At 72.6% G+C, this 56,658-nt stretch carries 49 protein-coding genes (2 of these 49 running past the window's edge); 30 read left to right on the top strand and 19 right to left on the bottom strand.

From position 1 onward, the window contains the following. The 6 genes from ACNF49_RS17815 to ACNF49_RS17790 all read left to right on the top strand — a co-directional run. On the top strand, nucleotides 1–948 hold the 3' portion of the coding sequence (locus ACNF49_RS17815; protein ID WP_357965870.1) for a PucR family transcriptional regulator. The gene continues 177 nt to the left of window position 1, outside the view; only the last 948 of its 1,125 coding nucleotides appear in the window; its start codon lies off the left edge, out of view; its stop codon occupies nucleotides 946–948. Between the two features lie 103 nt (nucleotides 949–1,051). Continuing rightward, nucleotides 1,052–1,948, top strand: a complete 897-nt coding sequence (locus tag ACNF49_RS17810; RefSeq protein WP_357965598.1) for an ACP S-malonyltransferase — start codon at nucleotides 1,052–1,054, stop codon at nucleotides 1,946–1,948. Next, nucleotides 1,945–2,898 (top strand): beta-ketoacyl-ACP synthase III, encoded by a 954-nt coding sequence (locus tag ACNF49_RS17805; protein ID WP_357965600.1) that lies wholly within the window; start codon nucleotides 1,945–1,947, stop codon nucleotides 2,896–2,898. The genes ACNF49_RS17810 and ACNF49_RS17805 overlap by 4 nt, the downstream gene beginning before the upstream one ends. 80 nt (nucleotides 2,899–2,978) lie before the next feature. Then, nucleotides 2,979–3,218: an acyl carrier protein gene (locus tag ACNF49_RS17800; RefSeq protein WP_125639869.1), complete on the top strand. Its 240-nt coding sequence runs from the start codon at nucleotides 2,979–2,981 to the stop codon at nucleotides 3,216–3,218. A 36-nt stretch (nucleotides 3,219–3,254) separates the two neighbouring features. Beyond that, nucleotides 3,255–4,487 carry a beta-ketoacyl-ACP synthase II gene (gene fabF, locus ACNF49_RS17795; RefSeq protein ID WP_357965603.1) on the top strand — a complete coding sequence of 411 codons (1,233 nt, stop codon included), beginning with the start codon at nucleotides 3,255–3,257 and terminating at the stop codon, nucleotides 4,485–4,487. Continuing rightward, nucleotides 4,487–5,911 (top strand): acyl-CoA carboxylase subunit beta, encoded by a 1,425-nt coding sequence (locus ACNF49_RS17790; RefSeq protein WP_482944380.1) that lies wholly within the window; start codon nucleotides 4,487–4,489, stop codon nucleotides 5,909–5,911. The genes fabF and ACNF49_RS17790 overlap by 1 nt, the downstream gene beginning before the upstream one ends. Before the next feature lie 136 nt (nucleotides 5,912–6,047). On the opposite strand, the gene ACNF49_RS17785 is transcribed toward ACNF49_RS17790, so the two are convergent. Further along, a complete protein-coding gene (locus tag ACNF49_RS17785) occupies nucleotides 6,048–6,542 on the bottom strand; it encodes a DUF3145 domain-containing protein (protein WP_352323642.1) in 495 nt (164 codons plus the stop codon). Between the two features lie 176 nt (nucleotides 6,543–6,718). Here ACNF49_RS17785 and ACNF49_RS17780 point away from each other — a divergent pair, with 176 nt between their 5' ends. From ACNF49_RS17780 to ACNF49_RS17765, 4 genes are all read left to right on the top strand, one after another. Then, nucleotides 6,719–7,732 carry a S8 family peptidase gene (locus ACNF49_RS17780; RefSeq protein WP_357965608.1) on the top strand — a complete coding sequence of 338 codons (1,014 nt, stop codon included), beginning with the start codon at nucleotides 6,719–6,721 and terminating at the stop codon, nucleotides 7,730–7,732. Between the two features lie 72 nt (nucleotides 7,733–7,804). Beyond that, nucleotides 7,805–8,365, top strand: a complete 561-nt coding sequence (locus tag ACNF49_RS17775) for an RNA polymerase sigma factor (protein WP_352357697.1) — start codon at nucleotides 7,805–7,807, stop codon at nucleotides 8,363–8,365. Continuing rightward, entirely contained in the window at nucleotides 8,362–8,823 is a 462-nt protein-coding gene (locus ACNF49_RS17770; RefSeq protein ID WP_357965611.1) for a hypothetical protein, read from the top strand. Before ACNF49_RS17775 ends, ACNF49_RS17770 begins: the two co-directional genes overlap by 4 nt. Nucleotides 8,824–8,892: 69 nt before the next feature. Continuing rightward, nucleotides 8,893–11,445 carry a CHAT domain-containing protein gene (locus ACNF49_RS17765; protein ID WP_482944379.1) on the top strand — a complete coding sequence of 851 codons (2,553 nt, stop codon included), beginning with the start codon at nucleotides 8,893–8,895 and terminating at the stop codon, nucleotides 11,443–11,445. 13 nt (nucleotides 11,446–11,458) lie between these two features. On the opposite strand, the gene ACNF49_RS17760 is transcribed toward ACNF49_RS17765, so the two are convergent. From ACNF49_RS17760 to ACNF49_RS17745, 4 genes are all read right to left on the bottom strand, one after another. After that, the gene (locus ACNF49_RS17760; protein WP_482944378.1) at nucleotides 11,459–12,271 is read right to left on the bottom strand and encodes a sulfurtransferase; all 813 of its coding nucleotides are present in this window, start codon (nucleotides 12,269–12,271) and stop codon (nucleotides 11,459–11,461) included. After that, the gene (locus tag ACNF49_RS17755) at nucleotides 12,268–13,380 is read right to left on the bottom strand and encodes an alkaline phosphatase family protein (RefSeq protein WP_357965620.1); all 1,113 of its coding nucleotides are present in this window, start codon (nucleotides 13,378–13,380) and stop codon (nucleotides 12,268–12,270) included. The genes ACNF49_RS17760 and ACNF49_RS17755 overlap by 4 nt, the downstream gene beginning before the upstream one ends. Before the next feature lie 92 nt (nucleotides 13,381–13,472). After that, complete coding sequence (locus tag ACNF49_RS17750; RefSeq protein ID WP_352323634.1) at nucleotides 13,473–14,063, bottom strand: DUF5998 family protein; 591 nt, start codon at nucleotides 14,061–14,063, stop codon at nucleotides 13,473–13,475. Between the two features lie 96 nt (nucleotides 14,064–14,159). Continuing rightward, nucleotides 14,160–16,829, bottom strand: coding sequence for a bifunctional acetate--CoA ligase family protein/GNAT family N-acetyltransferase (locus tag ACNF49_RS17745; RefSeq protein ID WP_482944377.1), 2,670 nt, complete (start codon nucleotides 16,827–16,829; stop codon nucleotides 14,160–14,162). Nucleotides 16,830–16,996: 167 nt separating this feature from the next. Between ACNF49_RS17745 and ACNF49_RS17740 the strand changes: the two genes are divergently transcribed. Beyond that, the gene (locus ACNF49_RS17740; protein ID WP_357965626.1) at nucleotides 16,997–17,890 is read left to right on the top strand and encodes a carbohydrate kinase family protein; all 894 of its coding nucleotides are present in this window, start codon (nucleotides 16,997–16,999) and stop codon (nucleotides 17,888–17,890) included. A gap of 51 nt (nucleotides 17,891–17,941) precedes the next feature. On the opposite strand, the gene ACNF49_RS17735 is transcribed toward ACNF49_RS17740, so the two are convergent. Next, nucleotides 17,942–20,029, bottom strand: a complete 2,088-nt coding sequence (locus ACNF49_RS17735) for a RecQ family ATP-dependent DNA helicase (RefSeq protein WP_357965628.1) — start codon at nucleotides 20,027–20,029, stop codon at nucleotides 17,942–17,944. Nucleotides 20,030–20,184: 155 nt separating this feature from the next. Here ACNF49_RS17735 and ACNF49_RS17730 point away from each other — a divergent pair, with 155 nt between their 5' ends. Continuing rightward, on the top strand, nucleotides 20,185–21,012 hold the full coding sequence (locus ACNF49_RS17730) for a hypothetical protein (RefSeq protein WP_482944376.1): 828 nt from the start codon (nucleotides 20,185–20,187) through the stop codon (nucleotides 21,010–21,012). On the opposite strand, the gene ACNF49_RS17725 is transcribed toward ACNF49_RS17730, so the two are convergent. Beyond that, nucleotides 21,002–21,838, bottom strand: a complete 837-nt coding sequence (locus ACNF49_RS17725) for a TauD/TfdA dioxygenase family protein (RefSeq protein ID WP_357965634.1) — start codon at nucleotides 21,836–21,838, stop codon at nucleotides 21,002–21,004. The genes ACNF49_RS17730 and ACNF49_RS17725 overlap by 11 nt on opposite strands. 132 nt (nucleotides 21,839–21,970) lie before the next feature. Between ACNF49_RS17725 and ACNF49_RS17720 the strand changes: the two genes are divergently transcribed. Next, entirely contained in the window at nucleotides 21,971–24,463 is a 2,493-nt protein-coding gene (locus ACNF49_RS17720) for a DNA gyrase/topoisomerase IV subunit A (RefSeq protein WP_482944375.1), read from the top strand. A 91-nt stretch (nucleotides 24,464–24,554) separates the two neighbouring features. On the opposite strand, the gene ACNF49_RS17715 is transcribed toward ACNF49_RS17720, so the two are convergent. Then, nucleotides 24,555–24,926, bottom strand: a complete 372-nt coding sequence (locus ACNF49_RS17715) for a VOC family protein (RefSeq protein ID WP_498702602.1) — start codon at nucleotides 24,924–24,926, stop codon at nucleotides 24,555–24,557. A gap of 54 nt (nucleotides 24,927–24,980) precedes the next feature. On the opposite strand from ACNF49_RS17715, the gene ACNF49_RS17710 reads away from it, so the two are divergent. Beyond that, nucleotides 24,981–25,547 (top strand): thioredoxin family protein, encoded by a 567-nt coding sequence (locus ACNF49_RS17710; RefSeq protein WP_482944374.1) that lies wholly within the window; start codon nucleotides 24,981–24,983, stop codon nucleotides 25,545–25,547. A gap of 6 nt (nucleotides 25,548–25,553) precedes the next feature. Here ACNF49_RS17710 and ACNF49_RS17705 read toward each other — a convergent pair whose 3' ends face one another. Then, nucleotides 25,554–25,874, bottom strand: a complete 321-nt coding sequence (locus ACNF49_RS17705; RefSeq protein ID WP_482944373.1) for a hypothetical protein — start codon at nucleotides 25,872–25,874, stop codon at nucleotides 25,554–25,556. Between the two features lie 139 nt (nucleotides 25,875–26,013). On the opposite strand from ACNF49_RS17705, the gene ACNF49_RS17700 reads away from it, so the two are divergent. After that, nucleotides 26,014–26,508, top strand: a complete 495-nt coding sequence (locus ACNF49_RS17700) for a beta-class carbonic anhydrase (protein ID WP_482944372.1) — start codon at nucleotides 26,014–26,016, stop codon at nucleotides 26,506–26,508. Here ACNF49_RS17700 and ACNF49_RS17695 read toward each other — a convergent pair. The 3 genes from ACNF49_RS17695 to ACNF49_RS17685 form a co-directional block, all read right to left on the bottom strand. Continuing rightward, nucleotides 26,489–27,505 (bottom strand): cytochrome d ubiquinol oxidase subunit II, encoded by a 1,017-nt coding sequence (locus ACNF49_RS17695; protein ID WP_482944371.1) that lies wholly within the window; start codon nucleotides 27,503–27,505, stop codon nucleotides 26,489–26,491. The genes ACNF49_RS17700 and ACNF49_RS17695 overlap by 20 nt on opposite strands. A 2-nt stretch (nucleotides 27,506–27,507) precedes the next feature. Further along, nucleotides 27,508–28,863: a cytochrome ubiquinol oxidase subunit I gene (locus ACNF49_RS17690; protein WP_482944370.1), complete on the bottom strand. Its 1,356-nt coding sequence runs from the start codon at nucleotides 28,861–28,863 to the stop codon at nucleotides 27,508–27,510. A 1,369-nt stretch (nucleotides 28,864–30,232) separates the two neighbouring features. Then, on the bottom strand, nucleotides 30,233–32,299 hold the full coding sequence (locus ACNF49_RS17685) for a DNA gyrase/topoisomerase IV subunit B (RefSeq protein ID WP_357965654.1): 2,067 nt from the start codon (nucleotides 32,297–32,299) through the stop codon (nucleotides 30,233–30,235). A 247-nt stretch (nucleotides 32,300–32,546) separates the two neighbouring features. Here ACNF49_RS17685 and ACNF49_RS17680 point away from each other — a divergent pair, with 247 nt between their 5' ends. Beyond that, nucleotides 32,547–32,777, top strand: coding sequence for a DUF7455 domain-containing protein (locus ACNF49_RS17680; protein WP_125639804.1), 231 nt, complete (start codon nucleotides 32,547–32,549; stop codon nucleotides 32,775–32,777). Nucleotides 32,778–33,174: 397 nt separating this feature from the next. On the opposite strand, the gene ACNF49_RS17675 is transcribed toward ACNF49_RS17680, so the two are convergent. Beyond that, nucleotides 33,175–33,876, bottom strand: coding sequence for a GNAT family N-acetyltransferase (locus ACNF49_RS17675; protein WP_482944369.1), 702 nt, complete (start codon nucleotides 33,874–33,876; stop codon nucleotides 33,175–33,177). A 60-nt stretch (nucleotides 33,877–33,936) separates the two neighbouring features. Between ACNF49_RS17675 and ACNF49_RS17670 the strand changes: the two genes are divergently transcribed. Next, on the top strand, nucleotides 33,937–34,683 hold the full coding sequence (locus ACNF49_RS17670) for a YaaA family protein (protein ID WP_482944368.1): 747 nt from the start codon (nucleotides 33,937–33,939) through the stop codon (nucleotides 34,681–34,683). 66 nt (nucleotides 34,684–34,749) lie between these two features. Here the strand turns inward: ACNF49_RS17670 and ACNF49_RS17665 are convergent, their stop codons facing one another. The 3 genes from ACNF49_RS17665 to ACNF49_RS17655 all read right to left on the bottom strand — a co-directional run bounded on the left by ACNF49_RS17665 (nucleotide 34,750) and on the right by ACNF49_RS17655 (nucleotide 39,526). Next, entirely contained in the window at nucleotides 34,750–36,417 is a 1,668-nt protein-coding gene (locus ACNF49_RS17665) for an RNA polymerase sigma factor (RefSeq protein ID WP_357965663.1), read from the bottom strand. Between the two features lie 242 nt (nucleotides 36,418–36,659). Continuing rightward, nucleotides 36,660–38,750: a SpoIIE family protein phosphatase gene (locus ACNF49_RS17660; RefSeq protein ID WP_357965666.1), complete on the bottom strand. Its 2,091-nt coding sequence runs from the start codon at nucleotides 38,748–38,750 to the stop codon at nucleotides 36,660–36,662. 206 nt (nucleotides 38,751–38,956) lie between these two features. Next, entirely contained in the window at nucleotides 38,957–39,526 is a 570-nt protein-coding gene (locus ACNF49_RS17655) for an HhH-GPD-type base excision DNA repair protein (RefSeq protein ID WP_357965668.1), read from the bottom strand. 141 nt (nucleotides 39,527–39,667) lie between these two features. Here ACNF49_RS17655 and ACNF49_RS17650 point away from each other — a divergent pair, with 141 nt between their 5' ends. The 6 genes from ACNF49_RS17650 (at nucleotide 39,668) to ACNF49_RS17625 (ending at nucleotide 44,525) form a co-directional block, all read left to right on the top strand. Further along, a complete protein-coding gene (locus tag ACNF49_RS17650; RefSeq protein WP_352357735.1) occupies nucleotides 39,668–39,892 on the top strand; it encodes a hypothetical protein in 225 nt (74 codons plus the stop codon). A gap of 141 nt (nucleotides 39,893–40,033) precedes the next feature. Further along, nucleotides 40,034–41,524 (top strand): hypothetical protein, encoded by a 1,491-nt coding sequence (locus ACNF49_RS17645; RefSeq protein ID WP_482945539.1) that lies wholly within the window; start codon nucleotides 40,034–40,036, stop codon nucleotides 41,522–41,524. Nucleotides 41,525–41,534: 10 nt separating this feature from the next. Then, complete coding sequence (locus ACNF49_RS17640) at nucleotides 41,535–42,305, top strand: thioesterase family protein (RefSeq protein ID WP_357965671.1); 771 nt, start codon at nucleotides 41,535–41,537, stop codon at nucleotides 42,303–42,305. 20 nt (nucleotides 42,306–42,325) lie between these two features. Next, on the top strand, nucleotides 42,326–43,081 hold the full coding sequence (locus ACNF49_RS17635) for a LamB/YcsF family protein (RefSeq protein ID WP_482944367.1): 756 nt from the start codon (nucleotides 42,326–42,328) through the stop codon (nucleotides 43,079–43,081). Then, nucleotides 43,078–43,695 (top strand): 5-oxoprolinase subunit B family protein, encoded by a 618-nt coding sequence (locus tag ACNF49_RS17630; RefSeq protein ID WP_482944366.1) that lies wholly within the window; start codon nucleotides 43,078–43,080, stop codon nucleotides 43,693–43,695. Before ACNF49_RS17635 ends, ACNF49_RS17630 begins: the two co-directional genes overlap by 4 nt. After that, nucleotides 43,692–44,525, top strand: coding sequence for a 5-oxoprolinase subunit C family protein (locus tag ACNF49_RS17625; protein WP_482944365.1), 834 nt, complete (start codon nucleotides 43,692–43,694; stop codon nucleotides 44,523–44,525). The genes ACNF49_RS17630 and ACNF49_RS17625 overlap by 4 nt, the downstream gene beginning before the upstream one ends. Here ACNF49_RS17625 and ACNF49_RS17620 read toward each other — a convergent pair. Then, nucleotides 44,503–45,318 (bottom strand): PhzF family phenazine biosynthesis protein, encoded by an 816-nt coding sequence (locus tag ACNF49_RS17620; protein ID WP_482944364.1) that lies wholly within the window; start codon nucleotides 45,316–45,318, stop codon nucleotides 44,503–44,505. The genes ACNF49_RS17625 and ACNF49_RS17620 overlap by 23 nt on opposite strands. A 59-nt stretch (nucleotides 45,319–45,377) precedes the next feature. On the opposite strand from ACNF49_RS17620, the gene sthA reads away from it, so the two are divergent. Then, nucleotides 45,378–46,781, top strand: coding sequence for a Si-specific NAD(P)(+) transhydrogenase (gene sthA, locus ACNF49_RS17615; protein WP_482944363.1), 1,404 nt, complete (start codon nucleotides 45,378–45,380; stop codon nucleotides 46,779–46,781). Nucleotides 46,782–46,843: 62 nt separating this feature from the next. After that, the gene (locus ACNF49_RS17610) at nucleotides 46,844–47,758 is read left to right on the top strand and encodes a DMT family transporter (protein WP_357965687.1); all 915 of its coding nucleotides are present in this window, start codon (nucleotides 46,844–46,846) and stop codon (nucleotides 47,756–47,758) included. Here the strand turns inward: ACNF49_RS17610 and ACNF49_RS17605 are convergent. Next, the gene (locus ACNF49_RS17605; protein WP_357965690.1) at nucleotides 47,744–48,472 is read right to left on the bottom strand and encodes a DoxX family protein; all 729 of its coding nucleotides are present in this window, start codon (nucleotides 48,470–48,472) and stop codon (nucleotides 47,744–47,746) included. The two genes, ACNF49_RS17610 and ACNF49_RS17605, sit on opposite strands and share 15 nt — an antisense overlap. 35 nt (nucleotides 48,473–48,507) lie before the next feature. Continuing rightward, a complete protein-coding gene (locus tag ACNF49_RS17600) occupies nucleotides 48,508–50,037 on the bottom strand; it encodes an MFS transporter (protein ID WP_482944362.1) in 1,530 nt (509 codons plus the stop codon). A 254-nt stretch (nucleotides 50,038–50,291) separates the two neighbouring features. Between ACNF49_RS17600 and ACNF49_RS17595 the strand changes: the two genes are divergently transcribed. The 5 genes from ACNF49_RS17595 to ACNF49_RS17575 form a co-directional block, all read left to right on the top strand. After that, on the top strand, nucleotides 50,292–52,022 hold the full coding sequence (locus tag ACNF49_RS17595) for a tetratricopeptide repeat protein (protein ID WP_482944361.1): 1,731 nt from the start codon (nucleotides 50,292–50,294) through the stop codon (nucleotides 52,020–52,022). Between the two features lie 15 nt (nucleotides 52,023–52,037). Further along, nucleotides 52,038–52,934 carry a haloalkane dehalogenase gene (locus ACNF49_RS17590; protein WP_357965697.1) on the top strand — a complete coding sequence of 299 codons (897 nt, stop codon included), beginning with the start codon at nucleotides 52,038–52,040 and terminating at the stop codon, nucleotides 52,932–52,934. 64 nt (nucleotides 52,935–52,998) lie between these two features. Then, nucleotides 52,999–55,347, top strand: a complete 2,349-nt coding sequence (locus ACNF49_RS17585) for an AAA family ATPase (protein WP_357965700.1) — start codon at nucleotides 52,999–53,001, stop codon at nucleotides 55,345–55,347. 83 nt (nucleotides 55,348–55,430) lie between these two features. Then, a complete protein-coding gene (locus tag ACNF49_RS17580; RefSeq protein WP_357965703.1) occupies nucleotides 55,431–56,414 on the top strand; it encodes an ABC transporter permease in 984 nt (327 codons plus the stop codon). Then, on the top strand, nucleotides 56,414–56,658 hold the start of the coding sequence (locus ACNF49_RS17575; protein WP_482944360.1) for an ABC transporter permease. The gene runs 655 nt beyond the window's last position; the window shows 245 of its 900 coding nt (coding positions 1–245); it begins with the start codon at nucleotides 56,414–56,416; its stop codon lies off the right edge, out of view. The genes ACNF49_RS17580 and ACNF49_RS17575 overlap by 1 nt, the downstream gene beginning before the upstream one ends.

Here is a 56,658-nt window from a genome sequence, read left to right as displayed (position 1 = left end):
TTCGGCACGGCCCCGCGCGAGCTCAAGCGCTCGATCTCGCTCCAGCAGACGGTCGACATCGTCAGGGTCGTGGTCGAGGTGGTCGAGGCCCAGACCGACGAGCTGGCCGCGCCGGGCGGCGAGGACCAGCTCCAGCAGGCCATGCTCCGCTACACCCGCGACGTGGCCTTCGCCGCCGCGCACGTCTACGCCCGCGAGGCCGAGGCCCGCGGCTCCTGGGACGCCAGGCTGGAGGCGCTGATCGTCGACGCGCTGGTGCGCGGCGAGGTCGACGACGGCCTCCACTCCTGGGCCGCCGCGCTCGGCTGGACCTCCTCCCCCGTCGTCGTGATCGCCGGGCACGCCCCCGACGACGACCCGCGCGCGGTCATCGACGGCCTGCGCGACAAGGGCCGCCGCATCGGCATGGACCTGCTGGCCGGCGTGCAGGCCGACCGGCTGATCGTGATCGTGGGCGGCGCCGACAGCGTCCACGACGCGGCCCGGCAGGTCGTGGCGCGCTTCGGCGTGGGCCCGATCGTCATCGGTCCCGAGGTCCCCGACCTGCACGCCGCCGCGCGGTCGGCGCGGGCCGCGCTGGCCGGGCTGAAGGCGTCCGCGGGCTGGCCGGACGCCCCCAGGCCGGTGCACGCCGAGGACCTGCTGGCCGAACGCGCCCTCGACGGCGACGCCGACGCCAGGGAGCAGCTCATCGAGAACGTCTACCTGCCGTTGGCCGGCACACCCCTGCTCGATACGCTGGCCACCTACCTCGAACAGGGCACCTCCCTGGAGGCGACGGCCCGGCTGCTGTTCGTGCACCCGAACACGGTCCGCTACCGTCTGAAGAAGATCACCGAACTCACGGGCTACCAGCCCACCGAGGGCAGGTCGGCCTTCACGCTGCAGGTCGGTCTCATCCTGGGCCGGCTTTCCGAAGGCGCCGCGGCATGGCGGGCCCTAACGTAACATTCCCGAAATCTTCACTGTAGGGTTCCTACAAAACACCCGGGACAAAGTTCGTACGGATCTCCATCCGCGTGTCGAAGTTCTACAGGGCATGGTGGTTTTTGTGCTTGTACTCGTCGCTCCGGGCCAAGGCGCCCAAACCCCAGGCTTCCTGACCCCCTGGCTCGAGTTGCCCGGTCTGGCCGACAGACTCGGTGCGTGGTCGGAGGTCGCCGGGATCGACCTGGTCGCCTACGGCACCACCGCCGACGCCGACGAGATCCGCGACACCGCCGTGGCCCAGCCGCTGCTCGTGGCCGCCGCGCTGGCCGCCGCCGAGGCGCTGGGGGCCTCCCCCGACCTGCTGGCCGGCCACAGCGTGGGCGAGTTCGCCGCGGCCGCGCTGGCCGGGGTGCTCACCTCCGAACAGGCGCTGGGCCTGGTCCGCGAGCGCGCCCAGGCCATGGCCAAGGCCGCCGCCGTCACCGAGACCGGCATGACCGCCGTGCTCGGCGGCGTGGAGGCCGACGTGCTGGCCGCGATCGAGCGCCACGGGCTGACCCCGGCCAACATCAACGGCGCGGGCCAGATCGTGGCGGGCGGCACGCTGGAGCAGCTCGCCGCCTTCAAGGACGACGCGCCCGCCCGCGCCAGGCTCATCCCGCTCAAGGTGGCCGGCGCGTTCCACACCGGTCACATGGCCCCCGCCGTCGACGCCCTGCGCGAGGCGGCCTGGAACGTCGTGCCCGGCGACCCGCAGGTCACGCTGCTGTCCAACGCCGACGGCCGGCCCGCCGCCACCGGCGCCGAGTTCGTCCAGCGGCTCATCTCGCAGATCAGCAGCCCCGTCCGCTGGGACCTGTGCATGGCGACGATGGCCGAGCTGGGCGTGACCAAGATGATCGAGCTGCTGCCCGGCGGCACGCTGACGGGGCTCGCCAAGCGCGGCCTGCGCGGCGTCGAGACCGTGGCGCTGAAGACACCCGACGACCTCGACGCGGCCAGGGAGCTGATCAAGTGAGGATCCCCGACATCGCCCCCGGCGCCCGGATTCTGGCCCTCGGCCATTACCAGCCGGACAACGTCGTCACCAACGACGACCTGGCCAAGACCATGGACACCAACGACGAGTGGATCCAGTCCCGCGTCGGGATCAAGGAGCGCCGGGTCGCCTCGGCCACCGAGTCCGTCGAGGACATGGCGGTCCAGGCCGGCGGCAAGGCGCTGGCCGCCAGCGGCCTGACCCCCGACGAGATCGACCTGGTGATCGTGGCCACCTGCACGCTGGAGACCCAGATCCCCAACGCCGCGGCACTCGTGGCCCACCGGCTGGGCATCCAGTCCCCGGGCGCCTTCGACGTCAACGCCGCCTGCGCCGGCTTCTGCTACGCGCTGGCCACCGCCAGCGCTGCGGTCCGCGGCGGCGCCGCCAGGAACGTGCTGGTCATCGGCTCGGAGAAGCTGTCGCAGTGGGTCGACTGGACCGACCGGTCCACGGCCGTGATCTTCGCCGACGGCGCCGGCGCCGCCGTGGTCGGCCCGACCGACACGCCCGGCATCGGCCCGGTTGTCTGGGGCAGCGCCGGCGACAAGTCCGAGGCCATCTCCATCGCCGACCGCACGAAGTTCCTCTCCCAGGAGGGCCAGACGGTCTTCCGCTGGGCCACCGCGCTGCACCCGGTGGCCCTGGAGGCGTGCGCCCGCGCCGGGGTCGACCCCTCGGAGCTGGCGGCGTTCGTCCCCCACCAGGCCAACCTGCGCATCATCGAGGCCATCGCGCGCAAGCTCGGTGCCGACAAGGCCGTCATCGGCCGCGACATCGTCACCGCGGGCAACACGTCGGCGGCCTCCATCCCGCTCGCGCTCTCGCGGATGCTGGAGCGCGGCGAGGTCCGCTCAGGCGACCTCGCGCTCATCCTCGGCTTCGGCGCCGGTCTGACCTATGCGGGCCAAGTGATCGAGATTCCGTAGGATCCGGTACGGCGTCCGCCGTACCTCAGCTCGTACGGCGGACGCCGTACAGAAACCAGAAATGAAGGAGAAATAGCGACATGGCTGCCACCGAGCAGGAGATCCTCGCGGGCCTCGGCAAGATCATCAACGAGATCACCGGCATTCCGGCCGGCGAGGTGACCCCCGAGAAGAGCTTCGTCGACGACCTCGACATCGACTCCCTGTCCATGGTCGAGATCGCCGTGGCCGCTCAGGACGAGTTCGGCGTCGAGATCCCCGACGACCAGCTGAAGAACCTGAAGACGGTCAAGGACGTCCTCAACTTCATCCAGGCCTGACGCCCAACAGTTCTGACCAGTAAGGAGCGCGAAAACGTGAGTGCGAACCGGGTACGTGTCGTCGTCACCGGGCTCGGCGCGACGACGCCCGTCGGTGGAGACGTCACCTCGACCTGGACGGCGCTCCTCGCCGGTCAGTCGGGTGTGGAGACCCTCACCACGGAGTGGATCGACTCCGTCCCCGTGCGGTTCGCGGGGACGGCGGCGGTCGACCCCACCGAGGTGCTGCCCCGCCCCGAGGCCCGCCGTCTCGACCGCAGCGAGCAGTTCGCCATGGTCGCCGCCAGGGAGGCCTGGCAGGACGCCGGCGCCCCCGAGGTGGCTCCCGAGCGGCTGGGCGTCGTGGTCTCCAGCGGCATCGGCGGCATCACCACCACCCTGACCGCGTACGACACGTGGAAGGAGCGCGGCTGGAACCGGCTGTCGCCCTTCACCGTGCCGATGCTCATGCCCAACGGCCCGGCCGCCTGGATCGGCATCGACCTGGGCGCCCAGGCGGGCGTGCACGCCACCGTCTCCGCCTGTGCCTCCGGCGCCGAGGCGATCGGCTACGCCATGGACATGATCCGGCTCGGCCGCGCCGACGTGGTGGTCGCCGGCGGCACCGAGGCCGCCATCCACGGCCTCAACATCGCCGCATTCGCCGCCGCGCGGGCGATGTCCACCCGCAACGACGACCCGCAGGGCGCCTCCCGGCCGTGGGACCGCGACCGTGACGGGTTCGTGCTCGGCGAGGGCGCCGGCATCGTGGTGCTGGAGTCGGAGGAGCACGCCAAGGCGCGCGGCGCGCGCATCTACGCCTACGCCTCCGGCGTGGGCTACTCGGCCGACGCCCACCACATCACCCAGCCCGAGCCCGAGGGCCGCGGCATCATCATGGCGATGACGCAGGCGCTGACCGACGCCGAGATCACCGGCCTCGACGTCAAGCACGTCAACGCGCACGCCACCTCCACCCCGGCGGGCGACGTCGGCGAGGTGCAGGCCGTGGCCAAGGCCATCGGCACCCACCCGCTGGTCACCTCGACCAAGTCCATGACCGGTCACCTGCTCGGCGGCGCCGGCGGCATCGAGTCCGTCTTCACGATCAAGGCGCTGCAGGAGCGGATCGTCCCGGCCACCATCAACCTCGACAACCTCGACGACGGCATCGAGGTCGACATCGTCCACGGCGCCAACCGCTCGCTGCCGCAGGGCGACATCGCCGCGGTCAACAACTCCTTCGGGTTCGGCGGGCACAACGTGACCGTCGTCTTCAAGGGGGCTTGATGACCGTACTGGACAGCCGGGTGGTGGGTGAGGGCTCCGGCCAGGAGCCCGCCGACCCCCGCGATCCAGTCGTCCGCCTGGCAGCGCTGCTCGACGAGGGCTCGCTGCGGCTCATCACCCCGCAGGACAACAGCGGCGTCCTGGCCGCCATGGGCAGGATCGAGGGCGTGCCCGTCGCGGCCTTCTGCAGCGACGCGCGCTTCCAGGGCGGCGCGATGGGCAGCGAGGGCTGCGAGCACATCGTGCACGCCTACGACGTGGCCGTCCGCGAGCGGGTGCCGGTCATCGGCATCTGGCACTCCGGCGGCGCCCGGCTCGCCGAAGGCGTCGAGTCGCTGCACGCCGTCGGCCGGGTGTTCGCGGCCATGACCAAGGCGTCGGGCGTCGTGCCGCAGATCTCGGTGGTCGTCGGCCCGGCGGCCGGCGGCGCCGCCTACGGCCCGGCGCTCACCGACCTGGTGATCCTGGCCGACACCGGCCGCATCTTCGTGACCGGCCCCGACGTCGTGCGCAGCGTCACCGGCGAGAGCGTCGACAGCGAGGCGCTGGGCGGCCCCGAGCCGCACAGCAGGCGCAGCGGCGTCGTGCACGTCGTCACCAAGACCGAGGCCGACGCCTACCTCCAGGCGCGCCGGCTCGCCACGCTGCTCGGCCACCAGGGCCGGGTGCGGCCCGGCGCGGTCGAGGAGGTCGACTTCTCCTCGCTGCTGCCGGAGTCCGCGCGCCGGGCGTACGACGTCAAGCCGCTGGTCAACGGCCTGCTCGACGAGGCCGGCGTCGAACTGCACGCCAAATGGGCGCCCAACGTCGTCACGTCGCTGGGCCGCCTCGGCGGCCGGACGGTCGGCGTCGTCGCCAACAACCCGCTGCGGCTGGGCGGCTGCCTCGACGCCACGTCCGCCGAGAAAGCCGCTCGCTTCGTACGTATGTGTGACGCCTTCGGAGTGCCATTGGTTGTCCTCGTGGACGTGCCCGGTTACCTGCCGGGCGTCGGCCAGGAGCACGACGGCGTGGTCCGGCGCGGCGCCAAGCTGCTGCACGCCTTCGCCGAGGCGTCGGTGCCCCGGGTCACGCTGGTCACCCGCAAGGCGTACGGCGGGGCGTACATCGCGATGAACTCGCGGGCGCTGGGCGCCACCAAGGTGTTCGCCTGGCCGACCACCCAGGTGGCGGTCATGGGGGCCGTGGCGGCGGTGCGCGTGCTCAAGCGGCGCGAGCTCGCCGCGGCGCCCGAGGACGAGCGGCCCGCGCTGGAGCAGCGGCTCGCCGAGGAGCACGAGAAGCTCGCCGGCGGCCTGGCACGGGCCCAGGAGCTGGGCGTCATCGACGAGGTGATCAAGCCCGCGGAGACGCGCGGCGCCATCGCCAAGGTGCTCGCCCAGGCCACCCCGGCCAGGGGCGCACACGGCAACATCCCGCTGTAGAGGTCGGTTCCGCGAAAGGCCCCGCACCGAGACCCGGTGCGGGGCCTTTCCGTTGTTCGAGAAGCCGGGCGGCTCAGGGCATGACGTGCCTGCCGCGGGCCGCCCCCGGCAGGCGCTCGGCGGGAGGTGGGTCAGGTCAGACGGCGGCGTGCAGCCAGCGGACGGGAGCGCCGTCGCCGGCGTACCTGAACGGCTCCAGCTCCTCGTCCCACGGCCGGCCGAGCAGCTTGTCGAGCTCGTCCTCCAGCACGCACCGGCCCTGGGCGGCCATCATCATGGCGGCACGCAGGCGGTCTTCGGGGATCATGATGTCGCCGGCCGCGCCGATGACCGCGGTGAAGGCGCCGAGCGTCGGCGTGTAGGCGTGTCTGGAGCCGTCGACGCCGGGCGAGGGATCCTCGGTGATCTCGAATCTCAGGCGCTGCCAGCCCATGAGGGAAGAGGCGATGGCCGCCGCGATGCCGGCGCGGCCCTCCCACTCCGCCTGCGCGCGCACGACGTTCGGCGCGGCTGGTTGCGGTGTCCACGTCAGATCAACGGGCACGCCGAGGACACCCGCGACTGCCCATTCGATGTGAGGGCACAGCGCGGGCTGAGCCGAGTGGACGTAAAGGACGCCACGAGCAGACACCGGACCTCCCGTTTCGGTACGAGGTGCGCCTTCCCCAACGGCCTCGCCCCGGGATGATCACAAGTGACTAGGGGAAGACTACCGTCGGTCGCCATCGGACACCAGAGGGGGGCCATACCAAGTTGGTGCGGGCGTGTCACGTGACAGTTGTGGCGGGCGGGGAAACATACCGGCTCATGGACATGCAATCTGTCGGCGAGGCGTTCATCCGGCCAGGTCAGGTGCTGGTCGACCGGGGCGCGGTGTCGGCCGCCGCCCGCTGGACGCAGGCGGTCTCCGAGGCCGACGGGGTCACCGTCCTGCACCTGTCGGCCGGGGTGGACCCGTGCGAGATCACCGCCGAGCTGCGCGACCGGGGCTTCCGGGCCTCACCCAACCACGTGCTCACCGGACAGCCGCTGTTCTTCGGCGGGCCGGCGTCCCGGCCGTTCCCCACGCCGCCGGTCTCCTTCCGGCCGGCCAGGTCGCGTTCGGAGGTGGTCGTGGCCCTGCTCGACACCGGCGTGGCCAAGCACCCGTGGTGGTCGGGCAGCGACTGGTACGCCAGGCTCGGCCCGGAGAGCGCCGACGCGGCCCAGGGGGCGCAGGCCGGGCACGGCACGTTCGTGGCCGGCCTGCTGACCCGCCGGGCGCCGGGCGCCAGGCTGCGGGTCCGCCGGGTGCTCGACGGCGACGGCCTGGGCGACGAGGCGACCGTGGTGCGCACCCTCCACCGCATGCGCGAGGACCCGCCCCAGGTGCTCAACCTCTCCTTCGGCTGCCACTCCTTCGACGACCGGCCGCCGCCCCTGCTGTCCGACGCCATCGGCGCGCTGAAGGACACGGTGACGGTGGCCTGCGCCGGCAACACCGCCTCCGACCGGCCGTTCTGGCCCGCCGCCCTGCCGTGCGCGGTGGGCGTGGCGGCCCTCGACGCCGCCCAGGAGCGCCGCGCGCCCTTCTCCGGGTACGGCACCTGGGTCGACGCCTGCGCCCGCGGCGACTGGCTGACCAGCAGTTTCCTGGACACGGGCGAGTTCGCCGGCTACGCGGCCTGGAGCGGCACGTCGTTCGCCACCGCACTGGTGTCGGGGGCCGTGGCCGACGCCGCCCGGCGCGAACCGGCCAAGGAAGCCGTCGAACGACTGCTCGACCCCCGGCAGTCCCGGCAAATTCCCGATCTGGGAGTTCTCGTACCCACGAGTCTGTAGAGTTTACGCTCAGTCCTCGACCAATCACGCGGAGGCAGGATGACCTCCCCGTTCGGGACGAAAGGAGGCCGCATGAGCGACTTGCGCGATCCGGCGGAGCTGCTCCGCGACGCGGCCGACGGCGACCGATCCGCCTGGGACGAGATGGAGTCCCGGTTCGGCCCGCGCATGTGGGCGCTGGCCCGTTCGTGCGGGCTGGGCGAGGCCGACGCCGCCGACGCGGTCCAGGGCGCCTGGCTGCGGCTGCTCCAGCACATGCACGACATCCGCGACCCCTCGCGGGTGGGCGGCTGGCTGATGACCACCACCCGCCGTGAGGCGCTCCTGCTGCTGCGGAAGGAGCCGTCGGGCCTGCTGGTCGCCGATCCGGAGGGCAGGCCCACCTTCGGGGCCGTCGAGGAGCCCGACCCCGCGTCCGCCGTGCTGGAGGCCGACGGCAGGCGTCTGCTGTGGAAGTCGGTCTCCGCCCTGCAGGAACCCTGCCGCACTCTGCTGCAGCTGGTCGCGACCGATCTCGGAAACCAGCAGATGGCGATGCGGCTCGGGTTGCCCGTGGGCAGCGTGGGGCCGACCAGGGCCCGCTGCCTGGAGAAACTGCGCACTCTGCTCTCACTACAGGAGACAGCGCAATGATCAACGACGAGTACTTCCTGGCCGCGCTCCGGCTGGCCGCCGGCATGGATCCGATGCCCGGGCACGTGTCGGCCGCCGCGCGTGACATCTACGGGCTGCGCGTTCCCCAGGCGGTGACCGCCAACCCAGCCGACCACGGCGGGGGCCGCGCCGCGCGGTCCGGTGCGCCCGACCGCGACGACGGCTCCCATCTGGTGCGGTTCGTCACCGACGGTCTCACCTTCGACCTGGAGGTGACCGTGGGCGACGGGCTGATCGACGTCGCCGGGCAGATCTTTCCCGATCCCGGGGAGGGCGCCGTCATCGACGTGCGCACCCCCCACCTGACGCTCACCCGGCAGGTCACCCAGAACGGCCGGTTCGCCGCCACCGGGCTGCCGCCCGGATGGCTGAGCGTCGTGTACCACCGTCCCGGTCACGCCCCCGTCCAGACCAGGTGGGTGCGCATCCGGCCGTGACGCCGCCGCCGCCCAGGCACGCGCCCGCGCCGTACGCCCCCACCCCTCCTCCCCGCCGGTCAGCCCGCCATGAGCGTCACTTCTCCCCCACCAGGATCAGCAGCCGACCACGGTCCGCTCGTCGAGGCGGCCGAGGCCGCCGTGCTGCGCGCGCACGTCGATCCCGAGCAGGCCCTTTACGCCGGCCGCACCGTCCTGGCCGCCGCCCGCCGCGCCGAGGCGCCCGAGGCCGAGGCGATCGCGCTGCGCGCCATGGCGCTGGCCGCCCGCGAGCTGGGCGATCTCCTGGCCGCCGAACACTGCCTGCGGCAGGCCATCGCCATCCCGGGCGCTCCGGCCGAGCGCCAGGCCCAGGCGCGGCTGTCGCTGGTCACCGTGCGCACCGAGCGCGGGCACCCGCTCCAGGCCCTGCGCGTGGCCGCCCTGGCCTGGGCCTACCTGTCGCCGCTCGACCGCGCCAAGCTCGACACGCAGCGCGCGGTCGCCCTGGCCCACCTGGGCCGCCACCAGGAGGCCATCGCCGCCTGCGACCGGTCGCTGCGGGCCCTCGTGGCCGCGCCCGGCACGGTCGACGACCGGCGGTTCCTGGCCGGCGGCCTGCTCAACCGCGGCCTGATCCACGCCTACCGCGGCGACTGGGACGCCGCCATGCGCGACATCGCGGCCTGCCTGCAGATCGCCCAATACGCCGGCCTGCGCCACCTGGCCCGGCTGTCGGCCGCCAACCTGCCGTTCCTCGCCGTGCGGCGGGGGGACATCGCGGGCGCGTTCGAGCACTACCGGGAGGCCGAGGACACCCTGTTCGGCTTCCCCGAGCGGCTGGCCACGATGCGGGCCGACTTCGCCGGCGCGCTGCTGGCGGCGCACCTGCCCGGCGAGGCCAGGGCGATGCTGAGCCTGGCCGTGCCCGATCTGGAGTCGTCCGGCGCGCAGGTGGCGCTGGCCGAGGCGCGGCTGAAGCTGGCCCAGGTCGAGCTGCTCACCGGCGACCCCCACCGGGCGCGGCAGGTGGCCGAGCAGGCGGCGCGCGAGCTGGCCGAGCAGGAGCGGCTGTCGTGGCTGCCGCTGGCCGGCGAGGTCGTCCTGCGCGCCCGGCTGGCGCTCGGGCCGGTCACGTCCGAGCTGGTCACCGATCTGATCAGGTGCGCCGACGAGCTGGAGGACGTCTCCTCGCACGTGGCCGCCGCCGCGGCGCTGCGGCTGAGCGCGGCCGAGGCGGCGCTCTCCGTCGACGACCACCCGGTGGCCTCGGCCCAGCTGCGCAGGCTCACCCGGCACGCCGAGCGCGCCGAGCGCTGGGTGCCGGCCGGCACCCGCCTGACCTCGCTGGCCCCCGAGCCGCAGACCACGCAGCTCGCGCAGATCCCGGCGACCGTACGCCAGCATGCCCTGGCTCTGGAGGCGGCGCTGCGGGAGGACGTCACGGGGGCGCTGCGGGCGGTCCGCGACGGGCTGGCCGAGGTGAGCGGGCAGGTGGAGACGTTCGAGGATCCGGCGCTGCGGGCGCACGCGGCCCGGTCCGGGGAGCGGCTGGCCGCCTTCGGGCTGGGCCTGGCGGTGCGCGACGGGTGCGCGGGCGAGGTGTTCGAATGGGCCGAGCGGTGGCGCGCGGTCGCGGCGCCGGAACACGCGTGCGGCCTGGTGGAGATCGACCGGGTCCGGGCGGCGCTCGACGGCGCGGCGCTGGTGGAGTTCGTGGCCGACGAGGAGACGCTGCTGGTGGTGCTGATCACCGCCGACCGGCTGATCCTGCGGCGGCTGGGCGACGTGCGGCAGGCGCGTGAGGCGATCATGCGGCTGCGCCACGCCCTGCGTCAGTGGGGTGCGGGGCTCGACGTGGCCGGTCCCGCCCAGGCGCTCACCGAGCTGACCGACGCCGGCGCGGAGCTGGAGCGGCTGCTGCTGGGGCCGCTCGTGGCCGAGCTGGGTGACCGGCCGCTGGTGGTGGTGCCGGTGGGGCCGCTGCACACCCTGCCCTGGGGTGCGCTGCCGGGGCTGCGTGAGCGTCCCGTGAGCGTGGCGGCGAGCGCGGCGGCGTGGGTGGGCGCGCGGCGGCGGGCCCGCGTGCGGGAGGGAGCGCCGGTGGTGCTGGCGGCGGCCGGGCCCGAGCTGGCGCACGCGGAGGAGGAGGTGGCCCGCGTGCTGGCCTGCCATCCGGGCGCGCGGGCGGTGCCCGGCCGCAGGGACGACGTGCTGGCGGCGCTCGGCGAGGCCGACGTCCTCCATCTGGCCGCGCACGGCGCCTTCCACGCCCGCAGCCCGCTGCTGTCCGGCATCACCCTCGGCGACGGGCAGCTCATGGCCTACGACCTGCTGGGCCTGCACCGCGCGCCGGAGCTGGTCGTGTTGTCGGCGTGCAACTCGGGCATGGCCCGTACGCCGGCGGAGGGGGCGCCGCTGGGGCTGCCGGGCACGTTCCTGGCGCGCGGGAGCTCGTGCGTGGTGGCGGGGATGGTGCCCATCGGGGACGAGGCGGCGATGGCCATGATGGGCGCCTTCCACGAGCTGCTGGCCGCCGGGCAGGCGCCGGACGCGGCTCTGGCCTGCGCGTCGGCCAAGACCGGCCTGCTGGGGTTCGTCTGTTTCGGGGCGGGCGACCGGCCGCTCCACCCGGCCGGCTGACCGCGTTCCGGCCTCAGCCGGTGGCCACCGGGCGGGCCGGGTCGGCGACCCAGTTCGACCAGGAGCCGACGTAGAGCGCCGCGGACACGCCGGCCAGCTCCAGGGCCAGCACCTCGTGGGCGGCGGTGACCCCCGACCCGCAGTAGGCGCCCACCGGGACGCCCTCGCGCACGCCCAGCCCGGCGAAGCGGTCGCGCAGGACGGCGGGGGCGAGGAACCTGCCGCCCTGGTCGACGTTGCCGGTCGTGGGCGCGTTCACCGCGCCGGGCACGTGCCCGGCCACCGGATCGACGGGCTCGACCTCGCCCCGGTACCGTTCGGCGGCGCGGGCGTCGAGCAGCACGCCCTCGGCGGCCACCGTGGCGGCTTCGTCGGCGGTCAGCGTCGGCATGCCGCCGGGCCTGGCGGTGAAGTCGCCCGGCGCGACGTCGGGCTCGTCCTTCGTGACCGGCAGGCCGGCCTCGGCCCAGGCCGCCAGGCCGCCGTCGAGCACGCGTACGGACCGGTGGCCGAAGTAGCGCAGGGCCCACCAGGCGCGGGCGGCGGTCGTGGAGCCGGCGTCGTCGTAGACCACGACCGGGCGACCGTCGGACACGCCCAGCGCGCGCATGGCCCGCTGGAACTCCTCGGCGCCGGGCAGCGGGTGGCGGCCGGCGGGGCCGGGGGGCGCGGCGAGGTCGGCGTCGACGTCGCAGAAGACGGCGCCGGCGAGGTGCCCCTCGCGGTAGAGCTCCACGCCGGGCGGGCCGCCGAGCCGCCAGCGCACGTCGAGCACGGACACGTCGGGCAGCGCGGCGAGCTCGGCGGGCGTGATCAGCGCACTCATCGGGTGGATACCTCCAGCAGCGGGACGTTGAGCTCGGCGGCGGTCAGCGAGCCGTGGTAGCCGGTGAACAGCGCCTCGATCGGATGACGGGTGGGGGCGGTGACGGCCAGACCGGCGCGCGGCACGGCCACGACGTCGCCGATGCGGCCCAGCCACGCCTCGCGCACCCGGGGCCCGAACCAGCCGGACTCGACCGCCTCCTGCCTGGACACTACCCAGGCGCGGTCGCCGAGGGTCGCGCGCCACGCCTCCAGGACGTGCCCCGCGGCTCCGGGCTCGGCGTAGACGTGCCTGGCCCGGGCCTCGCCGCCGAGCAGCGCCACGCCCTCGGTCAGCGCGGGCACCCGCTCGGCGTCGATCTTCTCGGTGGCGTTGACCATGCCGTGGTCGGCGGTGACGTAGAGGGCCGTACCGGGCGGCAGGGTCTCGGCCAGCCGCCGGGCCAGGCCGTCGACCACGGCGAGCTCGCTCAGCCACTCCTCGCCACCCCATCCGGCCAGGTGGCCGACGGCGTCGAGCTTGCCGTAGTAGGCGGTGACGTGGGTGCGGGGCGCGGCGCGCAGCACCTCGCCGACGCGGGCGACGATGTCGTCGACGCCGTCGGCGGCCACGTAGCGGACGCCGCGGTAGACGGCCCTGGTCAGGCCGGAGCCCTCGAACTCGGCGGGGGCGACGTAGACGGCGTCGACGCCCTGGGCGGCGGCGCGCTGGTAGACGGTGGGAGCGGGCTGCCACTCCTCGGGGTCCATCGTCAGGCCGCCGGGAAGGGTCCAGCGCAGGCAGTTGAACAGGTGGCCGGTGCCGGGGACGGCCAGCGTCAGGCCGACCATGCCGTGCTCGCCGGGGGTCAGGCCGGTGCCGAGCGAGCACAGGCTGGTGACGGTGGTGGCGGGGAAACCGGCGGTGAGGGTGCGGGCGGGCAGGGCGGACAGGAAGGGGGCGGTCTCGGGGTGGGCGCGGAGCAGCTCGGCCCCCAGGCCGTCGACCAGGAGCAGGCAGACGCGCGCCGCGGGGTCGAGGGCCAGCGGGTTGGGCTCGGTCAGGCCGAGGGCGGCCAGCAGCGAACCGGGGAGGTCCGCCAGCGACCCGGAGCCGTAGTCCGGCAGCATCCCCACATCCTAGTGGCCGGGGGTGGTCAGGCGGCGGCCCTGACGGTGACCGGGCGCGGCCGGGCGATGCTCCGAACGGCGGGCCGTCGTGGTCAGGCGGCGGCTCGGGCGGTGGCCTCGGACAGGGCCTTGGCGAAGGCCAGCACGTGGGTGACCGCCTCGGGGCCGTCGGCCGCCTCGCTGACCCGCAGCGACAGGTCGTCGGCCGTGATCGCGCCGGTGTAGCCGTGGTCGGCGTCGCAGTTCTCGTCGCCGCAGGTGGCGGGCTCCAGGTCGACGTGGGAGATGGCGCCCCAGCCGATGGTGAGGGTGACCTCCGTGGGCGGGACGCCGGGCACGTAGGAGGCCGGGTCGGGCACCACGCGGGTGACGGCCACCGACTGCACGCGGCTCAGGCGGACCGCCTCGGTGGTCGTGGACGCGTGGGAGGCCGAGACGCCCTCGACCGCCGGGTGTTCGTCGGTGTGGCAGACCAGCAGCCTCGTCGTCGACAGCACCAGGACGGTGACGTGCCTGCGGACCTCCATCGCGGGATCGAAGGTGGCCTCGTGGTGGACCACGAACGCGGTCACGGCCTCCTTGCCCAGCGCGGATTCGACCGCATCGGTGACGAGGTCGGGGTAGTAGCCGCTGCGCTCGATCGCTTCACGCAGGCCCGCGGCTGAGACTCGGGTTTCCCTCATGCCTCCATCCTGCCAGGGCCGCGCAGTGCACTCACCCGCCAGACATAACGCTCTATCAACGTCTTTGTCTAGACATGAACGACATTGTGGGCGTGGTCAGGAGAGCCGTCTCGGGCCGCCGTCCAGGCGTGGTCCGGCCGGGGTGCGCAGGGTGGCGCGGGCGCCCAGGATCAGCACCTCCGACTCCCCCACCAGCACCTGGTCGAGGTCGAGCCGGGCCACCTGCGGCAGGTCGTTGGCCAGGCGGCCCACGCGTACGAGCAGCTCCTCCAGGGCGGGGACGGCGACGGGCGGGTAGCCGTACTGGCCGAACAGCAGCGGGGCCGCGCGTACGGAGCGCACCAGGGCGGCGGCGTCCTCGCCGGTCAGCGGGGCCAGCCGGAAGCCCTGGTCGAGCAGCAGGCGGGCGGTGACCTCGCCGAGCCCGAACGAGACCACCGGCCCGAACGCGCGGTCCTCGACGACCCCCACGACGGTGGGCACGGCCGGCTGCGGCGCCATGCGCTGCACGGCCAGCTCGACCCGCTCGCCGAGCTGGTCGGCGAACTCGGCGTAGGCGTGGCGCACCATCTCGGGACCGGTGAGCCCCAGGCGTACGGTGCCCGCGCGGCGCGAGGCGCCCGGGTCGGCCACCTTGAGCACCACGGGCCAGCCGAGCCGTTCGGCGGCGCCGACGGCCTCCTCCGGCGAGCGGACGACCTCGGCGGGCCAGACGGTCAGCCCGTAGGACGACAGCAGCTCGGTGGCGTCGATCTCGACCGGCGGGCCGGGCTCGGCGAACCCGCCCGGCTCCTCCCCCGCCGGGGCCGGGGCGCCGGACAGCGCGGCCAGCACCAGCTCTCGGGCGCGGGCGGTGTCGAGGCCGTCGAGCTCGGGCGGCGGCACGGCCGGATGCGCCCGCCAGGTGGCGTACCGCACCACGTGGGCCAGGGCCCTGACCGCCTCCTCCGGCGCCGCGTACGACGGGATGGAGCCCCGTGCGGGCGTGCCGCCGGAGCCGCTGGGCACGCGCAGCGACGGATGCATGCCGAGATGCCCGCGGAACGTGGCCAGCACCGGCTTGGCGGACCCCTGCGAGACGCGCAGCAGCTCGGCCGCCACCTCGTCCGACTCGCCGGGGATCGGCGGCATGTAGATCACGACGGCCGCGTCGACCTCCTCGGCGGCCAGCTCGCCGGCGAGCGCCGCGCCGAACTCGGCCGGCCCGGCCGCGGCGCCCAGGTTGACCGGCGGGCGCGGTTCGAGGCCGGCCGCCAGGCAGGAGTCGGCGGCCAGCAGGCCGAGGGCGTCGGAGTTGGTCACGAGCGCGACCCTGGGCCCGGCGGGCAGCGGCTGGTAGGCCAGCAGCTGGCCCACGTCGAAGAGCTGGATGAGGTCGTCGACCCTGATCAGGCCCGCCTGGGCGAACAGGGAGCTGATCGCGGAGTCGGGCAGCCCGAGCTCCTCGGCCGAGTGGCCGGCCGGGGTGCCGCCGCTCTTGACCACCACGATCGGCTTGTTGCGCGCGATGCGCCTGGCCAGCCGGGTGAACTTGCGCGGGTTTCCCAGCGACTCCAGGTAGAGCAGGATCACCTCGGTTGCGGCGTCCTCCTCCCAGTACTGCAGGAGGTCGTTGCCCGAGACGTCGGCGCGGTTGCCGGCCGAGACGAACGACGAGATGCCCATGCCGCGCTGGGCCACGCGCTGGAGCAGCGCGGTGCCGAGCGCGCCCGACTGGCTGAAGAAGCCCACCCGGCCGCGGCCCGGCACGGTGGCGGCCAGCGTGGCGTTGAGCTTGACGGCCGGGTCGGTGTTGGCGATGCCCAGGCAGTTGGGGCCGACCACGCGCAGGCCGTAGGAGCGGGCGATGCGGGCCAGCTCGTCCTGCCGGGCGCGGCCGGACGCGCCGGTCTCGCCGAACCCGGAGGAGACCACGACCAGCCCGTGGACGCCCTTCTCGGCGCACTCCTTGACCACGTCGAGGACGCCCTCGGCGGGCACGGCCACGACCGCCAGGTCGACCTCGCCGTCGATCTCGGTCACGCTCGGGTAGGCCCGCACGCCCGCGACGGCCCGCACCTGGCGGTGGACGGGGTAGACCGGGCCGGTGAAGTCGGCCGCCAGCAGGTTGCGCAGGACGGTCTGGCCGACGCCGCCGGGCTCGCGCGAGGCGCCGATGACCGCGACCGAGCCGGGGGCCAGCAGGCGCGCGATCGACCGGGACTCGGCCCGGTGCTCGCGCGAGGTCGTCACCTCGGCCGAGGTCTCGGTCGGGGTCAGGTCGAGAGTCATGCGGACGACGCCGTCGGCGAACTGGCTCTGCGCGGTGTAGCCGGCCTGGCGCAGGACGCCCATCATCTTCATGTTGGCGGGCAGCACGTCGGCGACGAACCGCTCGATGCCGCGCTCGCGGGCCGTGGCCGCCAGGTGCTCCAGCAGGACGGAGGCCACGCCCCTGCCCTGGTGGGCGTCCTCGACCAGGAAGGCGACCTCGGCCTCGCCCGGCTCGGTGCGGTCGTAGCGGATGACCGCGACCATCTCGGCGCCGATGGTGGCGATGAGGGCCACGCGGTTGTCGTAGTCGACGTTGGTGAAGCGCTCGACGTCGCGGTCGGACAGCCGGGGCCGGGGGCCGAAGAACCGGAAATAGATCGACTCGGCCGACAGACGGGAGTAGAAAGCACGGAGACGGTCGGCGTCGGCGGGCCTGATGGGGCGCACGTGCGCGGTGCCCCCGTCGGCCAGGACGACGTCGGCCTCCCAGTGAGCCGGATACTGTGCCTCCACGCCACGAGCGTAAACCCGCATCCCACATGCCAAGACCGGTGGGCCTCTTGGGCAACGCTTGTGCATCGACTGCTGCCCGGTGTCCGGGGTCAGCCCCACGAACAGCCCGGAAGCTGTTAGTTTTGCCGTGGCCAGGGTCGTTCTGAAGGCAGCAAGGTGGTGGCATCATGACGCGGGTCGTCGTGGTGGGCGATCTCATGACCGACGCGGTCGCGCGCGCCCGTTACGCGCTCGCCCGCGCGAGCGACACGCCCGCGATCGTGACGATGCACGGCGGCGGCTCCGGCGCCAACATCGCCTCGTGGCTCGCCGTCGAGGGCGCGGAGGTGGCCTTCATCGGCCGCCGGGGCGCCGACATCACCGGCCGCAACCGCGACATGGAGCTGATGGGCTACGGCGTCGACGCCCGGCTCGTCATGGATCCCGAGCGGCCCACCGGCACCTGCGTGGTGCTCGTCACGCACAAGGGCGAGCGCACGATGCTCTCCGACCCGGGCGCCAACGCCGCCCTGTCCCCCGAAGACCTGCCGCGCGACCTGTTCACCTCGGGCGCCCACCTGCACCTGTCGGGCTACACGCTGGTCAACGAGGGCTCGCGCGACGCCGGCCTGGCGGCGCTCGACATGGCGCGCCGCACGGGCATGTCGATCTCGGTCGACTGCGCCTCCTCGGCGCCGCTGGAGCGCACGGGCGCCGAGCCGTTCCTCGAATGGACCAACGGCGCGAAGCTGCTGTTCGCCAACATCGACCAGGCCAAGGTGCTGACCGGCCGCGACGACGCCGAGGCCGCCGCCAAGGTGCTCACCGCGTGGTTCCCGCAGGTCGTCATCAAGATGAACGCCGAGGGCGCGCTGTGGTTCAGCAACGGCCGCCCCGACCCGGTCCGGGTGGCCGCCGAGCCGGTCGACAAGATCGTTGACGGCACGGGCGCGGGCGACGCGTTCTCGGCCGGGTTCCTGCCGCCGTGGCTGGCCGGCAAGCCGCCGGCCGAGTCGCTGGCCGCCGGGTGCCGGCTCGCCGCCAAGGCCATCATGCACCTGGGCGCACGCCCGCCGTTCTGACCCGCTCCCCGGCCGGGCTTCTCCTGCCCCGGCCGGGCTTCCTCTCGCCGGTCAGGACGTGGTGGCCAGCGCGAGCGGCAGCACCGCCGGCGCGCCCGCGTGCCGGATCAGGGCCGCCGCCAGGGTCATCGTCCAGCCCGTGTCGACGCGGTCGTCGATCAGCAGCACCGGGCCGCCGCACTGGGCGATCGCGACGCCGAGGTCTTTGGGCATCGCCAGCGTGCCCCTGATCGCCTGGACGCGCTTGGCGCTGTTGAACTGCCGGCCGGGCGACCCCGCCCGGTAGCCCAGCTCGCCCAGGTAGGTCAGCCGGCCCACCTGGGCCAGCCGTTCGGCGAAGCCGCGCACGAGCTGCGGGCGCGTCGCCGACGGCACGTTGACCACGGCCACCGGCCGTTCCTGCCAGCCCCAAGCCGACAACACCTGGACGACGGCCTTGAACATGTCGTCGGCCATCGGCCCGTCGGCTCCGGCGAGCAGCTCGCGCAGCCGGTTGCCCCAGCCGATGTCGGTCAGCCGGCCGAGCGCGCGGCCGGGCTCGGCGCCCAGCTCGGGCTTGATCCTGCCGGACAGGTCGGCCAGGCCGGTGGGCCACTGCCTGCGCGCCTCGATCTCGACGCCGGGCCTGCTCAGGCGTTCGCGGGCGGTCTCGACGGCCTGGGCGGCGATCTCCGGCGAGCGGTGGCGGCCGGTGCAGTTGTCGCAGCGGCCGCAGGGCGTGGCGGTCTCGTCGTCGAGGTGCCTGCGCAGGTACTGCTCGCGGCACTCGTCGGTGGTCAGGTAGCGCAGCATGGCGTCCTGCTCGGCCTTGCGCTCGGCGGCGATGCGGGCATAGCGCTCGGCGTCGTAGGCCCAGGGCTCGCCGGTCGACTCCCAGCCGCCCTTGACCCGGCGCACGGCGCCGTCGACGTCGAGGACCTTGAGCATCATCTCCAGGCGGCTGCGGCTCAGGTCGACCGCGGTCTCCAGGGCCTGGGTGGACATCACGCCGCCCTGTTCGAGCGCCTGCAGCGTGGCGCGCACGACGGGCTCGGGAGGGAAGGCCAGGGAGGTGAAGTAGGCCCAGATCTCGCGGTCTTCCGTGCCGGGCAGCAGGATGACCTCGGCCCGCTCGACGCCGCGCCCGGCCCGGCCGACCTGCTGGTAGTAGGCGACGGGCGACTGCGGCGCGCCGACGTGCACGACGAAGCCCAGGTCGGGCTTGTCGAACCCCATGCCGAGCGCGCTCGTGGCGACCAGCGCCTTGATCTTGTTGTTCAGCAGCGCCTCCTCCGCGGCCAGCCGCTCGGCCGGGTCGGTCTGGCCGGAGTAGGCGGCCACCTCGTGGCCCTGCTCGCGCAGGTAGCCGGCGATCTCGTGGGCGGCGGCGACGGTGAGCGTATAAACGATGCCGGAACCCGGCAGCTCGCGCAGGGTCTGGGCCAGCCAGGCCAGGCGCTGCTCGGCCGAGGGCAGCTGGACGACGCTCAGGTGGAGGCTCTCGCGCTCCAGCGGGCCGCGCAGCACGAACGTGCCCTCGCCCATCTGCTCGGCGACGTCGCGGGTGACGCGGGCGTTGGCCGTGGCGGTGGTGGCCAGCACCGGGATGCCGGGCGGCAGCTCGTCGAACAGCGTGGCGAGCCGGCGGTAGTCGGGCCGGAAGTCGTGGCCCCAGTCGGAGATGCAGTGGGCCTCGTCGACGACCACGAGCCCGGCACTCTCGGCCAGCTCGGGCAGCACGTTGTCGCGGAAGTCGGGGTTGTTGAGCCGCTCGGGGCTGACCAGCAACACGTCGACCATGCCCTCGGCGACCTGGCCGTAGATCTCCTCCCACGCCTCGGGGTTGGCGGAGTTGATCGTGACGGCCCTGATGCCGGCGCGCTCGGCGGCGGCGATCTGGTTGCGCATGAGGGCGAGCAGCGGCGAGACGATGACCGTGGGGCCCTCGCCGAGCTCGCGCAGCAGGGCGGTGGCCACGAAGTAGACGGCGGACTTGCCCCAGCCGGTGCGCTGCACGACGAGGACCCTGCGCCGGTCGAGCACGAGCGCCTCGATGGCGGACCACTGGTCGTCGCGCAGCCGGGCGTGGTCGCCGGCCAGGGCTCGCAGCCGCTCCTCGGCCTCTTCGCGCAGCATCGCCGCGTCGGGGGCTTCAATCATGCCCCCCTTATTACCAGCTTCCACCGACGGAACAGGCCCACCGCGCGTCTCCGACCGGTCGAAGGGCCGGAAGGCGCGGGCCCCGCCGTCCGGAACCGGGGGGCCGGACGGGACGTTGAGCAGTCGTCAAGCGCTTTCGCCCCCCAGGAGGGCTGATGACGGGGCTTGTCCACACCCCGGTCGTACCGGCGGCGACGCGTCGCCGGAGGAGCACGAAAGATCACTTCGAGATGATGGCCCGGGTGGTGCTGGCCGTCATGATCCTCACCACGGCGGGCTGCGCCGGGACCGACGTGAAGGCGTCCTACCACCCCGCCTTCCTGCCGGTGAAGCTGGAGTGGGGCAGCGACGGCGTCGTGCGGCTCTCGGGGGAGACCTCGCTGGTCACGCCGGTCGGCGTCTTCTCGATCGGCGCCGAGTACAACCTGCCCGAGGCCGACGACGACGCCTTCTACGTGGTCGTCCGCGACGCCCGCAAGAGCCCGGACAAGCCGGACGTGGCGGGCTTCGACCACATCTACAAGGTCAACAGCGGTTCCGGCGAGTTCATGGCCGTGGTGAACGGCACGGCCGTGATCCAGGTCGTCCGCCGGCAGGTGCTCATCGACGTGACGAACGGCACCGTGCAGACCATCGAGTTCAAGAACGCCCAGGCCGCCGTCAAGGAGCGGTCGGCGGGCGTCGGGGAGCGCTGGCAGGAGTACTGGGACACCTCCTTCTACTCCCCCATGGCGCTGTCGAGGTGGGCCTACGACGACTCCACGATGTCGAGCTGGTTCGGCCTGGGCTTCCTGTGGTTCCTGGTGCGCCTCGCGCTGGCGATCGTGCTGGGGATGGTGGACGTGCTCCTCGTGGTCGGGTGCACGCTCGCCGCCGTGGCGTACGTGCTGTTCGGCCCGACCGGACGCAACATCGTCTACGGCGTGGAGGTGCTGCTGTTCCTGTTCTTCGCCCTGTCGAGCTGGGCCTCGCTCAGGCTGTGAGTCGCTCCTTGTCCGCGTGCTCGGGGAAGGCGTTGATCGTGACGCGGTGCATGCGGCGGCGTTCGGTGTAGTCGGCGACCGCATAGTGCTGGGTGGGGCGGTTGTCCCAGAAGGCCAGCGTGCCGGGACGCCAGTTCAGCCTGCACTGGTACTCGGGCGAGCGGATGTGGTCGATGAGCAGCGGCAGCAGGGCCTCGTTCTCGCGGTCGCTCAGCCCCACCAGGCGGGTGGTGGACGCGCGGTTGACGAACAGGGCCTTGCGCCCGGTCTCGGCGTGCACGCGGACCACCGGGCGCTCTATCGGCGGCCATTTGGCCTGGATCTCGGCCAGGTCGAACGGGTGCCCCTTGGAGATCGCCTTCTTCATCGACATCGTGATGTCGTGCACGGCGGTCAGCTCGTCGCACAGCCGCTGGATCGACGGCGACAGCGTCTCGTAGGCCAGGTAGGTGTTGGCCCAGCAGGTGTCGCCGCCCACGCTCGGCAGTTGCATGCAGCGCAGCAGCGAGCCCATCGGCGGCGTGGGCTCGAAGGTGTTGTCGCTGTGCCATTCGTCCCCGCCCTCGCCTTTCGGGGAGGTCTGGTCGAGGACGTGGATCGGGCTGCCGGAGTCCTTCTTGAACGCCGGATGGTTGAGCGTGCCGAAGTTGAGGGCGAACTGCAGGTGCTGCTCGTCGTCGATGTGCTGGTCGCGGAAGAACAGCACCAGGTGCCTCAGCCATCCCGCGCGCAGGGTCGCGACGTCTTCCGGGGAGAGGGGTTTGCGCAGATCGACCCCGGTGACCTCGGCGCCGATGTGCTTGGTCACGGGATGGAACTCGATCATGGCGGAGCCTCCGGAGGCGGGGGGACGGGGTCCTCGCCTCCGACGTTAAGACCCAAGCAATTGCTTGGTCAAGACCAGGGCGGCGCGCCGACGAGTCGCGGGCACCCGAGTCTCTTCGGCACAATGTTCGACATGGCCCGACGTACGACTGCACCCCCGCCTGAGGACTTCGAGGAGCGGATCGTCGACATCGACGTCTCCTCGGAGATGCGCAAGAGCTATCTCGAGTACGCGTACTCGGTGATCTACCAGCGGGCTCTGCCCGACGCTCGCGACGGCCTCAAACCGGTGCAGCGGCGCATCCTCTACTCCATGAGCGAGATGGGCCTGCGTCCCGACCGCGGCCACGTCAAGTCCTCGCGCGTCGTCGGCGACGTCATGGGCAAGCTCCACCCCCATGGCGACAGCGCCATCTACGACGCGCTCGTGCGTCTGGCGCAGCCGTTCTCGATGCGCCTGCCGCTGGTCGACGGCCACGGCAACTTCGGCTCCCCCGACGACCTGCCCGCCGCCATGCGGTACACCGAGGCCAGGCTGGCCCCGGCGGCGATGCTCATGGTGGAGTCGCTCGACGAGGACACCGTCAACTTCAAGCCCAACTACGACGGCCAGGAGACCGAGCCCACGGTCATGCCGTCGGCGTTCCCCAACCTGCTGGTCAACGGCACCACCGGCATCGCGGTCGGCATGGCGACCAACATGGCGCCGCACAACCTCGCCGAGGTCGTGGCCGCCGCCCGCCACCTGATCAAGAAGCCCGACGCCACGCTCGACGAGCTGATGAAGTTCGTGCCCGGCCCCGACCTGCCGACCGGCGGCTCGATCATCGGGCTGCAGGGCGTGCGCGACGCCTACGAGACCGGGCGCGGCACGTTCCGCATGCGGGCCAGGTGCGCGGTCGAGCAGATCACGCCGCGGCGCAAGGGCATCATCGTCACCGAGCTGCCCTACAACGTCGGCCCCGAGCGCGTGGTCACCAAGATCAAGGAGCTGGTGACCAGCAAGAAGCTCCAGGGCATCGCCGACCTGAAGGACCTCACCGACCGGCACAAGGGCCTGCGCCTGGTCATCGAGATCAAGAACGGCTTCATCCCCGAGGCCGTCCTGGAGGAGCTCTACCGGCTCACGCCGATGGAGGAGACCTTCGGCATCAACAACGTCGCCCTGGTCGACGGCGAGCCGCGCACGCTCGGCCTGCGCGAGCTGCTGCAGGTCTACGTCGACCACCGGCTGGAGGTCGTGCGGCGCAGGTCCGAGTACCGCCGGCGCAAGCGCGAGGAGCGCCTGCACCTGGTCGACGGCCTGATCATCGCGCTGCTCAACATCGACGAGGTCATCCAGGTCATCCGTTCCTCCGACGACTCGGCGCAGGCCCGCGCCCGGTTGATGGAAGTCTTCGACCTGACCGAGATCCAGGCCGCCTACATCCTCGACACGCCGCTGCGCCGGCTGACCAGGTTCGACAAGCTGGAGCTCGACCAGGAGAAGGAGACGCTGAGCGAGGAGATCGCGGCGCTCACCGAGATCCTGTCCTCGGAGGCGAAGCTGCGGCAGGTGGTCTCGGGCGAGCTGGCCGAGGTGGCCAAGAAGTACGCCACGCCGCGCCGTACCGTGCTGCTGGAGGCGCCGGGCGTGGCCCGCACGCCGGTGGCCTCGCTCCAGGTGGCCGACGACCCGTGCTGGGCGCTGCTGTCCTCCACGGGGCTGCTGGCCCGCACCTCCGACGCGGCTCCGCTGGCCGGTGAGGGCGATCGGTCGGCGCACGACGTGCTGGTGTCGGTGGCGCGCACGTCCGTACGCGGCGAGGTGGGCGTGGTGACGTCCTTGGGCCGGTTGATCCGGGTCCAGGTGGTCGACCTGCCGACGCTGCCGCCCTCGGCCAACCCGCCGACGTTGTCGGGCGGCCATCCGGTCTCCGAGTTCGTCTCGTTGCAGCCCGACGAGAAGGTCGTCGGCCTCGGCTCGCTCGACCCCGACAGCCCCGGGCTGGCGCTCGGTACGACCCAGGGCGTGGTCAAGCGGGTGGTGCCCGACTACCCGGCCAACCGCGACGACTTCGAAGTGATCACCCTCAAGGACGGCGACACCGTGGTGGGCGCCGCCGAGCTCGACTCCGAGGACCACGACCTGGTCTTCATCTCCTCCGACGCCCAGCTCCTGCGTTACCCGGCCTCGCTGGTGCGTCCTCAGGGTCGTCCGGCCGGCGGCATGGCCGGCATCCGGCTCGACGACGGCGCCCGGGCGATCTGGTTCGGCGTGGTCGACCCCTCGCGCCCGGCGCAGGTGGTCACCGTGGCCGGGTCCTCGACGGCGCTGCCGGGCACGCAGGTCGGGGGCGGCAAGGTCTCCGACTACGCCGAGTTCCCGCCCAAGGGCCGGGCCACCGGCGGCGTGCGGGCCCAGCGGTTCCTGAAGGGCGAGGACGAGCTGCTGCTCGCCTGGGCCGGCCCCGCGCCCGCCAAGGCCGTGTCGGCGGTGGGCAAGCCGGTGCCGCTGCCGGAGGAGATCGGCCGCCGCGACGGCTCCGGCGTGCGTCTGACGCACACCATCGGCGCCGTCGGCGGCGCCCTGGCCGCCGGACCGGAGGCCGACGCGCCGCCGCCGCCGGCGGCCGCGCAGGAGTGATCCCCGGCCGGCGGAGGGCGGCCTCGGCCCCCCTCCGCCGGCTCCGGGCTCCCTGAACGGCGTGGAGGCCCGTGCGGGAGCGGGCGTCCGGTCAGTCGCGGCAGAGGCAGAACGTGTGGCCGGCGGGGTCGAGGAAGACCCGGAAGCTGTCGTCCTCGCTCGGCTGCCGCTCGTGCTTGGTCGCGCCGATCTCCAGCACCTGCCGCTCGGCCTTGTCCATGTCGGTGACGGTGACGTCGATGTGGAGCTGCTGCGGCCGGTCGCCCTCCGGCCAGGTCGGCGGCCGGTGGCCGGGCACGCGCTGGAAGGCCAGGCGCTTGGGCGAGCCGCCGTCCTCGACGACCACCCAGGTCTCGTCCTCGTACGTGACGGGCCAGCCGAGCAACCGCGAGTAGAACTCGGCGAGCGCCCGGGGCTCCGGGCAGTCGAGGACCGTCGTACGGAACTCCGCGATGCCGGTCATCATTCACCTCCTGGACTTGTTTCGCCGGCATCCCGGCCGACGAGAATGAAGGTCATGGCCGCCAATTCGTTCATGGTCCCCCTGGGCACCCCCGCGCCCGCCTTCGACCTCACCGCCATCGACGGCGGCAGCGTCTCGCTCGCGGACCTCAAGGGCTCCCCCGCCACGCTCGTGGTCTTCCTGTCCAACCACTGCCCCTACGTACGGCACCTCGAGACGGGCCTCGGCACGCTGGCCGCGGGCTACGGCTCCAGGCTGTCGGTCGTGGGCATCTGCAGCAACGACAGCGTGAACTACCCCGACGATGATCCCACACACCTTGCCGAACAGGCCCGGCGCGCGGGGTTCCCGTTCCCGTACCTGCTGGACGACACCCAGGACGTCGCCAAGGCCTACCGCGCGGCCTGCACGCCCGACTTCTTCCTCTACGACGGCGATCTGCGGCTCGTCTACCGGGGAGAGTTCGACGGGTCGCGGCCGGGCAACTCGGTCCCGGTGACCGGCTCCTCGCTCCGGGCGGCGATCGACGCGCTGCTCGCGGGCGATCCCGTCCCGGCCGACCAGCGCGCCTCGATCGGCTGCGGCATCAAGTGGCGGCCGGGGAACGAGCCCGCGGCCTGACCGCCGTCAGGCGGAGGTGGCGGCCTCGATGGCGGCGGGCAGGGCGAGCAGGAGTTCGTGGGGCTCGCCGCCGGTCCACGACCGGATCAGCCGGACGCCGGCCTCCCCCGGGTCGAACTCCTCGCAGCCGAGCGGCCCGTAGCAGCCCGCCTGGTCGAGCATGAGGACGATCGGGTCGTCCTCGGGCAGGCCGGCGGCGTACGCGGCGGTGTCGAGCAGGGCCAGCGCGCATCTGGCGTTGCGCCCGTCGTCGTTGGACTCCACACGGTCGAGGCGGCGCCGGGCCTGAGCGCGGAGATACGCGGCGAGCGATTCGGACCTACTCACGACTGACCTTCTTCGACGGCGTACAGATGGTGACGACATCATCACTCAAGGTGAGTGAATTTCGTGGGACCTTCGGGAACTCGCGCCAGTCGCCACCCCGGAAAGCATCATCTTTGGGACGTAAGGGAAGATCTGAGGCATGACTGCGTTCGACGACCTGTATGCCGCCAACGCGAAGTACGCCAAGGACTTCGGCGACTCCGGGCTCACCGGCCGGGCAGCCCGCGGGCTTGCCGTGGTGACCTGCATGGACTCCCGCATCGACCCGCTGGGCCTGCTGGGCCTCCAGCCAGGCGACGCCAAGATCCTGCGCAACGCCGGCGCGCGGGTCACCGACGACGTACTGCGCACGCTGGTCCTCGCCGTGTACCTGCTCGGCGTCGAACGCGTCCTGGTCATGCCGCACACCGACTGCGGGATGACCAAGGTGACGGACGCCGACGTGCACGAGCTGACCAGCGCCCGCGGCGTGGACACCCGCAGCCTGGAGTTCCACACCGTCCCCGACCAGGGCGAGGCGCTGCGCCACGACCTCACGCGCATCCGCTCGACCCCGTTCCTGCCCGCCGACATGCCGGTGACGGGCGCGATCTACGACGTGCGCACGGGCCTGCTCACGCCGGTCGGCGACTGACCTCGCCGCGCTCGCGCTGGAAGGTGGCGTACAACCACCACAACGACGGGACCAGCAGGACCGCGCCGGCGGCCAGCGAGCCAAGGCTGGCCCCCAGCACCGCGTCGGTGGCCGCGGCCTGGTCGAGGGTGAGGCCGGGGAGCAGCACGGGGTACTGCCCCACGCCCCAGCCCCACAGCAGCCCGGTCACGGCCAGCGCGGCGCTGAGGCGTACCGCCAGATAGGCCCGCCGCCACAGCAGCACCAGCGAGGCCAGCCCGGCCAGCACCGACAACGCCAGCAGCGGCAGGGCGCGGCCGGTGGTCAGCTCGGCGAACAGGGCGGGCGCGTCGGCGCGCAGCACGAGCAGGCTCACCGCCGCCAGCACGCCGACCACCGCGCCGCAGCCCAGCGCCCGCCGCCGGAACTCCTCGGCCAGGTCCTCCTGGCCGCCGCGCCGGGCGTCGCGGGTCAGGTAGACGGCGGCCAGGTACGCGGCCGTGCCGACGCCCAGCGCGCCGACCGCCATCGACGTGGGGTTGACCCAGCTCCCGACCAGGTCGCCCTTGGCGATGCCGGGCGGCACCCGTCCGGAGGCGATGCCGCCCGCCGCGGCGCCGAGGAAGAACGGGGTCACCACCGAGGAGAAGGCGAAGGTGGCGCCGAACAGCCGCCGCTGCCAGAGCCGCGCGGAGACCTTGCGGAACGCGAACGCCGCGCCGCGCCCGATCACGCCCAGCGCCACCAGCGTGAGCGGGATGTAGAGGGTGGAGGCCACCGAGGCGAACACCGCCGGCACGCCGGTCCAGGCCAGCACGATCACGAAGATCAACCACACGTGGTTGGCCTCCCAGACCGGGCCGATGGAGTGCTCCACCAGGTCCCGCCGCCGCCGGCCGCGCTCGGCGCCGCCCGCCAGCAGGTCCCACACGCCGCCGCCGAAGTCGGCGCCCCCGAACAGGACGTACGCCGTCAGCCCGATCCACAGGACGGCCAGCATGATCTGCGGCAGCGGCATCGTCACACGACCTTGTAGCCGGTGACGTCGGGCTCCTGCGGCGCCAGCGGCACCGGCACGTCGCGGGACAGGCGGCGCATCACGTACACGGTGGCCACGGTCAGTGCCACGTAGACGGCCGTGACCAGCGCGAACCCGTACACCAGGCCGGGCGCGGGGTTGACCGCCTCCGACGTGCGCATCACCCGGAACACGATCCACGGCTGGCGTCCGACCTCCGTCACCACCCAGCCGCTCTCCAGCGCCAGCACGGCGGCCACGCCCGACAACGCGGCGGCACGCAGGAACCACGGGGACTCCGGCAGGTCACGCCGCCGTTTCCAGGACAGCGCGAGGCAGACCGCCAGCAGCAGCAGGGCGAACCCCATCAGCACCATGATCTGGAACGCCCAGTGCACCATGTTGACCGGCGGCCGGTCGGCGGCCGGCACCTGCTCCAGGCCGGTGATCTCCGCGTCGGGGTTCCAGTGGGCCAGCAGGGACAGGCCGTAGGGGATCTCCAGGGCGTACTTCAGCTCGCCGTCCACCGCGATCCCGCCCAGGTGCAGCGGCACGCCGCGGCCCGTACGGAACACGCCCTCCATGGCGGCCAGCTTGACCGGCTGGTACTCGGCCACGAAGTGCGCGGCCCAGTCGCCGACGCCGATCTGCACGGGCGTGACGGCCGCCGCGACCGTGAGCGGCAGCAGCAGGCCGAGCCGGTGGTAGCGGTCGCGCCGGCCGCGCAGCATGGCGACCGCGTACACGCCGGCCATCAGGAAACCGGCCACCATGAACGCCGCCAGGATCATGTGCACCGTCTGGGGCGGCGTGGCCCGGTTGAACATCGCCGCCCATGGATCGACGGCCACGATCCGGCCGCCCGCGACCTCGTACCCGGTGGGCTGCTGCATCCAGGCGTTGGCGGCGACCACGAAGAACGCGCTGGCCACCCCCGCCAGCACGATCGGGATCCCGGTCAGCAGGTGCGCGACGGGCCGCAGGCGGTCCCAGGCGTAGAGGTAGATGCCGAGGAAGATGGCCTCGACGAAGAACGCGATGCCCTCCAGCGAGAACGGCAGGCCGATGACCTCGCCGTACACGCCCATCATGCCCGGCCACAGCAGGCCCATCTCGAACGACAGGATCGTCCCCGAGACCGCGCCGACCGCGAACAGCACCCCGAGCGCCCTGGCCCACCGCCGCGCCAGCAAGCGGTAGTTGTTGTCCCCGGTGCGATGCCCCCGCCACTCGGCCAGCAGGGTGATGGCCGGCATGCCGACGCCGAGACAGGCGATGACGATGTGCCAGCCGAGCGACAACGCCATCTGCATGCGCGCCGCGTCCAGATCCACCACCGCCCCCGCGGTCGCCCCCATCGACACCCTCTCCCTGCCCCTCGGCCCGTGACTTCGTGGGGGATCTGGCATGACTCGTCCGCGAAACGGCGGCGTCCGGCCCGTACCCGCTGGCCGGTCGATCACACCGTCCTTCCGCCAGGTCACCCCACGAACTCCGCCAGCGCGGCCACCAGCCCCACCAGGAGGCCCCAGGAGCCCCCAGAACACCCATGGGGCGCCCCTGACCCCAAACCGCGACTTCAGAGCCCGCCTGAGGCTCTGAGAGCCTTGGGGGCAGTGCTGGTTCGGTGCGACGCCGTCCAACGAAGCTTCTGCAAGGCCCTCGACGCCCCAAGCACGACATGCTCCTACCAGCGGCCACCGTGATGACCGGCTCCCACGCCCAGCACGGGCACACCCGAAGGGCGCAGGCGACGGGTGACGGCCCGGCCCGACACGCCGACGCCGGTCGATGCACTCGGCTCCGACTCTCACCTGGGCCCGAGCGGCCGCCACCGCTGCTCATCTCGGCGGCGACGCAGCAGACACAGAACCAAGGCGCGCTGCGCTGTTCACGAGCCCCTCCCCACTCTCACAGCCGAACCGTCGGTGGCTCTGAGACGAATTGCCGGAGAAAGACCAGATGCGACAGAGGGCGCATCACCGCACGCCCCTCAACGTCCCAAGACCGACGCACCGCAGGGCGGGCCCTCTGAGGCGGAGGAAGCAACCGCCCCTCCGAGGCCGCGGGTACGGGACGGCCCCGCCGAGACCGGTCGCCCGGGTCGCTCGGGTCGTCAGGCAGACTCTCGCCCTACCGCACGCCGGCGCACGCGCATCCGCCGGGAGGTTCACGCCGACCTCCCATGAGGACTTCCCCAAGCCAGCCCGCGTGCCATCCACCGGCAACGCCACACCTACTTGGGCCAGAAGTCCTGATACGGGGGTGCCGCCCCGAGGCCCGGGATGTCGCCTTGAGCCCGATAACGCCCAGAATCCGGCGTCCTTCTGAGCCCGGCGTCGCCCTGAGGCCGATGCCACCCCAAACTCGGCATCTTCCTGGGCCAGGCGTCGCCCTGGGCCCGCTGGCGCCCGAAGTCGAGCACTACCTTGAGCCCCGCATCACCATGAGCTCAGGGGCCAAGTTGAGGCGCGGTGACGTGACATTGGGCCGTCACCCTGAAGCCCGACCAGGGCACAGCCCAGTGACACTGGGGTCGTCTTGCGGTCGGCGACACGTCGGAGGCCATTGTGGAAGCCCGGTGTCGTCCTGTCAGTGAGGTTGAAGCATGGTGGTCACCGAGGGCGTGGGCGCGAGGCCCCGAGCTCGTTGAGACCCGGGGCCTTCCTTGAGCCGTTGTCGCAGGAACTCGGAACCAGATGAGGCCCCGGGAGCACCCTTCCGGGCTCAGGCGTCGATGTGGTCGCGGTCGACCTCGGCCGCGCTGCTGACGATGAACTCCCGCCGCGGCGCCACGTCGCTCCCCATCAGCAGGCTGAAGATGGCCTCGGCCCCCTCGGCGTCCTCGATGCGCACCCGGCGCAGCACTCGGTGCCGCGGGTCCATCGTGGTCTCGGCGAGCTGGTCGGCGTCCATCTCCCCCAGACCCTTGTACCGCTGCACCGGGTCCTTCCAGCGCTTGCCCCGCCGCTCCAGGTCGCGCAGGACCTTCTGCAGCTCGCCGTCGGAGTAGCAGTAGATGTACTTCTCCTTGCCGCGCCCGGGGTTGGTGAGCTCGATGCGGTGCAGCGGCGGCACGGCCGCGAACACCCGGCCGGCCTCCACCATCGGCCGCATGTAGCGGTGGAACAGGGTGAGCAGCAGGCAGCGGATGTGCGCGCCGTCGACGTCGGCGTCGGCCATGAGGATGACCTTGCCGTAGCGGGCCGCCTCGATGTCGAACGAACGCCCCGACCCCGCCCCCACCACCTGGATGATCGCGGCGCACTCGGCGTTCTTGAGCATGTCGCTCACGGACGCCTTCTGCACGTTGAGGATCTTGCCGCGGATCGGCAGCAGCGCCTGGAACTCCGAGTCGCGGGCCAGCTTGGCCGTGCCGAGCGCGGAGTCGCCCTCGACGATGAACAGCTCGCTGCGGTCGACGGCGTCGCTGCGGCAGTCGACCAGCTTGGCGGGCAGCGCGGAGTTCTCCAGGGCGCTCTTGCGCCGCTGGTTGTCACGGTGCTCGCGGGCCGCGATACGGGCCTTGGCGGCGGCGACGATCTTCTCCAGCACGGCCCGCAGCGGCTGCTTGAACCCGCGCGGCGGGTTGGCGAACAGCTCCTTGAGCTCGCGCGAGACCACGTGGGAGACGATGCGGGTGGCCGCGGAGGTGCCGAGCACCTCCTTGGTCTGCCCCTCGAACTGCGGCTCGGGCACCCGGACGGTGACCACGCCGGTCAGCCCCTCGGAGATGTCCTCCTTGTTGACCGGGTCGTCACCGCTCTTCAGCAGCCGGGTCTCGCGCAGCAGCTCGTTGATCGTACGGACCAGGCCGCGCTCGAAACCGGTGATGTGGGTGCCGCCCTTGGGCGTGGCGATCACGTTGACGAACGAGCGCACGGTCGACTCGTAACCCTTGCCCCAGCGGACCGCCACGTCGACGGTGAGCTCGCGCTGCACCTCGGTGGGGGTCATGTGGCCCTGGTCGTCGAGGACCGGCACGGTCTCGTGGAAGTGGCCCACGCCCTGCAGCCGCAGCACCTCGCAGACGGGCTCGTCGCGGGCCAGGAACTCGGTGAACTCGGAGATGCCGCCGTCGAAGCGGAACTCCTCGCCGGTGCGCTCCTCGCCCCTGCTGTCGAAGACCGCCAGGGTCAGGCCGGGCACCAGGAACGCGGTCTGCCGCAGGCGCACGTGGATCTCGTCGAGCGAGACCTCGGCGTCGGGCAGGAAGATCTGCTTGTCGGCCCAGAAGCGCACGCGGGTGCCCGTGACGTTCTTGGGCAGGGAGCCGCCGATCCGCAGCCCGGACTTCTTCTTGAACTTGGCCGTGGGCCCGTCGCCGTCGAAGACGCCGGGCACGCCGCGCCTGAAGCTGATCTCGTGGACCCGCCCGTCGAGGTCGACCTCGACGTCGAGCCGGGAGGACAGGGCGTTGACCACTGAGGCGCCCACGCCGTGGAGGCCGCCGGAGGCGCCGTAGGAGCCGCTGCCGAACTTTCCGCCGGCATGAAGCTTGGTGTAGACGAGCTCGACGCCGGCCAGGCCGGTCTTGGGGTGGATGTCAACGGGGATGCCACGGCCGTTGTCCCGCACCTCGATGGAACCGTCGGCGTAGAGCTCGACCTCGATGCGGTCGCAGTGGCCCGCCAGGGCCTCGTCGACGCCGTTGTCCACGATCTCCCAGAGGCAGTGCATGAGCCCGCGGCTGTCGGTGGACCCGATGTACATGCCCGGCCGCTTGCGTACGGCCTCGAGGCCCTCAAGCACCGACAGGTGACGAGCTGTGTAACCCGCCTCCACTACCGTCACTCTTGCTCCCCTGGTCTAAGCATCGAACACGTGTGCGTAGCCTACCGTTCTTCCCTCAGGCGCGCGTACAAGCTTGCCATGGCGACACGTTTGCCGTTACCAACCGGCTGATCACCATTACTTTCGGACACATTCTGCTCTGGGCGTAGCGAGGCGGAGGTTGGGAACGTCCACGTCCGGTTAGATGTTGTCTCAAGTGACTGACGCCAGATCCTCGCTTCGGCGGGGGTGACCCGAAAGGCGATACGTGACTGGAGCTCTCGCCCCCGTTAAGCCGCTGACGGCCCTCGACCGCTGCGACCGCTGCGGCGCCCAGGCCTACATTCGCGCGACCCTGCCTGTTGGTGGGGAGCTGCTGTTCTGCGCCCACCATGGGCGTCAGCACGTCGCAGCGCTGCGCGAAAAGGGCGCCGACATCCTGGACGAGTCGGCTCGCCTCAGCGAAACCCCGTCAATGAACCCCAACGACGACCGCTGACGCGTTCGTTGTGATCACATAACCACATATTGCACGTCCAGTTCGGCGATCCCGGCGCACCACGCCGGGGTCGCCGTTCTGCGTTCAGACCCGCGCAGGCGCTGGCTCAGGTGTACGCAGGCGATGCCTGGGGTTGCATGCACGCGGTGATCCAGGCCGCACCCGCCGTACACCAAGCCCGACCCACGGCGGTCAGGGCCGCATCCACGCCATGGCCCCAACCCTCCACACCCGGCGTTTCAGGTCACACACAGGGCGGTGGTCCAGGGCACGACCGCCGTACACCAGAACCGCCGCACGGTGGTCAAGGCCACATACGCGCCGTAGTCCCAACCCTCTGCACGCGGTGGTTCGGCCGCTCGCGCGCCCTTGGTTCGGGTCATGCGTACGGCGGGTGTCAGGTCGTACGCACTCTGTAGTGGTATCGGCCGACGGTCTGGAAACCCTCGCCGCGGTACAAAGCCTGAGCCCCGTGGTTCGGCTCGGTGGTGACCAGGTACGCGTTCTTCGCCCCGGCATGCCTGGTCAGGGCGCGCAGCACCGTACGGGCCAGTCCGCGCCGCCGGGCCCGCGGCAACGTCGCCATGCAGAAGATCCCCGCCGTGTCGCCCTGCGGCACGACCCGGCCGACCGCGACCGGCACGCCGTCCTCCTCGACGGCCCCGTACCAGGCGGGCACGCCGGTGCAGATGCGGGCGGCCTCCTCCAGGCCGGCGCCGTACCGGCCGTCCACGGACCACCAGGTCTCCAGCCATTCCGGCCACGGGTGGTCCTCGATCCGGACCGGGCCGCGCGGCTCGGCCGACGGCGATCCGGCCATGATGACCGTCGGATCGACCAGCTCGTACCCTCGGCGGGCCAGCTCGGCGTCCAGGCCGGGCCAGGTGCCGGGGCCGACGGAGAAGGCACAGCTCTGCCCCCGCTCGCCGTAGAACGCCTCGGCGGCGCCGATCGCGGTGTCCAGGTCGGCGGGGGCGTTCAGGGCGAGCACCGAGTTCGCCCGTTTGGTCACGCCGCCGGCGGAACGCAGCACCCAGCCGTCGTGGACACGCTGCTCGTAGGCCGGCCACGCCTGGTGCACCAGCAGGTCGACGTTCATCCGCGCAGCCTAGCCGACCAGCGTGAACACCCTCTGACCGGCCCGTTAGGGTGTGGGGTTGTGCTGATTCTGCTACCGCCGTCCGAAGGAAAGGCCGCCGAGGGAAGCGGGCCGCCGCTCGGGGAGCTGTCCTTCCCCAAGCTTGACCGTGCCCGCAAGCGGGTCATGACCGCGCTCATCCGGGCCTCCAAGCGCCGCGACGCCGCGCAGGTGCTCGGGCTGACGCCCGGTCTGGCGGGCGAGGCGGCCAAGAACACGGTGTTGCGGACCGCGCCCACCCTTCCGGCCGCCGACCTCTACACCGGCGTCCTGTACGACAACCTCGGCCTGAACACCCTGGACGACGCCGCCAGGGCCAGGGCGGAGGAGTCCGTGCTGATCTTCTCCGGCCTGTGGGGCGTGTTGCGCATCTCCGACCGGGTGCCCCCGTACCGCCTGTCGATGGGCGTCAGCCTGCCGCCGCTGGGCGGCCTGGCCGCCTACTGGCGCACGCACCTGTCCAAGGAACTGGACCGGATGCCGGGGCTGGTGGTGGACCTGCGCTCGGCCACGTACGCGGGGGCGTGGCAGCCCGGCGACCGGTCGGTGTCGGTACGCGTCTTCCGCGACGGCAAGGTCGTCAGCCACATGGCCAAGGCCACCCGGGGCGAGATCGCCCGCGTCCTGCTCCAGCAGGAGGAGGCCCCCGGCACGCCCGGCGAGCTGGCCAAGACCCTCGGCAACCTGGGCTGGACGGTCGACCTCGCCGAGCCCGCGCGGACGAACCGCCCCTGGCTCCTCGACGTGCACGTCACCGACCCGGCCTGACGACCTCCGGAAACGGCGATCGCCCCGCCCGGAGGGTTCCGGACGGGGCGATCGACGAGGTGGCTCCTAGTCCAGGTAGTCGCGCAGCACCTGGGACCGGGACGGGTGACGCAGCTTGGACATGGTCTTCGACTCGATCTGGCGGATGCGCTCACGGGTGACCCCGTAAACCTTGCCGATCTCGTCGAGCGTCTTCGGCTGCCCGTCGGTGAGGCCGAACCGCATGGACACGACGCCCGCCTCCCGCTCCGACAACGTGTCGAGAACGGAGTGCAGCTGCTCCTGCAGCAGCGTGAAGCTGACGGCGTCGGCCGGCACGATGGCCTCGGAGTCCTCGATGAGGTCACCGAACTCGCTGTCGCCCTCCTCACCCAGCGGGGTGTGGAGGGAGATGGGCTCGCGGCCGTACTTCTGGACCTCGACGACCTTCTCGGGCGTCATGTCCAGCTCGCGGGCCAGCTCTTCCGGCGTGGGCTCGCGGCCGAGGTCCTGCAGCATCTGCCGCTGGACCCGGGCCAGCTTGTTGATCACTTCGACCATGTGGACCGGGATGCGGATGGTCCGCGCCTGGTCGGCCATGGCACGCGTGATCGCCTGCCGGATCCACCACGTGGCGTAGGTGGAGAACTTGTAGCCCTTGGTGTAGTCGAACTTCTCCACGGCCCTGATCAGACCGAGGTTGCCCTCCTGGATCAGGTCGAGGAACAGCATGCCGCGCCCGGTGTAGCGCTTGGCCAGCGAGACCACGAGCCGGAGGTTGGCCTCCAGCAGGTGGTTCTTGGCCCGGCGGCCGTCTTCGGCGATCCATTCGAGCTCGGCTCGGACGTCGACCGGCAGGCTCTCGGTCTCGCCGCCGCCGAGCTGCTCCTCGGCGAACAGGCCGGCCTCGATGCGCTTGGCCAGCTCGACCTCCTGCTCGGCGTTGAGCAGGGGGACCTTGCCGATCTGCTTGAGGTAGTCCTTCACCGGGTCGGCGGTGGCGCCGGCGGCGGCCACCTGGGCGACCGGGGCGTCGTCGTCGTCGTCGGACAGGATGAGGACCTCGTCCTCGCTCTTGTCCGCGGTGGCGGCGACGGCGACGTCGGCGGCCTTGGGCTCGTCGTCGGAGTCGTCGTCGGAGTCGGAGTCACCCTCGGCTTCGGCGTCGTCCTCGGCCACGATGTCGTCGACCTCGATGTCCTCGAGGTCCTCCAGCTCCACGTCGCCGTCGAGCTCGAGATCGTCGTCGTCGTCCGCGTCGGTCGCCTTGGCGCCCTCGGGTGCCTTCGGCTTGGTCTCGGCAGGCCCAGCGCTGACTTCTGGCTTGGCCTTCTTGGCGGCGGCCGGAGCCGCCTTCTTCGGAGCGGGAGCGGCCTTCTTGGCCGGAGCCGGCTTCTTGGCGGCCGGCTCGGCCTCAGCGGCGCCCACGACCGCGGTCACGGTCTCGGGCTGCTGCTCTTTGGCGGCCGCTGCCGTCTTGGTCTTGACGGGGGCAGCGGTGCGGCGCTTTGCTGGACCACGAGACTTCTTCGGCGCAGCCGAATCCGCGGCGGTCACCACCACGGTCACGCCCTCTTTGCTGAGGTTCCGCAAGAACGCGGCGGCGTGCGACATGGGGATGTCCGCCTCCTCGAAGGCCTGACGGACATCCTCAGACTCGAGGAAACCCTGCGAGCGCCCACGCTCGAGCAGTCGCTGAATGACGGGCTCGTTCAGCTCTTGTGGCTTCGAGCGAGTCGAACTTGCAGGCGACACGAACACCTCTCGAACGAACGCGTGGCGACAATGGACCCAGATGCCCGCTGGGGGCTGTTGCCTCTCTCGGAGATCGGTGAGGCCGTGCGAAGCGCGACGGACCTGACACAGCATTGTGGCACGACCCCGCACTCCATACGGCCACCTCCCGGCGGTTGTCCTCCACCCTAGGCCGACCAAGACAGTAGTGCGTACGTAAGCGGGGCACTGATACCCGAAAGCAACCGTTATGACTGTTTCATTCAGTCACTCTTCGTGGCCGGCGGGACGTGAATTGCGAGCGCGGTAACGTCATCATCCTGTTCATATCCAGACAACATCCGGTCAACCAGGAAGTCCAGCAACATGTGCGGACTGCTGACCACCTCAGGCGGCGCTTCGGTCACAACACTGCAAATCTCTGCGAGACCGGCGTCAAGCCCTCGCTTCCTGTTCTCCACGAGACCGTCTGAGTAGAGCACCGCGGTGTGTCCCGGCGGCACCACGAACCGGAACTGCCGGCGGCTGGTGGGCCAGCCCAGCGGCGTGCCGGGCTCGGCGTCGCACAGGATCGCCGTGCCCTGGGGCGAGACGAGGACGGGTGGCGGGTGGCCGGCCATGGCCAGCGTGCCCTCGCCGGTGACCGGCTCGACGACCATGTAGGCCAGCGTGGTGACCTGCTCCTCCTCTTCCGTGGCCTCGAAGACCCGGTCGAGGCCCGTGAGCACGGCGGCGGGCGGCGGATTGGTGAGCGCAAGGGCCCGCATCGCGTTGCGGATGCGGCCCATGCCCGCCGCGGCCTTGACGCCCTTGCCCATGACGTCGCCGACGACCGCCGCGACACGCCCGTCCTGCAGGACGAACGCGTCGTACCAGTCGCCGCCGACCTGGACGTGGCGGCTGCCAGAACGGAAGCGCTGGGCCAGCACCAGGCCCTTGACCACGGGCAGGCGGTCGGGCAGCAGGCTGCGCTGCAGCGTCTCGGCCGTGCGGTGCTCACGCTCGAAGAGCGTGGCCCGCTCCACGGCCAGGGCGCACTGCCCGGCCAGCGCCTCCAGGAAGACGCCGTCCTCCTGGGAGATCTTCTGCGGGCGCGTGAACGAGAAGCGCAGCGCGCCGAGCGCCCGGCCGGCGGCCAGCAGCGGCAGGCCGACCCAGGCCCGCTCGTCGCCCTGGCTGATGAACCCGGCCAGCGCCTCCTCGTCGTCGCCGGCCTCCAGCAGCTGGGCCTTCAGCGACTCCGGCGACTCGGCGAAGACCGGACGGCGGCTGTTGACGGCCATCGTCATCACGTTGGAGTGGGACAGCGGGATCTCGTCACCCGAGCCCTGGACCTCGGGGATGCCCTCGCCGTTGACCAGCTTGAGCGCGGCGCGGTCGGTGTCGAGCAGCGCCACGGCCGAGCGGTCGGCGGCCAGGGCGGTGCGGCCCACGTCGATGATGACCTGGACGACCTGCTCGACCGTCAGGGCCTCGGCGAGCTGGGCCGTCGCGCCCTGGAGCCGGGCGGTGCGCAGGGCGGCGGCGCCGAGCTGGTCGGTCAGCCTGCCGCGCATCTCCTCGGCCTCGCGCTGCGGGGTGACGTCGGTGTTGGCGCCGACCCACTCCACCACCCTGCCGTGCCTGATGATCGGCACCGCGCGCACCTCGAAGTGGCGGTAGCCGCTGGCCCGGGTGCGGACCCGGTAGTTCCACTCGAACATCGTGCGGCCGCGCAGCGCCTCGCGCCAGGCCTCCTCGGTCTGCTGGCGCTCCTCGGGGTGGACGACCTCCAGCCAGCCGTTGGCGAGGTACTCCTCCAGCCCCTGGCCGGTGATGGCGCGCCACTGGGGCGCGTCCTCGACGACGGCGCCCGTGGGCGAGGTGATCCAGACGAGCTGGGACTGCGCCTCGACCAGCGAGCGGTAGCGCTCCTCGCTGCGGCGCAGCGCCTCCTCGGTCTGCCTGCTCTCGGTCACGTCGAGGCCGACCAGCGCGATGGCGCGCAGCTCGCCCGCCTCGTCGTGGACCGGCGAGAACGACAACGACCAGTGACGGGTGTCGCCCTCGGCGGAACGCACCCGCACGCGGCCCTCGGTGACCGGCGCGTCACTCTCGATGACGGCCTGGACGGCGTGGGTGATGATCTGGCTCAGGTCGGCCGCCAGCACCTCGACCGGCGAGCGGCCCACCAGGCGCTCGGCGGGCACGCTGACGACGTCGCTGAACACGTCGTTGACCCGCTGGACGCGGCCATCGCCGTCGAAGAACGCGAAGGCGAACTCGGCCTCCGACAGCATGCCCTTGAACAGGGCGGAGTCTGAGATGTCCACATCCGACTCCCGGGGACGGGGAACGGAGGTCTCGGCGCTCATGGTCGGCACCTCCGTCGCGTGCCAGGGTCTCCCACGCGGCACATCTCCATAACTGTGTATCGGCGTAGCGCAGCTCCGGGCGACCGGATTCTGCAGTACATCATCGGCGATGGGCATGCGCCGACGGAAGCCCCCGCCGCCGCCCGGTCGCCATAAGGGTCAACGCATCCTGTCAAAGTCGCTCCACATTGCGCAGCAAGATCAGGTTACTCGCCCTTGGCCGCGCGCTTGGCCTCCTGCTTGGCGGCGCGCACCCGGCCCAGGCTGTCGGTGTCGACCACGTCGGCGACCGAACGGTATGACCCCTCCTCGCCGTAGAGTCCGGCTGCCTCACGCCAGCCTGACGGCTGGACCCCCAGCTGCTTGCCCAGCAATGCCAAAAAGATCTGGGCCTTCTGCTTGCCGTATCCCGGAAGGGCCTGCAGTCGTTTCAACAAGTCTTTCCCGTCGGCCGCGTCGCTCCAGATGAGCTCGGGCCGCCCGTCGTAGTGTTCGACGAGGTAGGCCGCGAGCTGCTGGACGCGGGCGGCCATCGACTTGGGGTAACGGTGCACGGCCGGCTTCTGCGCGAGCAGCGCGGCGAACGCCTCGGGGTCGCAGGCGGCGATCTCCTCGGCGGTCAGGTCGTGCCCGAGCCGCTCCGAGATGGTGTGCGGCCCTGTGAACGCCCATTCCATGGGAATCTGCTGGTCGAGCAGCATGCCGACGAGCAGGGCGAGCGGGCTGCGGCCGAGGAGCTCGTCTGCCTCGTCCCGCTGGGCGAGCTGGATGCGCATGGAAACAGCTTTGCACGAGAAGCGAACACAGGCGCCTCAGAGCCTTGACACAAGGCCGAGAAAAGATGAAATGGGAGCGCAAGTCACCCTGCATACGTTCCTGGGGGTTTGCTCCCGGGTCTCCAGAGGAATCTCACATCTATGCTCGCTCTGGCCACACGCTTCCTCAGGGAGCCGGTCAGTCTCAGGCTGGCCGAAGAGTTCCTGACCGTACCCGTGGACACGATCGACCGGTGCGTGGCCGACGTGTGCGCGTGCGCCGAGCATCTCGGCGTCCCGGCCACGCCCGAGGTTGTGGAGCGCATCGCGCGCGAGCACCTGCTCGCCATCGTGAACTCCGCCCCGCCGCCCCGAAGTCCCCGCTGATCGCGGCTCCACCGATAACATCGGGGTCACCAGGCCGAGTTCTCTTCACCGTTTGCGCCTGGAATACGAGAGAGTGAGGGCGTGCGCCGACACCGACGAGATCCCCGGGAGAGCAGCCCGCCCGACGACGTGTTCCAGGAGATGGTGCAGGCGGCCCGCGAGCTGCTCGCGGTGCGCAGCCCTCTCGACGCGGAGCTGATGGTCTCAGACATGATCGGGGCCTGGTGGGGCAGGCGGGTCAGGGGCGGTGACGTGGAGCAGGTCCTCGGGGAGGGCCTGGTCGACTACGCGGCCAAGGCCGGCACCCCGGCCTCCCTGACGCTGCTGGTGTGCCTGGCCTACCTGGGCACCGCCCGCCAGGGCGCCAAGGCCGAGGGCGCGGCCCTGGCGATGATGGAGTCGGGCGTGGCCAGGCCCGGGTGGGCCGACAAGGTCGGCGCGGTCAAGCCCACCGGCTGCTACGTCTCCCGCGACGCCTACGGCGACCAGGACACGGTGATCTGCACGTTCGCCTACCGCTGGAACGAGGCATCGGTGCCGAGCGACCGGCACGCGCTGGTCGTGGTCGTCGACCACAACATGAGCGGCATGGCCCGCGACGCGTGGGTGTCCTCGCACGTCGACAAGCTGCTGGAGCAGGCCAGGGCCGAGGCGGCGGGCAACCCGATGCTGCTGTTCGAGGAGATCCAGCCCGAGCAGGCCAGGGCGCTCCTGGACTCGGCCATGAAGGCCACCAGGGAGCCCAAGACGCCGCCGCCGGTGAGCGAGAGCTACAGCGCCTACCACGCCTTCGCCCGCGCCCGGCTCAAGGCGCTGCCGCCGGGCCGCAAACGTCCGGCGCCGCTGCACATCGAGGCGCCCTACAGCCGCGAGCGTCGGGCCATGCTGGCCGCCGAGTTCCTGGCCTCCGACGCCGCCGAGCACCTGTCGGACCCGTCGGCGGCCTCGCGCTGCGCCGACCACATCATCGACTACGGCTGCGAGCGCGACTTCAACCGGCCGCTGCGGGTCAGCCCGACCAAGTGCGAGACGTTCCTGCTCGACTGGCTGCCGCGCAAGGTGATGCTGAGCGTGGCCGAGCAGGAGGCGATGCCGCACGTGCTGTCGGCGTGGGTGCGCTTCGCCGCGCGCCGCACCGGCCTGCCCGAGCAGGGGCTCAAGGCCACGCTCGACGCGGTGTGGGAGGCCACGGGCAAGTTCCCCGAGGCCTACCGCGACCCGACGTCATTCGGGCTCGACCGGCCGCTGCTGGAGCGGCTGCTGCCCGACGGCGACCTGTCGGCGCTGGCCAGGCGGGTGTTCGCGTTCCCCTACCTGCAGGGCGTGCACAACGGGATCGACCTCGACCGGCTCAACCCGGCCGACGAGGCCGACCGGCGCACATTACTGGAGATCGACCACGGCGGCGTGATCGACCAGGAGCACCTGGCCTGGCACGAGGAGATCGCGACCCGGCTGTGGGACGGCGACCCGCCCCAGCTGTGGGAGGCCGCCCAGCGCCTGCTCGACCTCGGCCACGACCGTCACGACGTGCTCCACGTGCTGATCGAGATCGCCGAGCGCATCGGCGGCGACCCCGACGAGCTGGCCGCGGCGCTCGACGACATCGCCGACATCCCCGACGAGATCTAGAGTCCGTCCCATGTCGATGTACCGCCGGCTGGCCATGGGCCGCTACCTCGCCTCCGAGCACACCCAGGGGCCGTGGGACCCGGGCTCCCAGCACATGGGCCCGGTGACCGCCCTGATCGTCCATGAGCTCGACCGCACCGCGCCCCTGCCCGGCCTGGCGCTGTCCAGGCTGGCGGTCGACGTGTTCGCCCCGGTGCCCGTGGCCGAGCTGGAGGTCGTCACCGACGTCGTCCGCGACGGCAAGCGGGTGCAGTGCCTGTCGGCGGCCGTGCTGTCCGGCGGGCGCGAGTATGCCAGGGCCACCGCGTGGCGCATCCGCGAGGCCGACACGCCCGCCACGCCGGCCGCCGGGCCGCCCGCGCCCGTGCCGCCGCCCTCGCCCGAGCACGCGGGGTCCTACCTGGTGTCGGGCTTCGGCTACGGCAGGGCGTTCGACTGGCGGTTCGCCCGCGGCGGCCCGATGCTGAGCGGCCCGGCCACGGTGTGGGGCAGGCTGACCGTGCCGCTGGTGGAGGGCGAGGAGACCACCCCGTTCGAACGGCTGGCCGCGTTCGCCGACAGCGGCAACGGCGTGAGCCCGGCCGTCGACTTCGCCACCCACCTGTTCGTCAACGTCGACCTGACGATCTCGCTGTTCCGCACGCCGGTGGGCGAATGGACCTGCATGGACGCGGCCACCGCGATCGGCCCCGCCGGCCGCGGCCTGACCCGGACCACCCTGTACGACGAGCGCGGCGAAGTCGGCTCGGCGACTCAGACGTTGTACGTCGCGCCGAGGTAGCGCTGCGCCATGATGGTGGGATGGTGATCGACCTCAACGCCGACCTCGGTGAGGGTTTCGGCATCTGGCGGCTCGGCGACGACCTGGCGCTGCTCGACATCGTCACCAGCGCCAACGTCGCCTGCGGCTTCCACGCGGGCGACCCCGTGACGATCAGGCGCACGTGCGCCGCGGCCGTCGACCGCGGCGTGTCGATCGGCGCCCAGGTGTCCTACCGCGACCTGGCCCACTTCGGCCGCAGGGAGATGGAGGTCGAGCCCGAGGAGCTGTGCGCCGAGGTGCTCTACCAGCTCGCGGCCGTCGACGGCATCGCCAGGGCGATGGGCGGCCGGGTCTCCTACGTCAAGCCGCACGGCGCCCTGTACAACCGGGTCTGCCGCGACGAGGTGCAGGCGGCGGCGGTGATCGACGCCGTGGCCGACTACGACCCGTCGCTGCCGGTGCTGACGCTGCCGGTCTCGGCCGTGCACGAGGTGGCCGCGGCGGCGGGCGTCCCGACGGTGAGCGAGGCGTTCGCCGACCGGGCGTACACGGCGGCGGGGGCGCTGGTGCCGCGGCGCGAGGCGGGCGCGGTGATCCACGATGTGGCGGCGGTGACCGCGCGGGCCCGCCGGATGGCCCTGGAGGGCTCTGTGACGGCCGTCGACGGCAGTCCGGTGTCCATCTCCGCCCGGTCGCTGTGCGTCCACGGAGACACCCCTGACGCCGTCGGGCTGGCCCGTGCCGTGCGCAACGACCTGCTGGCGGCCGGAGTGGTCCTGCAGGCGTTCGCGTGATCCGTGCGGCGGGAGAGCACGCGCTGCTCGTGGAGACCGGGTCGCTGGCGGCCTCCCACCGGCTCGACGCGGCTCTGCGGGCCGAGCGGCCCGAGGGGGTCGTGGAGGTCGTGCCGGGGCCGGAGACCGTGCTCGTGGTGGCGCCGGGCGCCGATCGGGAGCGGTTGCGGGCCAGGCTGGCGGCCATGACCCGAACGGCGGGCGGGGCGGCGGGAGGGGCCGACGCTCCGGCCGGGCCGGTGGTGACGATTCCCGTCGTCTATGACGGCGCCGATCTCGATTCCGTCGCGGCGCTGGCCGGGATCTCGGCCGAGGAGGTGGTCGCCCGGCACACCGGGCGCGAGCTGGTGGTCGGGTGGCTGGGGTTCGCCCCGGGGTTCGCCTATCTGACCGGGCTCGACCCCGTGCTGGAACTGCCCCGGCTGGACACGCCGCGCACGTCGGTGCCGGCCGGCTCGGTGGCGGTCGCGGGGCCGTACTCGGCGGTCTACCCGGCCGCCTCGCCCGGCGGGTGGCGGCTGCTGGGTCGCACGGCGACGCGGGTGTGGGACGTGACGGCCGAGCCGCCGTCGTTGTTCCGGCCGGGGATGCGCGTGCGGTTCGAGCGCGCATGATCGAGGTGATCGCGCCCGGTCCGTACGCGACCGTCCAGGATCTGGGGCGGCCCGGCCTGGCCCATCTGGGCGTCCCACGTTCGGGGGCGGCCGACGCGCCGAGCCTGCGGCTGGCCAACCGGCTGGTGGGCAACCGCGAGGACGCGGCGGGCATCGAGGTGACGTTCGGGCTGGCGCGGCTGCGGTTCCACGAGGGCGCGTGGGCGGCGCTGACCGGCGCGCCGGCGGAGGCGCGGATGGGGGTGCCGTTCTGGGTGCCGCCGGGGGGCGAGCTGCGGCTGGGGGCGCCGGAGTGGGGGCTGCGCACGTACGTGGCGGTGCGCGGCGGCATCGCGGTCGAGCCGGTGCTGGGCAGCCGGTCCACCGACTCGCTGTCGGGGCTCGGCCCCGAGCCGTTGCGGGCCGGGGCGCTGCTGCCGGTGGGCGGGTCCGTCGCCGAGGAGATCTCGGTGGACCTGGCGCCGCCGCCGGGGCCCGCGCCCGCCGTGCTGCGGGTGCTCGCCGGGCCTCGGGACGACTGGTTCGTCCCGGGGGCGCTGGAGGCGCTGTGCGGGGGGCCGTACGCGGTGAGCCAGGACAGCAACCGCGTCGGTGTGCGGCTGCGCGGGCCCGAGCTGACGCGGGCCAGGAAGGGCGAGCTGCCGAGCGAGGGCATGGTCACCGGCGCCGTGCAGGTGCCGCCGAGCGGGCAGCCGATCGTGTTCCTCGCCGACCACCCGCCCACGGGCGGCTACCCGGTGATCGCGGTGGTGCGGCAGGCCGACCTGCCGGTCGCGGCGCAACTGCGGCCCGGCGACGAGGTGCGCTTCACAACGCGACCTGGCCGCTGACGCAGGTGACGACCGCCCCGCCGACCCACACGTCCCGCTCGTCGGCGGTGATCCGCACGCGCCCGGCCCGGCCGAGCACGGTCCCCTGCCCCGCCGTGTACGGCGCCTTCACCCGCCCCGTGCGCAGCAGGAACTGCGCCAGGGACGCGTGCAGGCTGCCGGTCACCGGATCCTCGACGTCGGGAGCGAACACGCGCACCTCGTAGGCGTACGGCGAACCCTCCCGGCACGGCCCCGCCACGCCGACCATGTGCTCGATCGCGCCCGGCCGCAGCTCCAGCACCTCCTCGGCGGCGGCCAGCAGCACCACCACCCATCCGGGCCCGTTGTCGGCCCATTCGACGGCCAGCATGCGCTCGCGCCCGATGCGCAGGGTCTCGGCCAGGCGCTCGGCGAGCTCCTCCTCGACCGGCCCCGACCGCACCAGCTCGGGCGCGGCGAAGGCGAGCCCGTCCTCGGTCCTGCGCACCCGGATCAGCCCGGCGTCGCACTCCTGGACGATCTCCGCAGCGTCGCGCGGCCGGCCGCCGCTCTCCAGCCAGGCGTGGCAGGTGCCGAGCGTGGGATGCCCGGCGAAGGGCAGCTCGCCGCTGCCGGTGAAGATCCGGACCCGGTAGTCGGCCCCGGGCACGGTCGGGGGCAGCACGAACGTCGTCTCGGACAGGTTCGTCCAGGCGGCGAAGCGCCGCATCTCCTCGGTGTCCAGCCCTTGGCCGTCGAGCACGACCGCGAGCGGGTTGCCGCGATAAGGGACGGAGGTGAACACGTCGACCTGACGGAATGCACGTTGCATACGCGCAGTCTGGCCGACGGGTCTTCCGCCGGTAACCCCGCGCGCTCACACTGGGCGATGTGGCGGACTACGACGTGCTGGTGCTCGGCTCCGGTCCCGGCGGGCAGAAGGCCGCCATCGCGGCGGCGAAGCTGGGCAGGCGGGTCGCCGTCGTCGAGAAGCGGAACATGATCGGCGGCGTCTGCATCAACACCGGCACGATCCCGTCCAAGACGCTGCGCGAGGCGGTCCTCTACCTCACCGGCCTCAACCAGCGCGAGCTGTACGGCGCCAGCTACCGCGTCAAGGACGAGATCACGGTCGCCGACCTCGGGATGCGCACCCAGCACGTGATCGGCCGCGAGGTCCAGGTGATCCGCAGCCAGCTCGGCCGCAACCACGTCACGGTCCTGCCCGGCACCGGACGTTTCCTCGACCCGCACACCATCGGGATCAGCGGCGACGAGGAGCGCAAGGTCACCGCCGACCGGATCGTGATCGCCACCGGCACCTCCCCCGCCCGCCCGGACAGCGTGCAGTTCGACGAGCGCACGGTCATCGACTCCGACGCGATCCTGCACCTGGACCGGGTGCCCGAGACCATGGTCGTGGTCGGCGCCGGGGTCATCGGCATCGAGTACGCCTCCATGTTCGCCGCCCTCGGCACCAAGGTGACCGTGGTCGAACGGCGCGAGCGCATGCTGGAGTTCTGCGACCTGGAGATCGTGGAGGCGCTCAAGTACCACCTGCGCGACCTGGCGGTGACCTTCCGCTTCGGCGAGCACGTCGCCGCCGTCGAACGCCGCCCGCGCGGCGCGCTGACCCTGCTGGAGAGCGGCAAGCGCATCCCCGCCGACTGCGTCATGTACTCGGCCGGACGCCAGGGCAGGACGGCCGAGCTGAACCTGGGGGCCGCCGGGCTGGCCGCCGACGACCGCGGCCGGATCCGGGTGGACGAGCACTACGCCACGGCCGTGCCGCACATCTACGCGGTCGGGGACGTGATCGGCTTCCCGGCGCTGGCCGCCACCTCGATGGAGCAGGGCCGGGTGGCCGCCCAGCACGCCTGCGGCGAACCCGTGGAGCAGCTGCGGGAGCTGCCGCCCATCGGCATCTACACGATCCCGGAGATCAGCTTCGTCGGGAAGTCGGAGGACGAGCTGACCCGCGACCGCATCCCGTTCGAGGTCGGCATCTCGCGCTACCGGGAGCTGGCCAGGGGGCAGATCATCGGCGACTCGTACGGGATGCTCAAGCTGCTGGTCTCCTCCGATGACCGGCAGCTGCTCGGCGTGCACGTGTTCGGCACGGGGGCGACCGAGCTGGTGCACATCGGCCAGACCGTGATGGGCTGCGGCGGGACCGTGGACTACCTGGTCAACGCGGTGTTCAACTATCCGACGCTGGCGGAGTCGTACAAGGTGGCGGCGCTGGACGCGATGAACAAGATGCGGGTGGTGGCCCGGCTCACCGCCGACATGTAACTTCTGCCAATTGTCGGTTCTGACCGCTACGCTCCTCGATGGTTCATCTAGGGGAGGCGTACGTGCGCAGCGAGACCGCGGGGAGGTGGCTGCCCGCGTTCCTGCTGCTGGCCGCCATCTGGGGCAACAGTTTCTTCTTCATCAAGGTCGCCGTGGGGGCGCTGCACCCGCTGCAGGTCTCGTTCGGACGCATGGCGGTCGGCGCGGCCACCCTGCTCATCGCGCTCGCGGTCACCAGGCGGGCGCTCCCCCGCGACCCGCGGCTGTGGGGGCACTTCCAGATCGCCTCCGTCGTGCTCACCACGCTGCCCTTCACCCTGTTCGCCTACGGCGAGCAGTACGTCTCCTCCGTCGTCGCCGCCATCTGGAACGCCACCACGCCGCTGTGCACTCTGGCCTTCACGCTGGTGCTGCGCGCCGAACGGGCGACCGCCGCGCGGGCGGCCGGGCTCGGACTCGGGTTCGCCGGCGTCATGGTGGTGCTCGGGGTGTGGCAGCCCATGGCGGGCGGGCAGCTCGGCGGCAGCCTGGCCTGCTTCGGGGCGGCGCTCTGCTACGGGGTCGGCGGGGCGTACATGGGGCGTTTCATCACCGGGCGGCGGTCCGAGCCGCCGGTGGTGCTGGCCGCGGGGCAGCTCCTGACCGGCGCGGTCCAGCTCGCGGTGATCACGCTGGTGGCGGGCGTGCCGCTGGTGGACACCGCGGCGCCCGCCGAGGTCTGGTGGAGCCTGCTGGGCCTCGGCGGCCTCGGCACCGGCGTGGCCTACCTGCTGCTGTACCGGGTCCAGGCCCTGGCGGGCGTGACGACGACCTCGACGGTGACGTACCTGCTGCCGGTGTTCGCGGTGGCCTCCGGCGTGCTGCTGCTCGACGAGACGATCACCTGGAACCAGCCGGTGGGCGCGCTGGTCATCCTGCTGGCCATCGCACTCACCCAGGGCGCGCTGCGCGTGCCCGCGCGCTCAGCCCTCCGATGAGGGACGGCGGCCGCGGGGCGCAGGCTTCTTGCGGCCCGCCACCAGCGTGTCGCCGGTCGCCGGGGCCGGCGCGGGCTCCTCGGTCGCCGGCGGGCCGGCGGGCCGCGTGCGGGGCCGCGGGTGCGGCATGGTGTCCGTCATGGGCGAGGGCGCGTCCCCGGCCTGCTGCCCGGTCTCCTCGGCCTGCCGCCCGGTCTCCTCGGTCTGGGGGACGGCGTCCTCGGCCGGTCTCGACTGGCGGGCGGGCGTGTCGGCGTCGCGCAGCGAGGCGATGACCCGGTCGGCCTCGGCGTCGGCGGCGAACTCGTCGGCCGCCTCGCTCTCCCGCCTGCGGATCACCACCATGTGGTCGACCGACAGCCGTCCCGCGCCCACGACGGCCAGCAGAATGGCGGCCGCCCCGAGCAGGATCAGCTCGTTCATGCTGATGGGGTTGAGCGGCGGGGCCACCAGGAAGACGCCCAGCGCCTCGGCGAACAGGATCAGCCCGGTGACGGCGACCCCCAGCCCGGCGATCAGCAGCGCCCCGCCGATCAGCTCGGCGAGCATGGTGACCGTGGCCCACGCGCCGGGCGCGGGCGCACCCTGCTGGAGGAACTTCGCGCCGGTGGCGGTGAGCCCGTCCTCCAGCTTGGTCCAGCCGTTGGCGAAGAAGATGCCGCCCACGCCGACGCGGGCGACTAGGGCGGCGACATCACGCAGGGCCTGTTTCACGGTATTTGTCTGCCCTGTTCGGGTCATGGCACACCTCAATCACGGCTGAGCAGCACGGCCACCGCGACGGCGGTCAGGCCGAGCAGGACGACGCTGACGACCACGGTCGTGTGCAGCGCGTTGACGAAGGCCCAGCGTGCGGCGCCGAGCAGCGCGTCGCCGGTGCTGCCGCCGATCTCGCGGGCGACGTGGGCGGCTCCGGCCAGCGACTGCCTGGCCTGGTCCATGCGGCCCACGGACACGCCGGGCACGGCGGGCAAGGCGGGCGCGTAGGCGAGCGTGGTGATCGTGCCGAGCACCGCGACGCCGAGGCCCGCGCCCAGCTCGTACGCGGTCTCCTCGATGGCCGCGGCCCCGCCGGCCCGGGACTCGGGGACGGAGGACATGATCGTGTCGGAGGCGGCCAGCAGCGCCACCTGCACGCCGAACCCGATGCCCACGAAGCAGACCGCCAGCATCACGGGATGGCCCTCGACGCCCCAGCCCAGCGTGGGCGTCAGGGCCAGCGCGACGAGCCCCAGCCCGCCGCTCATCGTGGCGCGCATGCCGATCCTGGGCAGGATGTGGGCCGCGGCGAGGCCGCCGGTGACGGCCGACAGCACCAGCGGCAACATCCTGATCGCCGCGCGCACCGGGCTGTCGCCCAGCACGAGCTGCAGGTACTGGGCCAGCATGAGCTGGAGCCCGACCAGCGCGAACACGCCCAGCAGCACGCCGGCCACGCCGGTGGTGAACTCGCGCCGCCGGAACAGGGCCAGCTCCAGCAGCGGCGCCGGCAGACGGGACTGACGGCGGACGAACGCGACCAGCAGGCCCGCCCCGCCGAGGAAGACCAGCACCGAGGCCCAGAACGGCAGCAGGCTCCCCGCCCCGGCCTCCTTCAGCCCGAAGGCCAGGGCGAGCAGGCCGAGCACCGACAACACGGCGCTCGTCGAGTCCCAAGGGCGTTCCCTGCGCAGCGGCGACTCCGGCAGCAGCCGGACGGCCAGGGGCAGCAGCACCAGCAGGATCGGCACGTTGATCAGGAAGACCGCGCCCCACCAGACGCCGACCAGCACGCCGCCGATCAGCGGGCCCACCGCCGCCCCGGCCGCGGCCACCGCGCTCCAGACGCCGAGCGCGACGGCCCGCTCGCGGCGGTCGGTGAACACCTGGCGGATCAGCGAGAGCGTGGCCGGCATGATCATGGCGCCGCCGACACCGAGCAGCGCCCTGGCCAGGATCAGGGTCAGCGGCGTGGGCGCGAACGCCGCTCCCGCCGAGGCCACGCCGAACAGCACGAAGCCGCCCAGGACCAGCCGCTTGCGGCCGTAGCGGTCGCCGAGCGTGCCGAACACGATGAGCAGCGGCGCGACGACGAGCGAGTAGCTGTCGATGATCCACAGCAGCTCGACGGAGGACGGTTCGAGCGCGGCCGTGAGCGCCGGCACCGCGATGTGCAGGACGGTGGCGTCGACCGTGATCAGCAGCAGGCTCAGGCACAGCAGCACGAGGACGGCCCAGCGGTTGTCCCGTCGCGGGCGATCGGCACGCCGTACGAGGGGTGCGGCCTGTGTGACGGTCATGGGCCTCCTTGCAGGCCGATCCGGTCACCAGGGCCTGCACGCGCAGAACGGTCGAAAGCGGGGGAACTCACGGGGGCGGTCTCGCGCCCTCTCCTGCCGTGGCTCTCCACTCCGGCTTGCGTGGCAGCTTAGGCCATGCCAGGCGCTCGGCATAGCGGTATGGGCCGATCCGCGACGCCCCCCACCTCTCTAGTGAGATACAGCCATATGTCTGGATCTACCCAACCTCCATCCGTCACCCGATCATGGAAGCCGTGGGGAACGATGGAAGTGCCGGGAAAGACGATATTTCCGATAAGTCCTCACGCGAGTGGTGCACCGAGGCCCTGACCAGGCTGAACGCGGGCCGTCCCGAATCGGCGCTGGAGGCCGCGCGCCGGGCGGCCGACCTCGACCCCGACGACGAATGGGCCTGCCGCCTCATCAGCCTGGCCCACGAACGCCAGGGCCGCGACGCCGACGCCCTCCCCCCGGCCGAACGCGCCGTGGACCTCGCGCCCGGCTCCTGGTCCGCCCGCCTGCGCCTGGCCGCGATCTCCCGCCGGATCCCCGGCCGCTGGTCCGCGGCGGTCGCCGACGCCGTGCTGGCCGCGCGGTTCGCCCCCGAGGAGGCCGACCCCCAAGTCCTGCTCGGCGACCTGGCGCTGCTGCGCGGCGACCATCCGGAGGCCGGGCGGGCCTACCGCGCCGCGCTCGCCACGGCTCCGGCCCATCCGCAGGCCCGCGTGAACCTGGCCCTGTGCCTGCTGCGCTGGGACCGTCCGCGCCCGCACCACGACCCCGCCTGGCCGGTCGACCCGCGCCAGACGGGACGGGCCAGGCGGGCGCTGGAGGTGTGGGCGCGCCAGACCCGGCTGCTGCTCGCCCTGGCCACGATCGCCGTCACGGCGGCCGCGCCGGCCCTCGACTCGGCGGTGTGGGCGCGGTGGTGCGGGTTCGCCGCGCTGGCCGCGCTGGTGCCGCTGACCGTCCGGCAGGCGCGGCGGGTGGGGGTCTGGGCGTACGTGCCGGCCATGGCCGGGCGCGATCCCTGGCTGGGCGCGGCCGTGGTGTCGGCCGGGTTGTCGGCGCCGGCGTTCGCGGGGTGGCTGCTGCTGGGCGCGGTGCCGGCGGCGCCGTCCTGGCGGGATCCGGTGTGGGCGGGGCTGGCCGGGATCGTGGTGCTGATGTGGCCGGCGCTGGCGGTCGTCCGGGTGCTGGCGGAGGCGTGGCGGGGGCGGCCGATGCCCGCGCTGGCCGAGCTGGCCCGCGCCACGGGCGAGCGCACGGCGGCCAGGAACGCCGGCGTGACGTTGTGGATCGTGCTCATCAGGACCTGGTCGGTGCTGGTGCCGCTGGTCGGCGGGGCGCTGGCGGTCGAGCCGCGGGCCGCGGTGGCGGCGGTGGCGGTGCCGTTCCCGATGCTGCGGGCCTGGCTGCGGGCGCGCCGCGGGGGCGATGGGTGGTTGCTCGCCGCGGGCGGTTTCGTGGCGCTCGCCGCGCTCGGCTGCGCCGTCGGCGGCGCGCTGGGGTCGGCGTGGGGATGGCGGGCGGGGCTGGGCGCGCTCGGCGCGGCGATGACGGTGTTCGCGGCGCACGCCCTGCGCGCGTGGTGGCGCGGCGCGCCGGGGCCCTGGCGGGCCTCGCTCGTCATGTGCGACCTGCCCATGGGCGGCGCGCCCTCGGTGACCCTGACCCCGGAGGCGCGCCAGGCGTTCTCCTACGCCAGGAGCCTCGTCCTGTCCTACGGCGACCCCACGGGGCCGCGGGTCGTGGGCGCGGCCGGGTCCGTCACCTCCTCCGGCGAGCTGCGGCTGATCGCGGGGCCCGAGGCGTGGGAGGGCGTGGCGGCCGACCCGCGCGTCGCGGTGTTCGCGGCCGACCCGTTGCAGCGGCGGTTCTGGGTGGAGGTGCGGGGCGTCGCCCTGGCCGGCCCGGACGTCCTGCGCGTCACCCCCAAGCAGGTGCTCGTCGGCGAGTTCCCCGGCAGACACCAGCGACGGTGAATAGAGTTTTGTTCTATGCGGACCCTGCGCACCCCCGAAGAGCGTTTCGCGAGCCTGCCCGACTTCCCCTACGAGCCCCGCCACGCCGACCTGCCGGACGGCCTGCGCATGGCCTACGTCGAGGCCGGCCCCGCGGACGGCGAGCCGGTCGTCCTGCTGCACGGCGAGCCGAGCTGGTCCTTCCTCTACCGCCACGTCATGCGCGAGCTGGCCGCGGCCGGGCTGCGCGCGATCGCCCCCGATCTGATCGGCTTCGGCCGCTCGGACAAACCCGTGGACCCCGCCGAGCACACCTACGCCAGGCACGTGGAGTGGACCCGCGCGCTGCTGTTCGACGCGCTGGCCCTGGACCGCGTCACCGTCGTCGGCCAGGACTGGGGCGGCCTGATCGGGCTGCGGATCGCCGCCGAGCACCCTGAGCGCGTGGCCAGGATCGTGGCCGCCAACACGGGGTTGCCCTCGGGTGACATTCCCATGCCCGACGTCTGGCACCGCTTCAAGGACACCGTCGCCGGCGCCCCCACGCTGGACATCGCCCGGCTGGTCCAGGCGGGCTGCCGGACGCGCCTCAGCGACGAGGTGCGGGCGGCCTACGACGCGCCGTTCCCGGACGAGTCGTACAAAGCGGGCCCGCGCGCCCTGCCCGGACTCGTGCCGATCACGCCCGACGACCCCGCCGCGCCCGCCAACCGCGCTGCCTGGCAGATCCTCACCACGCTCGACCGCCCGTTCCTGGTGGCCTTCTCCGACGGCGACCCCATCACCGGCGGCATGGCGCCCATCATGCTCAAGGCCGTCGCGGGCACGGCCGGGCTGTCCCATCCGGTGATCGCCGGCGCCGGCCACTTCCTCCAGGAGGACGCCGGCACCGAACTCGGACGTCGGATCGCCCTTTTCGTGACCTCCACCTAGCGTGTCAGGCCCGCCCAATCGTCGGTCGGGTGCGGTATAACCGGGGGCGGACCGGGGAGGCGTGATGCGTGAGTCCGACAGGGCCCAGGCCGCGGGGCGGGCCGCGGCGCGGGATCTGTTCGAGCAGGTGAGACTGCGTTATTTCCAGATTCCCCCCGCCGTGCGCCGGGTGCTCTACGCCGTGCTGCTCATCGTCGTCATGGGCGTGGGCGCGGCGCTCGGCTGGGATCTGCTGAAGACGTTCCCCCTCGTCCTGCTGGCCCTCGCCTTCGTGGCGCTGACCATGCGCTTCCCGCGGGCCGCCGCGACCGCGCTGGTCGTGGCCGGCTGGGTCGTGGTGGCGCTGCCGCTGTTCTCCTGGCTCTTCCCCCCCGGCTCCATGGCGCTGCACGCGATGGTCGGGCTCGCCCTGCCCGTGGCCGCCGCCGCCCACCTCATCCGCTGGGTCACGCCGTGGGTCACCACGCTGGCCGCGCTCGTGTCGGCCGGGGTGCTGGCCTTCGGGCTCTCCTTCGTGTCGGCCGCCGTCGCGCTCTGGGGCGCCTGCCTGGCGGCCGTCGTCGTGCTGGCCCACCGGTTCCTCCAGGCGCGCCGGGCCAAGGCCGAGCTGTCGGCCGAGGAGCAGCAGGTGCGTGTGCGCGCCCGCGAGGGCCGGCCCGAGCCGCAGGCCGACAAGGCGGGCGCGCCGCCGCAGATCTCAGTCGAGGAGGCGCTGGCCGAGCTGGAGGGCATGATCGGGCTGGCGCCGGTCAAGGAGCAGGTCCGCTCGATCGCCGCCTCCATCGAGGCCACCCGGCTGCGGGCCGAGGCCGGCTACACCGCCGAACGCCCGACCAGGCACTTCGTCTTCGTCGGCCCGCCGGGCACCGGCAAGACCAGCGTGGCCCGCGCGCTGGCCAAGATCTTCTACGCGTTCGGCCTGCTGGAGACCCCCTACGTGGTCGAGGCGCAGCGGGCCGACCTGGTGGGCGAGTTCCTGGGCGCGACCGCGATCAAGACCAACGAGCTGGTCGACCGGGCGCTCGGCGGCGTGCTGTTCGTCGACGAGGCCTACAGCCTGGTCAACTCCTCCGACGGCCAGCCCGACAGGTTCGGCGCCGAGGCCGTCCAGACCCTGCTCAAACGGGCCGAGGACGACCGCGAGCGGCTGATCATCATCCTGGCCGGCTACGAGCAGGAGATGGCCTCGTTCCTGTCCAGCAACCCGGGCCTGGCCAGCAGGTTCGCCACCCGGGTGCGCTTCCCCAGCTACTCCGCCCCCGAGCTGGCCGAGATCACCGAGGTGCTCCAGCGGCGCCGGGGCGACACGATGGCCCCCGACGCCGGGCGCGCCCTGCTCGGCCTCTACGAAGACGTCCAGCGGCGCGGCCTGGTCGACGAGCTGGGCAACGCCCGGTTCGTGCGCAGCCTGGTCGAGGCCGCCGCGCAGGCCAGAGACGTGCGCGTGGTGGGCGCCGGCGGCACCCCGACCACCCACGACCTGGTGACCACCACCACGCCCGACGTGACCAAGGCGTTCGAGGAGCTGACCGCCCGCTTCCGCGGCTACGTGGCCACGCCCACGCTGGAGGAGGCGCTGGCCGACCTCGACACGATGGCCGGTCTGGAGCCGGTCAAGCGGCAGGTGCACGCCATCGCCGCCCAGCTCCAGGTGGCCCGCATGCGGCAGGAGCGCGGGCTGCCCACGCCGCCGCAGATGCGCCACTTCGTCTTCGCCGGGCCGCCCGGCACCGGCAAGACCACCGTCGCGCGGGTGCTCGGCCGCGTCTTCGCCGCGCTCGGCCTGCTGGCCAGGCCCGACGTCGTCGAGGCCCACCGGGCCGACCTGGTCGGCCAGCACCTCGGCGCGACCGCGATCAAGACCAACGAGCTGGTCGACCGGGCGCTCGGCGGCGTGCTGTTCATCGACGAGGCCTACAGCCTGGTCAACCCCGGCTACGCGGGCGGCGACGCCTTCGGCTCCGAGGCCGTCCAGACCCTGCTCAAACGGGCCGAGGACGACCGCGACCGGCTGGTCATCGTGCTGGCCGGCTATCCGCGCGAGATGGACTCCTTCCTGGCCACCAACCCCGGCCTGGCCAGCCGGTTCAACCAGCGCGTGGCCTTCCCCAGCTACTCGCCGCGCGAGCTGTCGCAGATCGCGGTGCTGCTGGCCGGCAAGGCCGGCGACAGCTTCGACGAGCAGGCCCTGCGTGACCTCGACGAGGTGTTCGCCTGGGTGTGCGAGGAGCGGCTGATCGACGGCCTGGGCAACGGCCGCTTCGCCCGCTCGCTGTTCGAACGGGCCGCGATGCGCCGCGACGTGCGCCTGGCCGCCCATGCGTCGGGCGGCGGGTCGGCCAGCGCAGCCGACCTCACGACGATCACCAGCGACGACGTGCGCACCGCCGTGGATGAACTTTCCGGACGTTAACCCCTCTTTGGCATTTCCCCGCGCCACGATGCTGCTGCCTGTAGCAGTATGACTACCTATCGTGCGCATCCGGGAGGGGGACGATGGCGGGGTTCCTGGCCCGCAGGCTGCTCAACTACGTGGTGCTGGTCGGCGTGGCCGCGAGCCTGGCGTACCTGCTGGCCGCCGGGGCGCTCGACCCGCGTTCCAACTACGCCGACCGCACCCCGAAACCGCCGCCCGCCGTCGTCGACGCCCAGCTCACCGCGCTCAACCTCAACGACAAGACCCCGCTGCTGCAGCGCTACGCCACCTGGGCCGCGGGCGTGCTGCACGGCGACTTCGGCAGGACGGTCACCGGCTCGCCGGTCAACGACGACCTCAGGCGGCGGATGGGGGTCACGTTCCGGCTGGTCATCCTGGGTCTGCTGTTCGGGAGCCTGCTGGGGGTGCTGGTGGGCGCGTACGCGGCGGTGCGGCAGTACGGCTGGTTCGACCGGCTCTCGACGGGCCTGTCGTTCGTCGTGCTCGCGGTGCCGGTCGTGGTGCTGGCCAACATGCTGATCCTGGCCGCCGCCTGGGCCAACGACAACCTCTTCGGCCGCCAGGTGCTGCTGGTCAGCGGCGAGTACAGCGTCGGCCTGGAGACCGGGTTCTGGGGTTACGTGCTCGACCGGCTGCAACACCTGATCCTGCCGACGATCTCGCTGTCCGTCGGCCTGGTCGCGGTCTTCAGCCGCTACCAGCGCAACATGATGCTCGACGTGCTCGGCGCCGACTTCGTCCGTACGGCCAGGGCCAAGGGGCTGAGCAGGGGCCGGGCGCTGACCCGCCACGCGCTGCGCACCGCGCTGATCCCGGTGGCCACCTACTTCGCCTTCACGTTCGGCACCCTGCTGACCGGGGCCACCTTCACCGAGAAGATCTTCGGCTGGCACGGGCTGGGCGAACAGCTGATCAACTCGATCTTCACCAACGACGTCAACACCGTGGCGGCGATCTCCTTCCTGGCCGCCGTGGCCGTGCTGTGCGCCGCGCTCGCCTCCGACCTGCTGCACGCCGCGCTCGACCCCAGGGTGCGGGCGTGATGACGCTCTCCGAGGAGGAGCTGGCGGAGGAGCTGACCGGCGACCTGGGCCGGGCGCCGTCGCGGCTGCGGGTGGTGGCCTGGCGCTTCTTCCGCTCGCCGCAGGGGCTGGTCGGGTTCGCGGTGCTGGCGCTGATGTTCCTGCTGGCGTTCGTGGGGCCGCTGTTCAGCCCGTGGTCCTACACCGACAAGGACTTCACGGCGTTCCTGCAGCCGCCCTCGCCCCGGCACTGGTTCGGAACGCT

The sequence above is a fragment of the Actinomadura sp. ATCC 39365 genome (genome assembly GCF_054392275.1).
Note: the sequence above shows the minus strand (reverse complement) of the source record. Positions and strands in the feature narration are given on the sequence as shown.

Excerpts from the sequence above, each read along its gene's own strand:
- ACNF49_RS17740 (WP_357965626.1), top strand. The coding sequence starts at position 16,997 with ATGACGCGGGTCGTCGTGGTGGGCGATCTCATGACCGACGCGGTCGCG.
- ACNF49_RS17690 (WP_482944370.1), bottom strand. The coding sequence starts at position 28,863 with ATGGGGGCGACCGCGGGGGCGGTGGTGGATCTGGACGCGGCGCGCATG.
- ACNF49_RS17765 (WP_482944379.1), top strand. The coding sequence starts at position 8,893 with ATGAGCGTCACTTCTCCCCCACCAGGATCAGCAGCCGACCACGGTCCG.
- ACNF49_RS17650 (WP_352357735.1), top strand. The coding sequence starts at position 39,668 with ATGCTCGCTCTGGCCACACGCTTCCTCAGGGAGCCGGTCAGTCTCAGG.
- ACNF49_RS17735 (WP_357965628.1), bottom strand. The coding sequence starts at position 20,029 with ATGATTGAAGCCCCCGACGCGGCGATGCTGCGCGAAGAGGCCGAGGAG.
- ACNF49_RS17585 (WP_357965700.1), top strand. The coding sequence starts at position 52,999 with ATGCGTGAGTCCGACAGGGCCCAGGCCGCGGGGCGGGCCGCGGCGCGG.
- ACNF49_RS17590 (WP_357965697.1), top strand. The coding sequence starts at position 52,038 with ATGCGGACCCTGCGCACCCCCGAAGAGCGTTTCGCGAGCCTGCCCGAC.
- ACNF49_RS17635 (WP_482944367.1), top strand. The coding sequence starts at position 42,326 with ATGGTGATCGACCTCAACGCCGACCTCGGTGAGGGTTTCGGCATCTGG.
- ACNF49_RS17655 (WP_357965668.1), bottom strand. The coding sequence starts at position 39,526 with ATGCGCATCCAGCTCGCCCAGCGGGACGAGGCAGACGAGCTCCTCGGC.
- ACNF49_RS17730 (WP_482944376.1), top strand. The coding sequence starts at position 20,185 with ATGACGGGGCTTGTCCACACCCCGGTCGTACCGGCGGCGACGCGTCGC.
- ACNF49_RS17695 (WP_482944371.1), bottom strand. The coding sequence starts at position 27,505 with ATGCCGCTGCCGCAGATCATGCTGGCCGTCCTGTGGATCGGGCTGACG.
- ACNF49_RS17675 (WP_482944369.1), bottom strand. The coding sequence starts at position 33,876 with ATGAACGTCGACCTGCTGGTGCACCAGGCGTGGCCGGCCTACGAGCAG.
- ACNF49_RS17780 (WP_357965608.1), top strand. The coding sequence starts at position 6,719 with ATGGACATGCAATCTGTCGGCGAGGCGTTCATCCGGCCAGGTCAGGTG.
- ACNF49_RS17620 (WP_482944364.1), bottom strand. The coding sequence starts at position 45,318 with ATGCAACGTGCATTCCGTCAGGTCGACGTGTTCACCTCCGTCCCTTAT.
- ACNF49_RS17625 (WP_482944365.1), top strand. The coding sequence starts at position 43,692 with ATGATCGAGGTGATCGCGCCCGGTCCGTACGCGACCGTCCAGGATCTG.
- ACNF49_RS17580 (WP_357965703.1), top strand. The coding sequence starts at position 55,431 with ATGGCGGGGTTCCTGGCCCGCAGGCTGCTCAACTACGTGGTGCTGGTC.
- ACNF49_RS17720 (WP_482944375.1), top strand. The coding sequence starts at position 21,971 with ATGGCCCGACGTACGACTGCACCCCCGCCTGAGGACTTCGAGGAGCGG.
- ACNF49_RS17715 (WP_498702602.1), bottom strand. The coding sequence starts at position 24,926 with ATGACCGGCATCGCGGAGTTCCGTACGACGGTCCTCGACTGCCCGGAG.
- ACNF49_RS17760 (WP_482944378.1), bottom strand. The coding sequence starts at position 12,271 with ATGAGTGCGCTGATCACGCCCGCCGAGCTCGCCGCGCTGCCCGACGTG.
- ACNF49_RS17645 (WP_482945539.1), top strand. The coding sequence starts at position 40,034 with ATGGTGCAGGCGGCCCGCGAGCTGCTCGCGGTGCGCAGCCCTCTCGAC.
- ACNF49_RS17700 (WP_482944372.1), top strand. The coding sequence starts at position 26,014 with ATGACTGCGTTCGACGACCTGTATGCCGCCAACGCGAAGTACGCCAAG.
- ACNF49_RS17800 (WP_125639869.1), top strand. The coding sequence starts at position 2,979 with ATGGCTGCCACCGAGCAGGAGATCCTCGCGGGCCTCGGCAAGATCATC.
- ACNF49_RS17770 (WP_357965611.1), top strand. The coding sequence starts at position 8,362 with ATGATCAACGACGAGTACTTCCTGGCCGCGCTCCGGCTGGCCGCCGGC.
- ACNF49_RS17710 (WP_482944374.1), top strand. The coding sequence starts at position 24,981 with ATGGCCGCCAATTCGTTCATGGTCCCCCTGGGCACCCCCGCGCCCGCC.
- ACNF49_RS17790 (WP_482944380.1), top strand. The coding sequence starts at position 4,487 with ATGACCGTACTGGACAGCCGGGTGGTGGGTGAGGGCTCCGGCCAGGAG.
- ACNF49_RS17750 (WP_352323634.1), bottom strand. The coding sequence starts at position 14,063 with ATGAGGGAAACCCGAGTCTCAGCCGCGGGCCTGCGTGAAGCGATCGAG.
- ACNF49_RS17640 (WP_357965671.1), top strand. The coding sequence starts at position 41,535 with ATGTCGATGTACCGCCGGCTGGCCATGGGCCGCTACCTCGCCTCCGAG.
- ACNF49_RS17600 (WP_482944362.1), bottom strand. The coding sequence starts at position 50,037 with ATGACCGTCACACAGGCCGCACCCCTCGTACGGCGTGCCGATCGCCCG.
- ACNF49_RS17725 (WP_357965634.1), bottom strand. The coding sequence starts at position 21,838 with ATGATCGAGTTCCATCCCGTGACCAAGCACATCGGCGCCGAGGTCACC.
- ACNF49_RS17660 (WP_357965666.1), bottom strand. The coding sequence starts at position 38,750 with ATGAGCGCCGAGACCTCCGTTCCCCGTCCCCGGGAGTCGGATGTGGAC.
- ACNF49_RS17755 (WP_357965620.1), bottom strand. The coding sequence starts at position 13,380 with ATGCTGCCGGACTACGGCTCCGGGTCGCTGGCGGACCTCCCCGGTTCG.
- ACNF49_RS17775 (WP_352357697.1), top strand. The coding sequence starts at position 7,805 with ATGAGCGACTTGCGCGATCCGGCGGAGCTGCTCCGCGACGCGGCCGAC.